The 57,671-nt window shown below is 41.5% G+C and carries 58 protein-coding genes, 2 pseudogenes and 1 riboswitch (2 of these 61 only partly in view); of the genes and pseudogenes, 20 read left to right on the forward strand and 40 right to left on the reverse strand.

Annotated features, from left to right (window positions below; genetic code table 11):
* Positions 1 to 22, reverse strand: the 5' portion of a protein-coding gene (locus HDC33_RS08125; RefSeq protein WP_218843244.1) for a transglycosylase domain-containing protein. The gene continues 2,030 nt to the left of window position 1, outside the view; only the first 22 of its 2,052 coding nucleotides appear in the window; it begins with the start codon at positions 20 to 22; the stop codon falls past the left edge of the window.
* A gap of 417 nt (positions 23 to 439) precedes the next feature.
* The gene (locus HDC33_RS08130; RefSeq protein ID WP_179391958.1) at positions 440 to 592 is read right to left on the reverse strand and encodes a YfhE family protein; all 153 of its coding nucleotides are present in this window, start codon (positions 590 to 592) and stop codon (positions 440 to 442) included.
* 512 nt (positions 593 to 1,104) lie between these two features.
* Here HDC33_RS08130 and HDC33_RS08135 point away from each other — a divergent pair.
* The 5 genes from HDC33_RS08135 to queE all read left to right on the forward strand — a co-directional run bounded on the left by HDC33_RS08135 (position 1,105) and on the right by queE (position 3,953).
* Complete coding sequence (locus HDC33_RS08135) at positions 1,105 to 1,548, forward strand: hypothetical protein (RefSeq protein WP_179391959.1); 444 nt, start codon at positions 1,105 to 1,107, stop codon at positions 1,546 to 1,548.
* Positions 1,536 to 1,826, forward strand: coding sequence for a YxcD family protein (locus HDC33_RS08140; RefSeq protein ID WP_179391960.1), 291 nt, complete (start codon positions 1,536 to 1,538; stop codon positions 1,824 to 1,826). The genes HDC33_RS08135 and HDC33_RS08140 overlap by 13 nt, the downstream gene beginning before the upstream one ends.
* Before the next feature lie 284 nt (positions 1,827 to 2,110).
* A riboswitch (PreQ1 riboswitch) is annotated at positions 2,111 to 2,154 on the forward strand.
* A gap of 7 nt (positions 2,155 to 2,161) precedes the next feature.
* Positions 2,162 to 2,827, forward strand: a complete 666-nt coding sequence (gene queC, locus HDC33_RS08145) for a 7-cyano-7-deazaguanine synthase QueC (RefSeq protein WP_179391961.1) — start codon at positions 2,162 to 2,164, stop codon at positions 2,825 to 2,827.
* Entirely contained in the window at positions 2,824 to 3,249 is a 426-nt protein-coding gene (gene queD / locus HDC33_RS08150; protein WP_179391962.1) for a 6-carboxytetrahydropterin synthase QueD, read from the forward strand. Before queC ends, queD begins: the two co-directional genes overlap by 4 nt.
* Complete coding sequence (gene queE, locus HDC33_RS08155) at positions 3,246 to 3,953, forward strand: 7-carboxy-7-deazaguanine synthase QueE (RefSeq protein WP_179391963.1); 708 nt, start codon at positions 3,246 to 3,248, stop codon at positions 3,951 to 3,953. Before queD ends, queE begins: the two co-directional genes overlap by 4 nt.
* Before the next feature lie 123 nt (positions 3,954 to 4,076).
* Here queE and HDC33_RS08160 read toward each other — a convergent pair.
* The 3 genes and pseudogenes from HDC33_RS08160 to HDC33_RS08170 form a co-directional block, all read right to left on the reverse strand.
* Positions 4,077 to 5,119 (reverse strand): annotated as a pseudogene (locus HDC33_RS08160) (M14 family zinc carboxypeptidase).
* 53 nt (positions 5,120 to 5,172) lie between these two features.
* Positions 5,173 to 6,369 (reverse strand): annotated as a pseudogene (locus HDC33_RS08165) (M14 family zinc carboxypeptidase).
* 84 nt (positions 6,370 to 6,453) lie between these two features.
* On the reverse strand, positions 6,454 to 7,806 hold the full coding sequence (locus HDC33_RS08170) for a M20/M25/M40 family metallo-hydrolase (protein WP_179391964.1): 1,353 nt from the start codon (positions 7,804 to 7,806) through the stop codon (positions 6,454 to 6,456).
* Positions 7,807 to 8,393: 587 nt separating this feature from the next.
* Here HDC33_RS08170 and HDC33_RS08175 point away from each other — a divergent pair.
* Complete coding sequence (locus HDC33_RS08175; protein ID WP_179391965.1) at positions 8,394 to 8,963, forward strand: biotin transporter BioY; 570 nt, start codon at positions 8,394 to 8,396, stop codon at positions 8,961 to 8,963.
* Between the two features lie 211 nt (positions 8,964 to 9,174).
* Here the strand turns inward: HDC33_RS08175 and HDC33_RS08180 are convergent, their stop codons facing one another.
* Positions 9,175 to 10,359, reverse strand: a complete 1,185-nt coding sequence (locus HDC33_RS08180; RefSeq protein WP_179391966.1) for a M20 metallopeptidase family protein — start codon at positions 10,357 to 10,359, stop codon at positions 9,175 to 9,177.
* A gap of 289 nt (positions 10,360 to 10,648) precedes the next feature.
* Between HDC33_RS08180 and HDC33_RS08185 the strand changes: the two genes are divergently transcribed.
* From HDC33_RS08185 to nspC, 11 genes are all read left to right on the forward strand, one after another.
* Positions 10,649 to 12,013, forward strand: a complete 1,365-nt coding sequence (locus HDC33_RS08185) for a sigma 54-interacting transcriptional regulator (protein WP_179391967.1) — start codon at positions 10,649 to 10,651, stop codon at positions 12,011 to 12,013.
* Positions 12,014 to 12,024: 11 nt separating this feature from the next.
* Positions 12,025 to 13,353 carry an aspartate aminotransferase family protein gene (locus HDC33_RS08190; RefSeq protein ID WP_370457424.1) on the forward strand — a complete coding sequence of 443 codons (1,329 nt, stop codon included), beginning with the start codon at positions 12,025 to 12,027 and terminating at the stop codon, positions 13,351 to 13,353.
* A 17-nt stretch (positions 13,354 to 13,370) separates the two neighbouring features.
* Positions 13,371 to 14,165, forward strand: a complete 795-nt coding sequence (locus HDC33_RS08195; RefSeq protein ID WP_179391968.1) for a transporter substrate-binding domain-containing protein — start codon at positions 13,371 to 13,373, stop codon at positions 14,163 to 14,165.
* 27 nt (positions 14,166 to 14,192) lie between these two features.
* Positions 14,193 to 14,852 (forward strand): amino acid ABC transporter permease, encoded by a 660-nt coding sequence (locus HDC33_RS08200; protein WP_179391969.1) that lies wholly within the window; start codon positions 14,193 to 14,195, stop codon positions 14,850 to 14,852.
* On the forward strand, positions 14,845 to 15,567 hold the full coding sequence (locus HDC33_RS08205) for an amino acid ABC transporter ATP-binding protein (RefSeq protein ID WP_179391970.1): 723 nt from the start codon (positions 14,845 to 14,847) through the stop codon (positions 15,565 to 15,567). Before HDC33_RS08200 ends, HDC33_RS08205 begins: the two co-directional genes overlap by 8 nt.
* Positions 15,568 to 16,217: 650 nt before the next feature.
* The gene (gene speD / locus HDC33_RS08210) at positions 16,218 to 17,048 is read left to right on the forward strand and encodes an adenosylmethionine decarboxylase (RefSeq protein WP_255457322.1); all 831 of its coding nucleotides are present in this window, start codon (positions 16,218 to 16,220) and stop codon (positions 17,046 to 17,048) included.
* A 44-nt stretch (positions 17,049 to 17,092) separates the two neighbouring features.
* Positions 17,093 to 18,520, forward strand: a complete 1,428-nt coding sequence (locus HDC33_RS08215) for an aminotransferase class I/II-fold pyridoxal phosphate-dependent enzyme (RefSeq protein ID WP_255457323.1) — start codon at positions 17,093 to 17,095, stop codon at positions 18,518 to 18,520.
* Entirely contained in the window at positions 18,517 to 19,368 is an 852-nt protein-coding gene (speE, locus tag HDC33_RS08220) for a polyamine aminopropyltransferase (protein WP_179391972.1), read from the forward strand. The genes HDC33_RS08215 and speE overlap by 4 nt, the downstream gene beginning before the upstream one ends.
* Positions 19,358 to 20,212 (forward strand): agmatinase, encoded by an 855-nt coding sequence (gene speB / locus HDC33_RS08225; RefSeq protein ID WP_218843180.1) that lies wholly within the window; start codon positions 19,358 to 19,360, stop codon positions 20,210 to 20,212. Before speE ends, speB begins: the two co-directional genes overlap by 11 nt.
* A gap of 117 nt (positions 20,213 to 20,329) precedes the next feature.
* Positions 20,330 to 21,529 (forward strand): saccharopine dehydrogenase family protein, encoded by a 1,200-nt coding sequence (locus tag HDC33_RS08230; protein WP_179391973.1) that lies wholly within the window; start codon positions 20,330 to 20,332, stop codon positions 21,527 to 21,529.
* A 13-nt stretch (positions 21,530 to 21,542) separates the two neighbouring features.
* Complete coding sequence (nspC, locus tag HDC33_RS08235) at positions 21,543 to 22,679, forward strand: carboxynorspermidine decarboxylase (protein ID WP_179391974.1); 1,137 nt, start codon at positions 21,543 to 21,545, stop codon at positions 22,677 to 22,679.
* A 239-nt stretch (positions 22,680 to 22,918) separates the two neighbouring features.
* Here the strand turns inward: nspC and HDC33_RS08240 are convergent, their stop codons facing one another.
* The 3 genes from HDC33_RS08240 to HDC33_RS08250 all read right to left on the reverse strand — a co-directional run bounded on the left by HDC33_RS08240 (position 22,919) and on the right by HDC33_RS08250 (position 26,462).
* Positions 22,919 to 23,476 carry an integrase gene (locus HDC33_RS08240; protein ID WP_179391975.1) on the reverse strand — a complete coding sequence of 186 codons (558 nt, stop codon included), beginning with the start codon at positions 23,474 to 23,476 and terminating at the stop codon, positions 22,919 to 22,921.
* Positions 23,477 to 23,603: 127 nt separating this feature from the next.
* Entirely contained in the window at positions 23,604 to 24,482 is an 879-nt protein-coding gene (locus tag HDC33_RS08245; RefSeq protein WP_179391976.1) for a patatin-like phospholipase family protein, read from the reverse strand.
* Positions 24,483 to 24,734: 252 nt separating this feature from the next.
* On the reverse strand, positions 24,735 to 26,462 hold the full coding sequence (locus tag HDC33_RS08250; protein WP_179391977.1) for an AAA family ATPase: 1,728 nt from the start codon (positions 26,460 to 26,462) through the stop codon (positions 24,735 to 24,737).
* Between the two features lie 487 nt (positions 26,463 to 26,949).
* Here HDC33_RS08250 and HDC33_RS08255 point away from each other — a divergent pair, with 487 nt between their 5' ends.
* On the forward strand, positions 26,950 to 27,897 hold the full coding sequence (locus HDC33_RS08255) for an LCP family glycopolymer transferase (RefSeq protein ID WP_179391978.1): 948 nt from the start codon (positions 26,950 to 26,952) through the stop codon (positions 27,895 to 27,897).
* Positions 27,898 to 27,912: 15 nt separating this feature from the next.
* Here the strand turns inward: HDC33_RS08255 and HDC33_RS08260 are convergent, their stop codons facing one another.
* From HDC33_RS08260 to nadB, 11 genes are all read right to left on the reverse strand, one after another.
* Complete coding sequence (locus HDC33_RS08260; protein ID WP_179391979.1) at positions 27,913 to 29,160, reverse strand: glutamate-5-semialdehyde dehydrogenase; 1,248 nt, start codon at positions 29,158 to 29,160, stop codon at positions 27,913 to 27,915.
* Positions 29,161 to 29,176: 16 nt separating this feature from the next.
* Complete coding sequence (gene proB, locus HDC33_RS08265; protein WP_179391980.1) at positions 29,177 to 30,277, reverse strand: glutamate 5-kinase; 1,101 nt, start codon at positions 30,275 to 30,277, stop codon at positions 29,177 to 29,179.
* A 348-nt stretch (positions 30,278 to 30,625) separates the two neighbouring features.
* Positions 30,626 to 31,738 (reverse strand): o-succinylbenzoate synthase, encoded by a 1,113-nt coding sequence (gene menC / locus HDC33_RS08270; RefSeq protein WP_179391981.1) that lies wholly within the window; start codon positions 31,736 to 31,738, stop codon positions 30,626 to 30,628.
* Between the two features lie 15 nt (positions 31,739 to 31,753).
* On the reverse strand, positions 31,754 to 32,572 hold the full coding sequence (locus HDC33_RS08275; protein ID WP_179391982.1) for a GNAT family N-acetyltransferase: 819 nt from the start codon (positions 32,570 to 32,572) through the stop codon (positions 31,754 to 31,756).
* A 4-nt stretch (positions 32,573 to 32,576) separates the two neighbouring features.
* On the reverse strand, positions 32,577 to 33,713 hold the full coding sequence (locus HDC33_RS08280; protein WP_179392689.1) for a M20 peptidase aminoacylase family protein: 1,137 nt from the start codon (positions 33,711 to 33,713) through the stop codon (positions 32,577 to 32,579).
* A gap of 92 nt (positions 33,714 to 33,805) precedes the next feature.
* Entirely contained in the window at positions 33,806 to 34,432 is a 627-nt protein-coding gene (gene nadD, locus HDC33_RS08285; RefSeq protein ID WP_179391983.1) for a nicotinate (nicotinamide) nucleotide adenylyltransferase, read from the reverse strand.
* 35 nt (positions 34,433 to 34,467) lie between these two features.
* Positions 34,468 to 35,019, reverse strand: a complete 552-nt coding sequence (locus HDC33_RS08290) for a cysteine hydrolase family protein (RefSeq protein ID WP_179391984.1) — start codon at positions 35,017 to 35,019, stop codon at positions 34,468 to 34,470.
* Between the two features lie 23 nt (positions 35,020 to 35,042).
* Positions 35,043 to 35,819, reverse strand: coding sequence for an NUDIX domain-containing protein (locus HDC33_RS08295; protein ID WP_179391985.1), 777 nt, complete (start codon positions 35,817 to 35,819; stop codon positions 35,043 to 35,045).
* 237 nt (positions 35,820 to 36,056) lie between these two features.
* On the reverse strand, positions 36,057 to 37,166 hold the full coding sequence (gene nadA, locus HDC33_RS08300) for a quinolinate synthase NadA (RefSeq protein WP_179391986.1): 1,110 nt from the start codon (positions 37,164 to 37,166) through the stop codon (positions 36,057 to 36,059).
* A 14-nt stretch (positions 37,167 to 37,180) separates the two neighbouring features.
* Complete coding sequence (gene nadC, locus HDC33_RS08305) at positions 37,181 to 38,023, reverse strand: carboxylating nicotinate-nucleotide diphosphorylase (RefSeq protein ID WP_179391987.1); 843 nt, start codon at positions 38,021 to 38,023, stop codon at positions 37,181 to 37,183.
* Positions 37,992 to 39,584 (reverse strand): L-aspartate oxidase, encoded by a 1,593-nt coding sequence (gene nadB / locus HDC33_RS08310; protein ID WP_179391988.1) that lies wholly within the window; start codon positions 39,582 to 39,584, stop codon positions 37,992 to 37,994. The genes nadC and nadB overlap by 32 nt, the downstream gene beginning before the upstream one ends.
* A gap of 99 nt (positions 39,585 to 39,683) precedes the next feature.
* Here nadB and HDC33_RS08315 point away from each other — a divergent pair, with 99 nt between their 5' ends.
* Both HDC33_RS08315 and HDC33_RS08320 read left to right on the forward strand, forming a co-directional pair.
* On the forward strand, positions 39,684 to 40,844 hold the full coding sequence (locus HDC33_RS08315) for an IscS subfamily cysteine desulfurase (RefSeq protein WP_179391989.1): 1,161 nt from the start codon (positions 39,684 to 39,686) through the stop codon (positions 40,842 to 40,844).
* Between the two features lie 25 nt (positions 40,845 to 40,869).
* Positions 40,870 to 41,409 carry a transcription repressor NadR gene (locus HDC33_RS08320; protein WP_179391990.1) on the forward strand — a complete coding sequence of 180 codons (540 nt, stop codon included), beginning with the start codon at positions 40,870 to 40,872 and terminating at the stop codon, positions 41,407 to 41,409.
* Between the two features lie 19 nt (positions 41,410 to 41,428).
* Here the strand turns inward: HDC33_RS08320 and HDC33_RS08325 are convergent, their stop codons facing one another.
* The 20 genes from HDC33_RS08325 to prmA form a co-directional block, all read right to left on the reverse strand.
* Positions 41,429 to 42,289: a YitT family protein gene (locus HDC33_RS08325; RefSeq protein WP_179391991.1), complete on the reverse strand. Its 861-nt coding sequence runs from the start codon at positions 42,287 to 42,289 to the stop codon at positions 41,429 to 41,431.
* A 241-nt stretch (positions 42,290 to 42,530) separates the two neighbouring features.
* Complete coding sequence (locus HDC33_RS08330) at positions 42,531 to 43,220, reverse strand: LrgB family protein (RefSeq protein WP_179391992.1); 690 nt, start codon at positions 43,218 to 43,220, stop codon at positions 42,531 to 42,533.
* Entirely contained in the window at positions 43,217 to 43,594 is a 378-nt protein-coding gene (locus HDC33_RS08335; protein WP_179391993.1) for a CidA/LrgA family protein, read from the reverse strand. Before HDC33_RS08335 ends, HDC33_RS08330 begins: the two co-directional genes overlap by 4 nt.
* A gap of 157 nt (positions 43,595 to 43,751) precedes the next feature.
* The gene (recO, locus tag HDC33_RS08340; RefSeq protein ID WP_370457425.1) at positions 43,752 to 44,543 is read right to left on the reverse strand and encodes a DNA repair protein RecO; all 792 of its coding nucleotides are present in this window, start codon (positions 44,541 to 44,543) and stop codon (positions 43,752 to 43,754) included.
* A 56-nt stretch (positions 44,544 to 44,599) separates the two neighbouring features.
* Positions 44,600 to 45,514: a GTPase Era gene (gene era, locus HDC33_RS08345; RefSeq protein ID WP_179391994.1), complete on the reverse strand. Its 915-nt coding sequence runs from the start codon at positions 45,512 to 45,514 to the stop codon at positions 44,600 to 44,602.
* The gene (locus HDC33_RS08350; protein WP_179391995.1) at positions 45,498 to 45,908 is read right to left on the reverse strand and encodes a cytidine deaminase; all 411 of its coding nucleotides are present in this window, start codon (positions 45,906 to 45,908) and stop codon (positions 45,498 to 45,500) included. Before HDC33_RS08350 ends, era begins: the two co-directional genes overlap by 17 nt.
* 17 nt (positions 45,909 to 45,925) lie before the next feature.
* The gene (locus tag HDC33_RS08355; RefSeq protein WP_179391996.1) at positions 45,926 to 46,276 is read right to left on the reverse strand and encodes a diacylglycerol kinase family protein; all 351 of its coding nucleotides are present in this window, start codon (positions 46,274 to 46,276) and stop codon (positions 45,926 to 45,928) included.
* A 7-nt stretch (positions 46,277 to 46,283) separates the two neighbouring features.
* Positions 46,284 to 46,754, reverse strand: a complete 471-nt coding sequence (ybeY, locus tag HDC33_RS08360) for an rRNA maturation RNase YbeY (protein WP_179391997.1) — start codon at positions 46,752 to 46,754, stop codon at positions 46,284 to 46,286.
* Between the two features lie 21 nt (positions 46,755 to 46,775).
* Positions 46,776 to 48,902 carry an HD family phosphohydrolase gene (locus HDC33_RS08365; RefSeq protein ID WP_179391998.1) on the reverse strand — a complete coding sequence of 709 codons (2,127 nt, stop codon included), beginning with the start codon at positions 48,900 to 48,902 and terminating at the stop codon, positions 46,776 to 46,778.
* Positions 48,903 to 48,975: 73 nt separating this feature from the next.
* The gene (locus HDC33_RS08370) at positions 48,976 to 49,920 is read right to left on the reverse strand and encodes a PhoH family protein (RefSeq protein WP_370457460.1); all 945 of its coding nucleotides are present in this window, start codon (positions 49,918 to 49,920) and stop codon (positions 48,976 to 48,978) included.
* 4 nt (positions 49,921 to 49,924) lie between these two features.
* A complete protein-coding gene (locus HDC33_RS08375; RefSeq protein ID WP_179392000.1) occupies positions 49,925 to 51,025 on the reverse strand; it encodes a sporulation protein YqfD in 1,101 nt (366 codons plus the stop codon).
* Entirely contained in the window at positions 51,015 to 51,272 is a 258-nt protein-coding gene (locus HDC33_RS08380; RefSeq protein ID WP_179392001.1) for a hypothetical protein, read from the reverse strand. Before HDC33_RS08380 ends, HDC33_RS08375 begins: the two co-directional genes overlap by 11 nt.
* Positions 51,273 to 51,322: 50 nt before the next feature.
* Entirely contained in the window at positions 51,323 to 51,844 is a 522-nt protein-coding gene (locus tag HDC33_RS08385) for a hypothetical protein (protein ID WP_179392002.1), read from the reverse strand.
* Between the two features lie 38 nt (positions 51,845 to 51,882).
* Complete coding sequence (floA, locus tag HDC33_RS08390; RefSeq protein WP_370457426.1) at positions 51,883 to 52,893, reverse strand: flotillin-like protein FloA; 1,011 nt, start codon at positions 52,891 to 52,893, stop codon at positions 51,883 to 51,885.
* Positions 52,893 to 54,224 carry an NfeD family protein gene (locus HDC33_RS08395; RefSeq protein WP_179392003.1) on the reverse strand — a complete coding sequence of 444 codons (1,332 nt, stop codon included), beginning with the start codon at positions 54,222 to 54,224 and terminating at the stop codon, positions 52,893 to 52,895. Before HDC33_RS08395 ends, floA begins: the two co-directional genes overlap by 1 nt.
* Positions 54,225 to 54,412: 188 nt before the next feature.
* On the reverse strand, positions 54,413 to 54,586 hold the full coding sequence (rpsU, locus tag HDC33_RS08400; RefSeq protein WP_179392004.1) for a 30S ribosomal protein S21: 174 nt from the start codon (positions 54,584 to 54,586) through the stop codon (positions 54,413 to 54,415).
* Positions 54,587 to 54,691: 105 nt separating this feature from the next.
* The gene (deoC, locus tag HDC33_RS08405; protein ID WP_179392005.1) at positions 54,692 to 55,363 is read right to left on the reverse strand and encodes a deoxyribose-phosphate aldolase; all 672 of its coding nucleotides are present in this window, start codon (positions 55,361 to 55,363) and stop codon (positions 54,692 to 54,694) included.
* A gap of 117 nt (positions 55,364 to 55,480) precedes the next feature.
* Positions 55,481 to 56,821 (reverse strand): tRNA (N(6)-L-threonylcarbamoyladenosine(37)-C(2))-methylthiotransferase MtaB, encoded by a 1,341-nt coding sequence (gene mtaB, locus HDC33_RS08410; protein WP_179392006.1) that lies wholly within the window; start codon positions 56,819 to 56,821, stop codon positions 55,481 to 55,483.
* A 16-nt stretch (positions 56,822 to 56,837) separates the two neighbouring features.
* Positions 56,838 to 57,578, reverse strand: coding sequence for a 16S rRNA (uracil(1498)-N(3))-methyltransferase (locus HDC33_RS08415; RefSeq protein WP_179392007.1), 741 nt, complete (start codon positions 57,576 to 57,578; stop codon positions 56,838 to 56,840).
* A 4-nt stretch (positions 57,579 to 57,582) separates the two neighbouring features.
* On the reverse strand, positions 57,583 to 57,671 hold the end of the coding sequence (gene prmA, locus HDC33_RS08420; protein ID WP_179392692.1) for a 50S ribosomal protein L11 methyltransferase. The gene runs 856 nt beyond the window's last position; 89 of the gene's 945 nt are visible here — the last part of the coding sequence; the start codon falls outside the window, past its right edge; its stop codon occupies positions 57,583 to 57,585.

Here is a 57,671-nt window from a genome sequence, read left to right on the forward strand (position 1 = left end):
TCTGTTGCTGTCTACGTTCCATTCTTCCCAAATGAATTCCACCCTTTTCAATAAAAAATAAATACATATACAAGTTTACTAATATTCTTTTTCTAAAGCCTTGATGTAAGAGAACTCGGTGAATTTAGATTTCACACCATCTGAAAATACAAACTTACATTTTAACACATAGCTGGTTTTATTGTTTCTTCCCAATTACTTTATTTATCCCATAAAAAATACCAAATACTAGCACAATGCAGAATTGTGTTAGTACTTGGTGTCCCCAAAAAATATGATTGTCTATCACTCGATAATTGTTCACATTATAATTGAAATTACCTTTCAAGGGAAGATAAAATATTACAGCAGTATCCATTCACATGAAATGGATACTGCTGTTCTTCTCCCAAATATGTCTCACAATAATTCAAGAATTGTTTTTCTTACACGACCGATTTCAACTTTTCTTTTTTCCATCCCTGTTTCCACTTTCGTTTTTCGCGGCTTTATCCGCTTTTTTAAATTCCTCTTGGTATAATACCTCTTGGGTTGAAGACAATCCATTATTTTTTTCAGTCATACGTTCATATGGAAGCTTCTTCTCACTCATCTCAAACTCTCCTCTCTGCATATATATTTTGGACTCATAGTTTGTCCATTTCATGCGGATAGTAAACATTACTTCAAAGAAATTTTAACTATAGCGGAACAATTAATTGATGCCGATGTGTCATTCAGTAAGGATTGCAATCCTTTAGGTTAAACCTATCCAAAATTAATCTCACACTCACCTTACGGCTACGCCACCAAACGCTGGAAGTGAGTGATTTCAGTCGTATTGTATGCGAAAGACTTGGCATCGTTTAGGTTGGTACGCACTGTTAACATTTCATGTTCGATAGTAAACACGCAAAAAAAATATATCAGCCAATCACATACATGGCTGATTTTCATTCCCAACCTATACTATAGTAATATATCGTTTAATTTGTACTGTGCTCACGAACCTTTGATTAAACAGTGAAACTTTCTTTGTATTACAGCGTAAATAGTATAAACTATGTAAAGTGGTATGTACTTACTTGAAAAAATCTCATACCAATTTAATGGAGGGTATAAACAGTGAAAAAATTATTAGCAGCTTTACTTGTTCTCACGCTCTTAGTATCACCTATTGGAAACTATGTTTTCAATGACCATACGACAGCTGAGGCTAAACGTTACAAGTCGGGAAAGAAAAGTTTCAACACAACGAACGATAGTAAGTTTAATAATTCGAATATCCAAAAGAAGAAGGAAGACTCTACAACAGCAAATAAATCAACAACGACTACAAATAAAAAAGGTGGCTTCACGGCAGGCGGTCTTATGAAAGGGTTATTTATTGGTGGGATTGCTGGATTACTATTTGGTAGTTTATTTGCGAACATGGGCATGTTAGGATCCATTCTAGGCTTCGCCATAAACGCAATAGCAATCATCTTTTTAGTAGTGATCATTCGGAAAATCTTCGTCATGTTGAATGATAAAAAGAAAAAAGAAGATATAAATCCATGGAGAAATTAATGATTTTAGAGCAAGACATAATCAATGCAATTTGCGTTTTCCATTCCCGCAAAAAGTATGTAACCCCTGAAGAAGTAGAAGTGGAGCTCATGTACGACGATAATGAAGGGTTTTCCGCTGAAGCAGTTGTAAACGGGCAACTGCAAATTCTCAATACCGCTGACATAGTTGCAGCACTTCGTTTATGGATCGATGAATTTTTAAATATAGATCCTTTCGCTGCGGGAATAAAACTACTATTAGATGATGAAGAAGGTATAGTTGCAGCGGTTCATTGAGGCTGTTCTATGAAAATCAGTTAGTAGTTTCCACGCACCGAAAACAAATAAGTCCGGACAGAAAACACCGCCTGCATCAATTTTAGTACTTTGCTAAATTGATGCAGGCGGTGTTTATTTCACTTAATATAATTTTGCCCAAAAGGCTAAAAGTCGAATTTTCAGAACTGCTTTGAATTGACTGGGTGACTGTCACCCAGTCAATATCCTGACTCTTTTCTACTTTCCAAGTCTTCTCTCTCACACCAAACCCTCTCCGCTTATGCTATTATTAACAGGGTTCAAAAAAAGAGGTTCGAAAACTCCCTCTCTAAAAAACTAAGGAGATGTGTATATTGAAAAATGAAAAAGCGGTTGTCGTCTTTAGCGGCGGCCAGGACAGTACGACATGCCTATTTTGGGCATTGAAGAATTTCCGTGAGGTTGCGACGGTGACGTTTGACTATGGTCAGCGTCATTCGAAGGAAATCGAGTGTGCTAGACAAATTGCAGATGAGCTTGGGGTATCGTTCAAAGTGCTGGATATGAATTTGATTAACCAGCTATCGGCGAATGCCTTAACACGGGATGATATTGAGGTGAATGAAGTAGAAGGTGAATTGCCGTCGACTTTCGTCCCAGGTAGGAATCATCTATTCCTTTCATTTGCGGCAGTTTATGCAGATGCGATTGGAGCTCGGCACTTGATCACAGGTGTGAGTGAAACGGATTTCAGCGGATATCCCGATTGCCGAGATAATTTTATAAAGTCGTTGAATGTGACACTGAATTTAGCGATGGACGGACGGTTCGTCATCCATACTCCTTTGATGTGGCTAGATAAGTCCGAAGTTTGGGCAATGGCAGATGATCTTGATGCCCTCGACTTTGTACGAGACAAGACACTTACTTGCTACAACGGAATTCCGAGTACAGGTTGCGGGGAATGCCCTGCCTGTGTGTTACGGAATGATGGACTCACTGCTTATTTATCAAAAAAGTCTGTAGGTGTCTCTGAATGATGCAGCAATTTTATCCGCAAGTTCAGCATTCGTATCGTTTTGAATTAAATAAGGATATGCATTTTTCTGCAGCGCATTTCATTCCAAGCGAAGATGCTGGAAAATGCCAAGTGATGCATGGGCATACGTATCATATAAATATAACAATTGGAGGTAATGAGCTGGATTCAATCGGTTTTCTGATTGATTTTAAGGAGCTCAAAAACCTTATACATGATAAATATGATCATTCTGTGCTGAATGACCATCCTGAATTTAAGAATAATTTCCCGACGACTGAGAAATTGGCGGAACAGATTTGCAAATCAGTGCAGGAAGTACTTCTGATGAGAAGCAATAAGCCGGTATGTCTACAAGTCATTGTCCGAGAAACGCCGACCAGCTATGTCATCTATCGTCCCGAACAGGAGGCTGTCTTATGAAAATTCCTGTGATGGAAGTATTCGGCCCAACGATTCAAGGAGAAGGCGCTGTTATGGGATTGAAAACGATGTTTGTTCGGACGGCCGGGTGTGACTATTCATGCTCTTGGTGCGATTCTAGTTTTACGTGGGATGGTTCGGGAAAAAGTACCTTGAAACAACCGAATGAAATCATAGATGAACTGAAAGCAATTGGCGGACAGGCATTTTCACATGTCACGATTTCAGGTGGGAACCCCGCACTTCATAAAGGTATCGGGGAACTAGTCGATCTATGCCATGAACAAGGATGGAAAGTCGCGGTCGAAACGCAAGCTTCCTTTTGGCAAGACTGGTTGTTGAAAATCGATGACATCACGTTATCTCCAAAACCACCTAGCTCTGAGATGACAACAGATTTCAACAAATTGGATTCATTTTTGGAAAAGCTGATTGATACGGATGCCAGTCTGAAAGTCGTCATTTTTGATAAAGAGGATTTCAAATTTGCAGAAGAGATTCATCTACGTTATCCGGCGTTCCCTTTCTTTCTACAGACGGGAAATGATGATACGACGACTACCGATGATGCACTTCTCGTATCGACCTTACTGAAACGATATGAGTGGCTAATTGATTTGACTATCAAGTCTCCTATTATGAATGATGTCAAAGTGTTACCACAGTTACATACACTTATCTGGGGAAACAAACGCGGTGTTTAGTACGAATAGGAGTTTAAGTTTCAAATCAAAAATATCCCCCACCATGTTATAACGACGAGGTGGGGGATATTTTCATATACAACGCAATGCCATAATTGATAGAAATATAGACTCCATTCCTGTTTACTCTTCAGAAGGACGTGTCTGTTGTGTAGCCAGTGTATCCCAGAAACTAATTTCCTTGTTTTCGATAGAACGATCTGCTATCGCACGGACCGTTGCATCAAGTGTCGTGATTGTCTGCTTAATCAAGTATCCGTTACTTTTCTGTCCAAGGATAGCAGACTCAGCATAGTGATCCGACATGCCGCGCATCTCAAACAGAAGTGTGGAAATACCATATTCCACTGCAATTCCATTGCGGCTAATCGTTTCTGCTGAACCTCCATTATATTTGCCGAGATGGCCCCAGCCCGTTGAATCGACTGCATCAAACACAACCGCACCAAGTTGTTTTGATTTCAGCAATACATCCGGACTGACATTCGGTGTTGTCGGGTATAGAATGGAGCCCGACACTAACTCTCCATCACGCTCACTTTGGGAACCTTGGTGGTGCAAATCAATCATATAGTCAATATCGTAAGCACGCATTACTTTGTCATGAAGCGCTTTCGTTTCGGGTTGAATTTTCGTTACATGATCCCGGTTCAAATCAACTCCCAGCGCATTGTAACGAGTTAAATTGCGTCCTCCGCTAGCGATGTAATCATCTAGGGAAAAGTCGACATCTCCCATTGCGCCATCAGCATTGAGCATTGGAACAATCAAGATATTCACTCCGTCAATGACACCTTTCATTTTGCCTGTACCGAGATGTTTGATGAACTCAAGCGTCCCTTCTGTCGTCAGCTGCTCGTTTCCGTGTTGCTGTGTAAGAAAAAGAATCGTTGGATTTTCAGGATTCTTCATGTACTTAACAAGATATAAATCCCGTCCTTTACGGTTTGACCGATTATTTCAAGTTCCATGTCTTTTTGTTTTGCTTCCTGCTTCTTTAGATTTTCCACCATTTCGTCATACGTGTGTAGAATAAATGTATTTATTGTTTCATTACCTCCATAGTTGGGACCGTTTCCAACAGCTTCTGCAACAGGCGATGCGAACGGTGATGCGCTAAGTACCATTGCCCCGGCAAGTGACAATGCGAGTATCGATTTTTTCATTCTATTATCTCCCTTTCATAACGTCATATTGTTTATGGTAATAACTTTTCAGTTCAATTCGCAGGTCTGTTGGACGTCAATGGGATTTTCTCGTAAGCTTGAGGGTTCAAATTTTCGACTGTGCCATCTGCAACTGCCTGAATAATACCGGTAAGACCCCTTTCAACGGCTTTTACGAGCTGCCCTTTTTTCTTCTGCCCCATCGTCTGCGTCTGCCCAGCTACTTCAAAGAGTACTGTGCCGCTGCCGTTCAGAGCGAATGTGCCCAATGCCGTCCCAGGAAGGTCGAGCCCCTGCGAATATAGCGTAATATTCTTGAACGGTGAATTGCCGTATGACTGTAATTCATTATAGGCAGCAAGGTTCAATTGTCTTGAGTAATCATAGTTGTATGCATCTTTATACTTCGCATATTTTGTACCCGCCGCAGTATTCGGGTCCGGAACAAATTGTGCAGACAAGGATAATGTTACTTCGTCGGCAGTGCCTTCGACGTAATACATTCCTTGATGATGAAGGTCGACAAAGACATCTACTTTTCCATACTCCTCTTGTAATGATTTATATACATCGCGGACGGTTTGTGCCTCAGGTGTGATGAACCACCCCGGTGAACTTGAGTTTCCTGGAAAGTCTTTTGCTTTGGGGACATAATTCAGATCAGGATTGAAGTCACGGTTCACGTCAAAGCCCGGATTTTTACTATAGTCGTACATTTGGCTGATGCCGCGGTTCACATAGTTCCAAGCCGGAGCTGCATCACTTAACTGCGGGAAGTTGACAAGCATTTCATCCCAAGTCATATCATTCCGTCTTTTGTCCATTTCTGACGCATCGGGGTTCATCTTCGGCAAGAAGACAAGCGTTACTTCATCACAGATTTTCTTTGATTCAGGTGAATTATTGGACCCGATTTACCTAAGCAAATTAAGGATTGCTTCAGTTCCAGTCTTTTCATTTCCGTGAATTTCACTCTCAATCAAGATAACTTTCTTGCCTGTTCCAACGGTCGCTTTGTAAATATCCCGACCCCTATTGGATTGACCGACGACTTCCACTACGACATTCCCATTGCTCAATTTCTTAATTTGCTGAAGCATTCTTTGCATCTCACCATAATCCGTGAATCCCGAGACTGAATTTTCATGATGCCATTCTTGATTGTCCGGTTTTTCCGCCGCATGTGCAGGCAAAGCGAGACTTGCGCACAGCGTCAAAATGCCAACCGCGCTTGTGAATTTCTTCTTCATAAATCGAACACTCCCCTATTTCTTTTAGTCAAATCAATTACTTTCGTTATGGTAAACATGTGGATCCTTACTATCAATTCCCACTCATTTCCCGATCAAATTATAAACAGAAGAACCGACAAGATTTCCGGCTTCTTTAAGCCTTTCCCTACTGACATGTTCAATGGTGTCTTGCGGGCTATGATAGTAAGGCTCCAAGTTGGCTGTGCCTGGTTCACGACGAATGAAGTTCACTGCTGCAATTCCTACATCATGGAATGAAACATGATCGGATGAACCTCTTTGATAAAGAACTAACTTTGATGGTGTGGCGATTCTTGCCGCTGTCTCAGCAGCTGTCTGTGAAACTAGATTCGACTTGCCATCAACCGTGTTCATATAAATCGCTGTAGCATTTTCCCACGAAGTTCCAACCATATCCATGTTAAAATTTCCAATGCTTCGACCGATTTCATCAGCGGTCAGTTGGCTGACATAATAACGGGAACCGACCAATCCGATTTCTTCAGCACCTACAAATGCAAATCTCAATTCCTTTTCGATTGGATAACTTTTTAATACACGCGCGATTTCCAATGCTACTGCCGTCCCTGAAGCATTGTCGCTAGCACCCGGCGCGAAAGGAACACTATCGTAATGTGCGGATACATGTAAAATATCATGTTTACCACTCTTTTTCGGAGAACGCTTTGCAATAATGTTTTGCGAAGTCATATTCCCTATATGCTTCACATTTAGTGTGACTGTCTCAGTTTTCAACAACACCTCTTCCCGTAAAGCTTCACCGCTTAATTTCGTGATTCCACCTACTGGAATTGGCGCATTTTCTCCAATTGATGGATTCAAAGGGCTAGCCTGATCAATATTGTTGTAAATTAGCACAGCAACTGCACCAGCTGCATAGGCATTCTCAACTTTCTGCTGGAATGTTAATTCACCCCTTAAAATTAACGCGATTTTCCCAGCGGATTCCGTATTGAAATCAGTGGGATAGCCCAATCCCGCATCATAAAGCCGAGCTGCCAATCCCTCATCAGCTGTAGCGGCTGAACCTGCCGGAATGGTAACCAGCACTTCATCACCATTAGCAGTTCGTAAATGTCCAATCGTTTTGTCCGGAATACCGAATTCCTGAACCTCAACTTCATATCCATAAGATAGAAGACGTTCCTTAATAAATTTCGCTGTGTATTTTTCTTCCTCGGTTCCCGTCACACGTGGACCAATCGTTTCACTTAAAAAATACGCGTCTTTATACATTTTTTCAGTACTAATTCGAGCAATTACCTTTTGATCGAAAGCGGCCTTGCTTTGCCTATTTTCCGCTGTTGCAACGGCAATCCCCGGCTCGAATACTCGTCCAGGCAATACATAAAAGCTCGATGTAACAAGTAGGCTAGATAGCATGACTATCCTAAACTTCTTTTTCATCTTCATTCATCCATACTCCTATTACCTGAAAATTTAATCTACTCACAAGACTAATTATTCCAGTTGCCACTTACCAATCCCTTCCCGAAAAACGAAAACAGTTATAACCGCATACCTTTTAACGAAAGAAGAGTTCATAAGGTTTACACATCAGCGCATGTACTTTGAACTACTTTTAGTCACTTTTCTTCTTTCTTCACTAATGAATAAATAGAACTATAAGTTGATATCAAGAATTCCTTCAAATCCACTTCTGCGATAGGTGATGCCCCGACTAAAGTCTGACTGCCACGTTTCAGATATATGAATTGTGTATAAGCTTTAAATTTAGGATTAGATGAAACGACAAACAACTACATGTCAAATCTCTTTAATTGTTATTCAATTTTAAACTGTCCTCACGCTTCAAGTTGGGTCCCGTTTTGCGTACAAAAATTATGTAATTCTACTTGAATTATCAACGAAATAATACATAGTTGACTCACATATTAAAAGAAGTATTCTTATGTTGACATATTCTAAATAGTAATTATATACTAAATGAGTAAACTTTTATATTTTTATAGTTAACTAAGGGAGGAGCATCTACAAGAATGACAGAATCTAGTTATAAATTAAGAATGATGATTATATCAGCGCTATTTGCAGCTATCATCGGTGTTTTCGCACAAGTCACAATTCCATTGCCACTTGTACCAATTACGGGACAGACACTTGCAATCGGACTTGCAGCGACAATCCTAGGAGCAAGATATGGAATATTATCTGTCTTGCTGTATCTATTCATGGGCGCAATTGGTATACCAGTCTTTGCACAGATGTCTGGCGGACTGGGAAGCTTATTCGGCCCTACTGGCGGTTTTTTATTCGGATTCCTTCCCACTGCATTTACCATCGGCTATTTTCTTGAAAAAGCAGGGTTTACGCTTAAAAATGCAATCATTGCAAACGTTATCGGGATGTTTGTGGCGTTATCGTTCGGTACAGCCTGGTTAAAGTTCTTCGCAAATCTTACATGGACTGCAGCATTTGCAGGTGGTTTTGCACCATTTATCCTAGTCGGACTCATTAAAGCTACACTTGCGGCATGGGCAGGTATTACCGTTCGAAATCGGTTGAAATCAACAATACTTTTAACTGCATGGAGTGCCCAGGTAAAATAACAAGAGCCGCATTCTACACACTCTCGCCCGAAAACAGTTTCTTCTTTGGTGATTATAGGGCTGATTAATCTCCGAGTATTTTCGCCGATTGGGGTTATTATTATTAACTTTGAACAATTTTTCTGATACAAGTTTTTCGCGATTTCCGTTGAATTTATACAAAAAGTCAGCCAGTGATTATAAATGGCTGACTTTTCGTATTTCAACAATCTTATCCAATTTGTTTTTGATACTTCATAACAATCCCCACGAAAGTCTTTGCGATCATTTCCATAGCGGGTTCATGAAAATCGAATCTTTCATGATGATGCGGCACCACTTTTTCTTCATCTTCCATTTTCGCTCCGACAAAGAAATAGGCGCCTGGGACTTTTTGCAGATAGTAGGAAAAGTCTTCGACAGGCATTATTGGTTGCGTTTCCACAACGGCATCTGTTCCAAATGCATCCGATGCAGCCTCGCGAACGATATCCATTTGTGCTGGATGATTCCATAACGCATCATAGCCCTTTTCAATTTCCACGTCTACATCACACCCGAGACCCAAGCCAACCGATTGTGCAAGTTTTGTAAGACGTTGACTCGCAAGTATACGTAGGTCTTCATCAAAGACACGGATCGTCCCCTCCATAACTGCTTTTTTCGGAATGACATTATCCGCATCGCCAGCATGAAACTTTCCAATTGAAATAACGAGTTCTTTCAATGGATCCGTGTTGCGGCTCACAATAGATTGCAGTGCCACCATAATATGACTCGCCGCTAATATCGGGTCTGCCCCTTTTTGTGGTTCTGCTCCATGTGCCCCTGAGCCGTTCACGGTAATTTTGATTGTATCTTCGCTAGCCTGTAAATAACCATCACGTACATAAACGTGTCCTGAATCCATATTTGACTGAAGATGAGCACCATAAATCACATCGACGCCCTCCAAACAACCATCTGCAATCATCGCTCTTGACCCTCCCGGCGGTAGTTCTTCTCCGAACTGATGGATGAGAACTATGTTTCCTTCCAGTTGGTCCTTCACTGAATTCATCGCTCTTGCAAAACCGAGTAATGCTGCTGTATGACCATCATGTCCGCAAGCGTGCATGACACCTGGAACGGTTGATAGATAAGGAGCATCTTTCGCATCTTGGATAGGCAGTGCATCAAAATCTGCACGGAAAGCGATTGTATTCCCTGGTTTTTCTCCGCGGATTATACCAACGACACCTCTCCCTCCGACCTTTTCCCTTACTTCTATTCCTATTCCCTTCAAATAATTCGTGATAAATGCAGGAGTTTCAACCTCCTGATGCGATAATTCCGGTTGCATATGCAAATGACGACGCACATGAATCATTTCTTCCAAGCATTCCTCTACTTCATTAAATAGCGTATCTTTCAACATTAAATAGTCCCCTTTCTATCAATTCACTTCTGCATAATATTCCATTTTCCTGTTCTGTATGTATTCATTTATAGCAAAGACGGGTAATTTCCCTGCGTTTTGGCTCCGCATTGCATGATTATACTTAAAAGTGCATTTTATAATTTTCGACATCGTGAATAGTAGTATTACGCGGTTTATGAAATGAACAATTTTTATATTGTCAATATTCCGATAGTGTTGTATATTTTATTTACAAGTAAATACTTATTCAATTATGAATACAGGCACATTTAGGGAAGGTGGTCGTATGACAGGTTTTTTCTTACATCCAAATTCCAAAGAAGAAATTATCGATTCTTTCGATGAGGATATCATTGTTACCAATCACTCAGGTTTTATCGTAAAAGCTTCAAAGATTAGTGGGAGGCATTATGGTATCCATGCAGAGGATTTACTTGGCAAATCGGTTTACGACCTGGAGAAAAAAGGGATTTTTTCTCCTGCCATTACCCCCATTGTACTTCAACAGAAAAAGAAAGTAGTCGTCATACAAACGACTCCATCCGGACAGAAAGCGCTTATTACGGGAATGCCTTTTTTTAACGAGTCAGGCGAAGTAGAATTCGTTTTGAGCTATTCATACGAAGTATCTGAACTTCTTGTTATCCAGGAATACATGAAGGGGCTCGAAAATGAAATGTCGTTAGCGAAAGAAGAGCTAGCACTGCTTCGAAAAGAAAATCTTGCGATCGATGGATTGGTGATTGAAAACAGATCAACGCGTATTGCTTATGAATCTGCCCGCAACGCGGCTACTCTTGACGTTTCTGTTGTCATCTATGGAGAAATAGGAACAGGAAAGTCGACAATGGCAAAGTTCATCCACAATGAAAGCTCCCGTAAAGAAGGGCCATTCATTGAAATCGATTGCGAAACAATACCTGAAGCAATGTTTGAACGTGAACTGGTGGGTGGGTTGTTCGAGGATAGAGAAACTGGCCTATTGACGTTATCACGCGGAGGCACCCTTTATTTAAAAGGAATTGATAAGTTGGCTCTCCATCTGCAAGTAAAGTTGATAAAGATATTGAAAGCATGTAAATACACACCTATTCATTCGGATTCAGAACGTGCACTTGATGTACGACTGATCAGCTCCTCGGAAGTCGGGCTATCTGAAGCTGTTTCTAATAAAAAGTTTCACCGGGATTTATATTATTTGCTTCATATTATTCCCATCCAATTAAAGCCTCTGCGTGAGCGGAAAGAAGATTTGAGTGCATTACTATCAACCTATTTACATCAGTTTACAACTATCTATAAATGCGAGAAAAAATTAACAGATGATTTATTCAATCAGTTACTGAATTTGGACTGGGACGGTAATCATAGCGAGCTGAAGAACGTAATGGAACGCCTTGTTGTTCAAAGTACGTCAAACGTTATTACGGCCAAGGACTTACCACCTGAATATCGCAAAGAAGCCACGGATGATCTATCTGTCATTCATCTTGAAGGCCGTACGCTTCCAAGTATTTTGGAAGATGTAGAAATGAAAGTGTTGAGAGACGCGCAAGAGCGATATCGGACAACGACCGAAATTGCAAAGTTCCTTGGAATTAGCCAGCCTTCTGTCGTTCGCAAGTTAAAAAAATATATAGAATTTGAGTAGGAGGTTGTACCGTGTCGCAAAATGTAAATGAAATACAGGATTGGCTACACATGGTCGATAATATCGGTAATTTTCTTGCGCCAAGTATGGCAAAAGACCATCCGAACTTACCTGTTGTAAAGGCGGAAGGCTGTTATTACTATGGTGCTGATGGTAAAAGGTATTTAGATTTCACGTCTGGTATTGCAGTCGAGAATGTCGGGCATCGTCATCCCAAAGTTGTTCAAGCGATAAAGGATAGTGCCGACCACCTGATACATGGACCTTCAGGAGTCATTATCTATGAATCAATCTTAAAACTTGCTGCGCAACTTCAATCTATTTTGCCGGATGGGCTAGACAATTTCTTTTTTGCAAACAGCGGAACGGAAGCAATTGAAGGCGCATTGAAACTTGCAAAATATACGTCAAGACGTCCTTATATCGTGTCGTTCACTGGATGCTTCCACGGACGTTCAATGGGTGCATTAAGTGTCACGACATCGAAGAGTAAATACCGGAAACATTTGCAGCCGACATGGCTTTCTTATCAGCTGCCCTTTGCTTTACCTGAATATCTGCCTGAAGGTGCGGATCCAGAAGACTTTTTCCCCGAAAAACTGGAGCAAGATGTGAAAAAACTATTCAACCATCAAGTTCATCCGGAAGAAGTCGCCTGTATGATCATTGAACCGGTTCTTGGCGAAGGCGGCTACATCATCCCTCCAAAAGCATGGCTTAAAAAAGTTCGTGAAATTTGTGACCGACACGGTATTCTTCTTATTTTCGATGAAGTCCAAACCGGATTCGGACGCACAGGTAATTGGTTCGCTGCACAGACATTCGATGTCAAACCGGACATCATGGCGATTGCTAAAGGAATTGCGGCAGGACTTCCGCTAAGTGCGACTGTCGCTTCCAAGGAACTGATGGACCAATGGCCGCTTGGCTCACATGGCACGACATTTGGTGGTAACCCTATTGCTTGCTCCGCTGCTCTCGCTTCACTTGAAGTGATGAAAGAAGAAAAGCTATTGGAAAACGCAACCGCAATGGGTGCCTACGCAAAAAAACGCTTGCTTGAAATGAAAGAAAATCACCCAATCATCACCGATATCAGAGGGGTTGGCTTGATGATCGGTATCGAGCTTGGCAATCCTGAAACAGGTGAACCGGATGGTGAAGCAGTAATGGCTGTACTAGATGGTTGTCTCCAAAAAGGTGTACTGTTCTACTTATGCGGTAACTCCGGCGAGGTTATCCGGATGATTCCCCCACTAACAATAACAAAAGAGCAGATTGATGAGGGATTGAATGTACTAGAGGAAGCTTTAACAGATTTTGAAAATAAAACCAATTAGAAATGGAGAGATTTTGAATGAAAAAGTGGTCAGGGATTGCACTTCTACTTGTTTTAATTATGAGCATTCTAGCAGCATGTGGAACGAATGATGAAGCGGATAGTGGAAAAACAGGAGCTTCAGATACGGAAGAAACGAAGACACTTAAGATGGGTACTTCTGCGGATTACCCCCCTTTCGAATATGTTGACACAGCAGTAAGTGATGAGATCATTGGCTTTGATATTGATTTGGCAAAAATGGTTGCCAAAGAACTAGGCTACACGTTAGAAATCGAGGACATGGATTTTAACGGCTTAATTCCTGCACTACAAGCAAAAAGTATTGATATGGTTGTTGCGGGTATGGACGGTAACAATGAAGATCGTAAAAAAGTAATTGACTTCTCAACACCCTATTTCACAGCTACAAATCTTGTAATCACGATGAAAAACAGCAACATCAATGGTGCGGAAGATCTTAAAGGTAAAAAAATTGGTGCACAAACAGCATCTGTTCAAGAAAAGGGTGCGAAATCACTTGAAGAACAATATGGGTACACAGTTGAAAGCCGTGACCGCGTTCCTGATCTTTTCCAAGAAATCAAATCTGGACATCTTGATGCAATCGTCGTTGCGGATGTTGTGGCAAACGGCTACATCGAGTCAAATAAGGACCTATCCAGTTTTGAACTTCCTGAAGAGCACAAATTAGGTTTATCAATGGCATTTCAAAAAGACAGCGCATTGACTGGTGAATTTGACCGTGTTCTCAAAGAATTACAAGACAAAGGCGAAGTAGAAAAATTAGTCTTAAAATGGTTCAGCAACTAATTCATTCGGGAGAGAGGATGTAGACCCATGAATTTAGACTTTACCCAGATTACTTCCTCGATTCCTTATATACTGCAAGGAATCGGGGTCACCCTAAAAATTGTCGGTGTTGCAGCTCTCATTGGTTTTGCTATCGGGATTTTGCTAGCATTGTGTAAAATTGGACGATTTAAAGGATTTAAATGGTTTGCGGACATCTACACGTCCATTTTCCGCGGAACGCCGTTAATTCTACAACTTCTTCTAATTTATTATGGTACACCGCAACTATTCGATATTAAAGTCAGCGCCTATACTGCCGCTGTTCTGGCATTCGGTTTTAATTCGGGTGCGTATATTTCGGAAATCATCCGAGCCGGTATTTTAGCAGTAGATCGAGGGCAACTGGAAGCTTCAATGGCCCTTGGCATCCCTTATAAGAAAATGATGAAAGACATTGTTTTACCGCAAGCTTTGAAAAATATCCTACCCGCCTTGATGAATGAATTCATCACGTTAACGAAGGAATCAGCAATTGTTACAGTAATTGGTGTAACCGATATTATGAGAAGATCGTATATCGTGGGCGGCAATACTTATCGCTATTTCGAATCCTTAATTTTCGCGGGTGTAATTTATTATCTGATGGTAATCGTGTTAACACTGATTGGTAAAGCGGTTGAAAGGAGGATGAGAAGAAGTGATTAAAATCCAGGACCTCCGTAAAAGTTTCAAGAATATCGAAGTTTTAAAAGGTATTTCAACCACTATTCAAAAAGGCGAAATTATAGCGATTATCGGACCTTCAGGTTCTGGGAAATCAACATTTCTTCGTTGTATTAATCTCCTTGAGACCCCTTCTGGCGGACAGATATGGGTGAATGAAAATGAAGTTACAAATCCTAAAGTGAATATCATGAAAGTTAGAGAACAAGTGGGAATGGTATTCCAACAGTTTAATCTCTTCCCACATAAAACTGTTCTTGAAAATATAATCTATGCGCCGATGATGGTGAAAGGTATTTCCAAAAGTGAAGCAGAAACAAAGGGACGCGATTTGCTGAAAAAAGTGGGACTTTCCGAAAAGGAAAATGAACATCCCGTTCGTTTATCCGGCGGACAAAAACAGCGGGTAGCCATTGCACGAGCTTTGGCGATGTCCCCTGAAATGATGCTATTTGATGAACCGACTTCCGCCCTTGATCCCGAAATGGTTAAGGAAGTACTGGAGGTCATTAAATCGTTAGCGTTAACAGGAATGACAATGGCTATCGTGACGCACGAAATGGGCTTTGCCAGAGAAGTCGCTGATCGCGTGTTATTTTTGGACGATGGTCAATTAGTCGAAGATGCCGCCCCTGCCGAGTTTTTCTCTTCTCCGAAAAGTAAGCGAGCACAAGACTTTTTGGAGAAAATCCTGTAAAAGATATACAATTCAAAATCCAGCGTCCCAGACGATTGAAACCGTCGGGATGCTGGATTTTTTGCTTCAACAGATAAGTTTACGAATTGAAGTCGGCCTACTCGTAGTGTGTGGTAGGTGGAGCGTAGTTGAAGGATATCTCCGCTTAACTATCGAGGTTTGAGAACCAGTTTGAAATAGGTTAACAGAAATAGCAGCCTTCAGAATTTATCGGGTTTTTCAACCTTGATTGAACTCATCTCTCCTCACTTCTTACAAAACGTCAACAGTAAAGGAGTGCTGTCAATTAGTTTATCAACGAGAGTGACATGGGCATAACCATTGCCGAGCTTTCCCTTTACAAACGTCTCACTACCACAGACTTTATAAGGTTGTTTGTTTGTCAACTTACCCCCTTTTTTCACCTCAAAAAATTCATGAAAAAAATTATATAATTACTATACGAGTACATGGTAAATAGGTTACAATATTTCAGGAAATAAATATGGGTCTACCGTTTTTTCTCGCTCATCTGCATCATTCAATTTTTCCAAATTGGTCTTTAACTATCTAATTCGTCGTACATTGATTAATGCCCTATTTTTTCATGACACGTAAAAATAATTATATTGACTAAATTAAAATCGTGCTATAATTAGGTTTGTTTTCACATGAAAGGCGTGATGTTAAGGTTGGAAAATAAGCTGAAGCTATACGGCTTTAACAACCTCACCAAGACCCTTAGCTTCAACATCTATGATGTTTGCTATGCGAAAAGTGAGCGGGAACAAAGTGAATATATAGCTTATATTGACGAACAATATAACTCTGATAGATTGACAACAATCCTCTATAACGTCACGGAAATTATTGGTGCGCATGTATTGAATGTCAGCAAGCAGGATTATGATCCCCAGGGAGCAAGCGTAACCATTCTTATTTCAGAAGAAACCTTCCCTATTGTACAAATTGATGACTCATGTACTCAGGGCGAACTGAATATTTTCAAGACTCGGGAAACGATTGTTGGCCATTTAGATAAAAGTCATGTTACCGTGCATACTTATCCGGAGTATCATCCGGATAATTCAATCGCCACTTTCCGAGTGGATATCGATGTGTCGACGTGCGGTAAAATTTCGCCATTGAACGCACTTGATTATCTAATTGGAAGTTTCGATTCAGATATTATCACAACAGATTATCGAGTCCGTGGTTTCACTCGCAATATTGAGGGTAAAAAATTGTATATAGATCATTCTATTGAGTCCATTCGGGACTATATCGACAGCGATACGTTGCTGAAATATGATTGGAAAGACATAAATGTACACCAATCCAATATTTTTCATACAAAATTACTGATTAAGGACATAAACCTGCAGAACTATTTGTTCAATACAAATGTCTCCGAGCTGCCACTAAGTGAAAGGCTGGAAATCACGACGATGTTACGCAAAGAGATGACTGAAATATTCAATGGTTCTAATACGGATGAATGAAGGGTGAATACATGACACATCATTTGCAACAAAGGGCACCCATTATGGAAGCCTTAAATCAATATAAATCAATGCGCGTCGTCCCCTTCGATGTTCCCGGTCATAAACGTGGAAGGGGAAATCCGGAGTTAGCTACATTTTTGGGAGAGCAATGCCTGACGATGGATGTCAATTCCATGAAGCCATTAGATAATCTCTGCCACCCTGTTTCTATTATAAAAGAGGCAGAAGAATTAGCTGCCCAGGCATTTAATGCAAAGCACGCCTTTTTCATGGTCAATGGGACAACATCTGCAGTACAGGCTATGATAATGACTGCTTGCAAAGCCGGGGATAAAATCATAATGCCCCGCAACGTTCATCGCAGTGCAATTAATGCACTTATTTTAAGCGGAGCAGTTCCAGTCTACGTGAACCCAGGCGTACACAGTGAACTTGGAATTCCTTTGGGAATGTCTGTTAAGGATGTGGAACAAGCCATCCTAGAAAACACGGATGCCAAAGCAATTCTCATCAATAATCCAACTTATTACGGGATTTGCTCCAATCTGCAGGCTTTAACGGACCTTGCACACCGATACAATATGCTCGTCCTTGTAGATGAAGCACATGGTACACATTTTTATTTTGGTGATAATCTTCCTGCTTCTGCTATGTCAGTTGGTGCTGATATGGCATCCGTTAGTATGCATAAATCCGGCGGCTCATTGACACAAAGCTCATTTCTCTTGATTAATAATGAGGTCAGTGAAGGCTACACGCGACAAATTATCAATTTGACGCAAACGACAAGCGGTTCCTATTTACTGCTTTCTTCTTTGGATATTTCAAGAAGAAGTTTGGCGCTTAACGGTAAAGAGATTTTTCGAAAAGTAGCTGAAATGGCACAATATACAAGGAATGAAATCAATAAAATAGGCGGTTACTATGCGTATTCAAAAGAACTACTGAATGGAGATACGATTTTCGATTTTGATGTAACAAAGCTTTCCGTGGATACCCGTGAAGTTGGTCTTGCCGGGATTGAAGTTTACGACATTCTTCGGGATGAGTATGATATTCAAATCGAGTTTGGCGATATCGGCAATATCTTGGCCTATATCTCAGTCGGCGACAGACATCTGGATCTGGAACGTTTAGTAGCAGCGCTAGCTGAAATCAAACGCCGTTATTCCAAGGATAAAAGTCGGATTTATATCCATGAATACATCAGTCCTCAAGTAGCTTATACTCCACAAGAGGCTTTTTATGCGCCTAAGCAAAAGTTGCCTATTTCAGAAAGCGCGGGATATGTTTCCAGTGAATTCGTCATGTGCTACCCGCCAGGCATTCCAATTCTAGCTCCAGGCGAACGAATTACTAAAGAGATTCTTGATTTCATTGATTACTCCAAGGTAAAAGGATGTTTCTTAACGGGGACTGAGGACAGCAACATTGAACATATTAATGTGTTGAAGGAGCTCATGGAATGAATTTATGGTATACAGAAAAACATTCGCCGAATGTCCGGTTTTCATTAAAAGTGGAAGAGCACCTTTTCACCGGTAAAAGTGATTTCCAAAAAATCGATATTTTGCAAACGTCGGAGTTTGGTCGAGTTCTTACACTTGACGGACTCGTGATGTTGACCGAAAAGGATGAATTTATTTATCATGAGATGATTACACATGTGGCACTAGCAACCAATCCGTCTATAAAAAAAGTGTTGGTCATCGGGGCTGGTGATGGCGGAACAATCCGTGAGTTGACTGCTTATGCGACAATTGAACAAATTGATATGGTTGAAATTGATGAAATGGTTGTCGATGTCTGCAGGGAATATTTGCCGCAGACCGCTTCAAAGTTAGCTGATCCAAGGGTTAATCTATACTTCGAGGATGGGCTGAAATTTGTTCGTAGAATTGAAAATGAATATGATTTGATTATTGTAGACTCTACAGATCCATTCGGTCCGGGCGAGGGACTATTTACAAAAGAATTTTATGGCAACTGTTACAAAGCGCTGACAGATGACGGTATTCTAGTCAATCAGCATGAAAGTCCATTTTACGCTGAAGATGCACTCGGCATGAGGAAGGCACATCAAAAAATTGTAGGGTTCTTCCCCGTTTGCAAAGTATATCAATTTCATATGCCGACTTACCCTTCCGGCCATTGGCTTTTCGGCTTTGCATCTAAGAAGTTCGACCCTACTCAAGATTTGGATGCAGCTTCATGGAATGAACTTAACTTGAAAACGAAGTATTACAATACGGATATTCATGTAGGTTCATTTGCCCTTCCAAACTATGTAAAGGAGCAATTAAAAGATGTTGAATAGAAATGTTGAAACGTTTATTGGCTGTGACAATGGGTACGACGAATCCAAAATTGTCATTTTTGGAGCACCCTTTGACTCTACGACCTCTTTTCGCCCTGGTACACGCTTTGCCAGTAAAGCAATGCGCGGTGAATCGTTTGGAATTGAAACGTACAGCCCCTATCAGGATAAAGACTTAGAGGATATCGCAGTCTTTGACGGCGGCGATTTAGAATTGAGCTTCGGCAATACCTCAAGAGCATTGGGGCAAATAGAGGATTTTACGGATCAATTGCTGAGAGACGGCAAAATCCCCTGTATGATTGGTGGAGAACATCTAGTCACTCTTGGAGCAGTGAGAGCTGTTGCTAAAAATTATCCTGACTTGCATGTGATTCAATTTGATGCTCATGCAGATTTACGTCAGGATTATCTAGGTGAAATCCTATCGCATGCCACTGTCATTCACAGAGTATGGGATTTGCTTGGAGACGATAAAATATTCCAATTTGGTATCCGCTCTGGAGACCGCAGTGAATTCCAATGGGGACAAGAACATGTATTTACGAACAAGTTCAACTTTAACGGTTTAGAAGAAGTCGTAGAAAAGCTTAAAGGTAAACCAGTTTATTTAACAATTGACCTGGATGTATTGGACCCTTCTGTTTTTCCCGGAACAGGTACACCTGAGGCCGGTGGGGTTAGCTTTATGGAATTACTAAATGCCATATTAACAGTAAGTGGCCTTAACATTATCGCTTGTGACGTAAACGAGCTTTCGCCGATCTATGATCAAAGTGGTGTTTCTACAGCTGTCGCATGTAAAGTACTGAGAGAATTGTTGTTAGCAATTAAAACTGACTAAGATGAAGTATTATTCTCGGTGCATAAACTTAGTGGAGGCGCCCTTCAGTGCCGAAGCGAATTAGTAGGAAATCTTTTATTATATAATTAAAAAATATATTATAGGTGGGTGTTCATTATGGGAAAAGCTTTAATTATTGGTGCTGGTGGAGTCGCAGGAGTAGTTGCTCATAAATGTTGTCAGGTTCCTGACGTGTTCGAGGAAATTTGTATCGCAAGTCGTACCGTTTCAAAATGTGATGCTTTGAAGGAAAAATTGGATGGTGAGCGCACTAAAATTCAAACGGCTCAAGTAGATGCGGATAATGTGGAAGAATTGGTCGAACTCATCAATCGGTTCCAACCGGATATCGTCATTAACGTAGCGTTGCCGTACCAAGATCTAACGATTATGGATGCATGCCTTGCAACTGGTGTTGACTATGTCGATACAGCAAACTACGAGCCTCTGGACGAAGCTAAGTTTGAATACAGCTGGCAATGGGCCTACAGGGAACGTTTTGAAAAAGCCGGTATCACTGCCCTGCTAGGAAGCGGCTTTGATCCGGGTGTTACAGGTGTCTTCTCTGCACATGCACTAAAACATCACTTCGATGAAATCCATACAATTGACATTGTAGATGCAAACGCTGGTGATCATGGCTATCCGTTCGCTACAAACTTCAATCCTGAAATTAACATCCGTGAGATAACAGCAAAAGGAAGCTACTTTGAAAATGGTGAGTTCATCGAAACTGAACCTTTATCAATTAAACGTGTGTATAATCTTCCTGAAATCGGACCAAAAGATGTTTATTTGTTACATCATGAGGAACTGGAATCTCTTGCACTCAATATTAAAGGTATCAAAAAAATTCGTTTCTGGATGACATTCTCAGAGAACTATTTGAACCATTTAAAAGTGCTTGAAAACGTTGGCATGACTTCTATTGAACCAATACTATTCGATGGAAAAGAAATAGCTCCCCTACAATTTTTAAAAGCTGTTTTACCGGATCCAGCTTCACTGGGACCTAGAACAAAAGGAAAAACGAATATCGGCTGTATTTTCCAAGGTATCAAAGACGGCAAAGAAAAAACATATTACGTCTACAATGTTTGTGATCATCAAGAATGTTATGCAGAAGTTGGTTCACAAGCGATTTCATACACAACAGGTGTTCCAGCTATGATTGGTGCAATGCTTGTTATGACTGGTAAATGGAAGAATCCTGGCGTACACAATATCGAAGAATTCAATCCAGATCCATTCATGGAAGCACTTAACAAATACGGTCTGCCGTGGCAAGAAAGCTTCAATCCTGAACTGATTGACTGAGGAGGATTAGAAATTGAACGTTGATTTGAATATACTACCCTCCCCCTGCTATGTAGTAGATGAAGGGCTGCTTATTAAAAACTTGGAGAAATTGAAGTCTGTTGTTGATCGGACGGACTGTAAGATTCTACTAGCTCAAAAAGGATTTTCGATGTTTTCCGTTTATCCGTTAATCGGAAATTATTTAAATGGGGTAACGTCCAGTTCCGTACACGAAGCGAGACTGGGCTATGAAGAAATGGGCAAAGAAGTTCACACTTACGCCCCTGCTTTTTCTGAAAATGAGATTGATGAAATTCTTTCTTATTCAGATCACATTGTCTTTAATTCTTTTCAACAATATAAGCAATTCAAAGAAAAAATTAAAAATCATCCAAAACAAATAGACGTTGGACTACGCATTAACCCTGAGTACTCTGAAATTGAAGTAGATATGTACAACCCATGCTTTTCACATTCCAGATTCGGTGTTACGCTTGAAAATTTTGAAGCGGATCAACTCGAAGGAATCGATGGATTACATTTCCATACAATGTGCGAGCAAAACTCAGACACATTGGAGCGCACTGTACAAGTTGTCGATGAGAAGTTCGGGAAATACATTAAAAACATGAAATGGATTAACTTCGGCGGTGGACATCATATCACGAGAGCCGATTATGATATCGAAACACTTATCCGTTCGATACTGTTTATGAAGGATAAATACGATGTTCAAGTATATTTGGAACCTGGTGAAGCTGTAGCACTGAATACCGGCTATCTTGTTGCAACTGTTTTGGACACTCTCCACAACGGAATGCCAATTGCCATTTTAGATACTTCTGCAGCATGTCACATGCCAGATGTACTGGAAATGCCTTATCGTCCAGAAATCATTGGTGCAGGAATGTCAAACGAGAAAGCTTATACTTATCGATTTGGGGGGCCGACTTGTCTTGCCGGTGATGTAATTGGTGATTATTCATTTGATCAGCCATTAACGCCCGGCGACAAGCTTGTCTTTTGTGACATGGGGCACTACTCAATGGTAAAAAACAATACCTTTAATGGAGTTAACTTACCTTCTATCGTCTTAAATTCTGTTAACGATGGTATTAAAGTGATTAAACAATTTGGGTATGAAGATTTTAAAAACCGTTTGTCTTAACTTCAGATTTTCCATCTTTCAGAGCCAGCAACTTTTTCGGGTCAACCCGTCTAATTTGCTGGCTTTTGCGATGCTTGTTTTTCAATAGTTCTTGCTAAATTGTAGGCGCCAGCTAAATGTATTAAAAAATGCCAGTTCCTTATTAAAGGAAGCCGGCACATTAAATAAAGATCTATCATCCTATCGGAAATTCGACAGACATCTAAAATGAATTTTCTTTAAAATATTCCCCTGTGCCTTTAAGTAATTTGTTCGCTCTGCTCAGTAAGAAGCTTATGGTATAAATTCAAATCATTGTTATATAAATTCATGTAAGTTGCTAAACTATGTGCTTTCACCTTATCAAAGTTTTCCGGTTCAACAATTCTGTACAGCCTGTTGAGTTCTTCAGCATTCGTCCAAGCTGTTTCTTCAAAAGTGATATCCGATACATGTTCTTCGATGATCATTGCAAGCAAATTACTATTATTGTACTGTTCGCGTAAAGTATGATTTCTCTTCATCTTGAAAACTTCCATCGTTCTGGGAAGTGAATCCAAAAGAGCTTCTCGATCCACCGAATGACCCAACTCATGTAATGTAAATATCTTGATATATGTTTCCAATGAAATCTGTATTTCCAATTCTCTTCTAGCTTCTTGCAACCGTCTTACATCAAACCCAACATAATTACGGATAAAGTTGTAACTCATGTTCACCCCAGTACGTTGCTGCTTGAGTTCAATGTCTATACCAACCGTTTTCATGGTTGAACGGATTAATTGTTTTATCCGTTTTTCTCTACTTCTTTCTTTCATTTATTCCCCTTGCTCTCTTTTTGAAATTTTATCCAACTTCATTAATATAAAATAATAACAATACTTTTTCAATTTATTAGTCCTTTTGCTTTTACCACTAAAGAGAGCCGACACTTTCATTAATAATCTACCACATTTTCAGGAACTGCTTAGTACTATTTCGTCCTTTTTCCATAAGGGCCATTTTGGTCTCTTCATCCAAATCAAACTGGGTTGCGCTATAACCATCTACCGGAATGAAAATAATATCTTTTTCATGCTTCCGGGAGATATACTTTTCATCATGTGCATTTTTCATGGTTGAAAATAGCGCCTCGAATAATTCCAGTGCGTTGTCGATTTTGTGAGCCGGCATTTCGTCTTGGCTATGACTAAGCTTCAGCCCCAGGACTGGACGTTGTTTTTTCCCGGATTCATCGTCAAATATCCATAATGGAAAGTTACTTAACACTCCCCCATCCACTATAATTGTCTCACCGGAACCGTCTTTCAATTTTACTGGTTCAAAGAAGAATGGTATCCCACAACTCATACGAATTGCACGGGCAATAGGAAATGCCTGTGCTGATATTCCATATTGTTCTAAATCGTCGGGTAAAACAAGCATCCTGCCGTTCGTTAAATCGGATGCAATGAGCTTCAAGGAACCCGATGGTAAATCAGAAAATGTATATATGCCTTTTGCAGCTAGCTTTTCCATGAACCAGCTCTCCAAAGCTATCCCTTGATACAAACCAAGACGCCAATAAAGATTAAGCCATTTCATAAATGGCATTGGAAATAGTGTCCTTCGCGGATCTAAAAGAGAGGATACATCCAAATCATCCAACAAAACTTCAATTTCTTTAGCCGTATATCCCGCAGCTATGAAGCTTGCAAGAATGGAACCGGCACTTGTTCCGGCAACACGCTTAAATTGATAGCCTTTTTCCTCCAATACTTGGTATGCCCCCACAAGCGCGAATCCTTTCAAACCTCCTCCTGAAAACACTCCGTCTATCCACATTAGTAATCTCCCTCACTTTCATCCCTCTTCACACTGTAAGAATAACGGAAGGCGATTAGAACGAATGTATGGGAAAAGGTGCGAAAAAAGGAGTAATATTTAAGGATATGGTCGGTGCGAATAGTCAATTGATCAGTCATTTTATGGATATGATCGCTTTGGCCCGCTATATGATCGTTCGCTATTTCGAAAAAATTTATCCATACAAAAAAAAGAAGAAAAGACAAATATCTCTTCTTCTAATCACTATTTTCAACATACTTCCAGTTCAGCGGTTTTTCTGCTGACAATTTCTTGGATTTCTGAACCGTCCATTGTTTCTTTTTTCATTAATTCTTCTACTAATCGATCAAATTCGGATGCGTAGTCGTGAATGATACTTTCTGTTTTACGAAGCGCGTCTTCGAAAAGTGTCTGCATCTTCGCTTCTTTCTCACCCTTATTGAAAGTTAATGTGAAACCGCTTTGCAACAATCCTGTGTCGACCATCCGCTCAATAATTTCTTTCGCCTGCTGAACATCCCCGCTTACACCGATACTATGCTCGCCGAGATATATGCGTTCGGCTACTCCACCGGCAAGGATCATGCTGACTTGATCCAGCAATTCACTATACGTTGACAAGTGGAGCTCTTTTTGAATAGGCGCGACATATCCAAGTGCCTGACCTCGCGGAATTATCGTCGCTTTCCTTACTGAACCGGGCTTTGTTACTGCAGCTAGCAGTGCATGACCGGATTCATGAATTGCCACTCTTCTTTTAGTTTCGGGGTCATTCATTGAACGAGATGCGCTTCCAAGAATGGTGCGGTCAATTGCAAAATCAAGGTCACTTTTATCAATTTGTTCGCGTCCATCGCGAATTGCCCTTCTACTGGCTGTTTTGAAGAGGGAACTTAGTTCTGCACCTGAAAATCCGGACGTACTTTCAGCTAGTACATCCAACGAGGCAAAGACTTCATCAGCCAACAGTTTGCCACGCGTGTGGATATCGATAATTTCCCTTCTTCCCGTCGTATCAGGCAGCGGCACTTGGAAAGAATAATCGATTCTACCTGGACGAAGGAATGCATCATCCAACATGTCTTTTCGGTTCGTTGCTGCAATGAAGAGGACGCCATCGTTATTATTTCCACCATCCAGCTGAACAAGAAGTTCCGTTAATGTTTTTTCCGCTTCTTCCCCGCCATGGGTTTTGCGTTTACCCGCAAGTGCATCGACTTCATCAATAAAAATGACTGCCGGTCGCTGCTTTCTTGCATTTTCAAACAAAGAACGAACGCGGGAGGCACCGACACCGACAAATAATTCAGTGAAAGCTGATCCGCTGGATGAATAGAACGTCGCACCTATTTCGCGTGCAATGGCTTGTGCGAGCAATGTTTTTCCAGTTCCAGGGGGCCCATATAAAAGAATTCCTTTCGGTGGCTGAATACCAACCTGTACCGAACGTTTCGGGTCCTTCACAATGGATAAAGTCTGTAAAATCTCTTCCTTCATTTCTTCTGGAAGTCCTCCGATATCTTGCAAAGTAATATTTGGCAAAGGTGTTGCTTTTGAAGCGCTATTTTTCATGGAAGATGCTCCGACGCCAATCTTCCCTTTTTTATGAAGGATGAACAATGTAATGAGTGACGCGATGAACAATCCCCAAAGGATTAGGCCACCAATAGAGCTTTGAGAAGAATATTTATATGAAACATTGTATTTTTCAACCAATTGTTCAACCAGTTGGCTTTCTGGACGAACTTGGGTCGTGTATAGACCGTCTTTTGTTTTCAAGTACAATTTTCCATCTGACGTTTCTTTAAGTGAAACGGATTGATCTTTTTGAGCTTGGATTGTTTTTTCCATTTCCGAAAATGAAATTGCGGTTCCTTTATTTGCATCAAAGACATACCACCCTACACTTGCTCCTATTCCAGCGACTAAGAGGACGAGAATCACAATCTTTGTTGCAAACTTTGAAATAAACTTCAAGAATTCCACAACTCCTTCTAGAATATACTTCTATTATAAAGGGTTTAGGAGTAATAATATAGTGAAATTAATAGACTTTTTGTAGAAAGCGTGAACATTTTCCTTGTCAATTCAAACTTGCAGTACGTCGAAAAGGAAAGCTGTCCTGTTCATTTGGAAAGGAACTTGGATTTATCATTGAAACTTCCAGCACCATGTTTAGAAAAGATTTAATCGACCTATCATATGAAGAGCGTACCATGATTTCTATATGTGATTGGGCAAAGATGATACTAAGCATTTACATTTAAAGATGTGAACTAGAACTGCCAAATAGGGCATCCGACAAGTGTCAAAATTCCAGTGTTCAAACGTACATAATATTATCCCGGCTCAAGAAATTCTGACTGTCATTTCATCCACTTTTTAAGTAATTGAAACTTGAATATAAGAACATACGTCTGTATATGGTGCGTTTTTTTAGATGTCAATTACTGGAGGTAGTATAATGATACGTGCAGATAGAAAGAAAATGAAGAAACGTAAAAAATGGCCGTGGTTTGTTGCGGTGATTTTCCTTATAATTGGCGGCCTCGCTTTTAATGTCTACTTAGACTTGACGTCAACATTGAAAGGGATGTATAAACCGATTGAACGGGAGCTATCCGGGAAACGCGAAGAAAAAATCGTGCTTAAGAAACAGGATCCATTTTCAGTGCTCGTGTTGGGTGTGGATGAACGGGAAGGCGATAAAGGCCGTTCGGACACTATGATTGTAATGGCAGTCAATCCTAGATTGAAAATGACGAAGATGGTCAGCATTCCAAGGGATACGTATACAGAAATTGTCGGTCATGGCACGCAGGATAAGCTGAACCATGCATATGCATTCGGCGGCATTCAAATGTCGATGGATTCGGTAGAAAATTTATTCGATATTCCGATAGATTATGTCGTAGAAGTAAATATGGAAGGTTTCCAAACAATTGTAGATGCGGTCGGTGGCGTCAAGGTCAACAATCCATTTGATTTTACGCAGGATTCCATTCATTTCAAAGCTGGTGAAATTACGTTAACCGGCAAAGAAGCTTTATCGTATGTACGTATGCGCAAAGAGGACCCGAACGGCGACTTTGGTCGTCAAGACCGGCAAAAGCAAGTGATTGAAGGCGTGTTGCATGAAGGGACATCCATTAAGAGCTTGCTTAATTACCGTACTGTATTCAATTCCTTGGGTGACAATGTGAGAACGAATATGACGTTTGATGAAATGGTTGATGTCCAGAAGAACTACCGGGAAGCTGCTGGAAAAGTGGAACAGATGCATTTTGAAAAAGGTCTGGGCAAACGTCTGAACGGTGGAATTTGGTATTATATGATGGACGAAAAAGAATTAGAACAGATGAAATCTACGTTAAAACAACATTTGGAATTGAATGGAGCCGTGGAGGAGTAAATCTCCACGGCTTTTTTATAAACGTACTTGCCCGTTACCATGAATGACAAATTTTGTTGTCGTCAGCGCTTTTAATCCCATCGGACCTCTTGCATGCAGTTTTTGGGTACTGATTCCTATTTCTGCACCGTATCCGAATTCAAAACCATCCGTAAATCGGGTTGATGCATTATGATAAACTGCAGCAGCGTCAATATGGTTTAAAAAAATTGCGGCGTTCTGTTCATCATTTGTGATAATAGCTTCGGAATGCTTTGTTCCGTATTGGGTAATATGGGCGATTGCTTCGGTAAGATTTTTTACAAGTTTGATGCTGACCGTCAAGTCCAAGTATTCTGTCGACCAATCCCTTTCGGATGCAGTTTGTACATCTTTGCATTCGTTGACAAGTCTCTCATCCCCAAATATTTCTACGTCGCAGGCCTGCAGTTTCCCAATTAGCTCTCCCCCATGTTGTGTAAACCAATTTTCATGAATTAGGATTGTTTCAATTGCATTGCAGACAGATGGACGCTGAACTTTTGCATTAAGGGCGATGTTCCCAGCCATCTCTTGATCCGCGGTTTCGTCAATAAAAATATGGCAATTTCCAGCTCCCGTTTGAATGACGGGCACTGTCGCTTCTCTTATTACTGTATCAATCAATTTCTTACCGCCTCTTGGTATGAGAACATCCAAGTATTCATTCAGCTGGAAAAGTTCCCTAGCTGTTTCCCTGCTCGTATCTTCGATTAGCTGTATGGACGCTCCTGCGATTTCGCTTTTTTCGAGCGCAGCGTGAATTGATTTTATAAGTGCCTTATTCGAATGTTTGGCTGAGGAACTTCCTCTTAAAATGACAGCATTCCCCGTTTTAATTGCAAGCGTTGCCGCGTCAACCGTGACATTCGGTCTTGCTTCATAAATCATGCCAATGACGCCAATTGGCACCCGCTTGACTTCTATAAACAATCCGTTGTCCTTTTCGATGGTCTCCACTGTTTCCCCGATTGGATCTAGTAATGTAATGAGCTGACGGATGGCACTAGCCATGTCTTCAATCCTATTTTCCGTCAGAAGGATACGGTCAAGGGTGGCATCAGTAAATCCTTTTTCTTTTCCCTCATCTAAATCATGTTTGTTTTCCGCAAGGATACCTAATTTATCGGTTAGTAGTTGTTCGGCAATCAATTCCAGTGCCTCGTTTTTTTGGTCTGTTGTAATATTCACCAGCGAATAACTGGCTTCCTTGGTAATTTGTCCTTTTCTTTTCACTTCACTCATCTATAATTCCCCCTACTTATAGTTGTACCCAACGGTTACGATGAATTACTTCCACAGGCGATGGTAACAAGTCCTCGTCTCTACTCCAGTTCGGGTTTTCAATTCTCTTCCTCAATTCATCAGATGAATAACTGACCTCCCCTTTTCCTAAAACACCATTCAAGCCCAACACTTCAACGACGTCTCCCTTGACAAAAGTCCCTTTCACATTAAAAATGCCCGCTGGCAGTAAGCTCTTTCCATTATATAAAAGGGCTTCTTCAGCGCCTTGATCAACGTAAAGTTTTCCTGTCGATTCGGAATGAAGGACAATCCATTGCCTGCTTGTATTGATTTTCATTATGTCCGGATTGGATATATACGTTCCATCACCAGCACCCTGTAAAATTTTCAGCAGTTTGTTTTGTCCTTCACCTGTTCCGATAAAGATGGAAATGCCCAGTGCATTTGCAGTTTCTGCAGCTAATAGCTTTGACTTCATTCCGCCTGTTCCGATTTTGGAACCTGTATCGCCAGCTCCTTTCATCAGATCATCCGTAATCTGTTTTAAATGATCAAGACGTCTTGCAGAAGGATTTTTATGGGGATTCGAATCATACAGACCGTTAATATCAGTCAAAATAATGAGCTGGTCCGCGTGAAGAAGACCGCTGACAAGAGCCGAAAGCATATCATTATCTCCAAATGTCAATTCTTCAACAGAGACGGAATCATTTTCATTGATAATCGGTACAATTCCCCGCTCCAACAGCTCTGTCATCGTCTCAAATGCATTTCTGTAGCGTTCCCGGTTGGAAAAATCGTTGCGTGTCAGTAAAATCTGAGCCGGAACGATATTATGCGCGATGAATTTTTCGGTGTACGATTGCATCAATAATCCCTGACCTACTGCAGCGGCGGCTTGTTTTCCTTTGATGGTGACAGGTCTTGACGAGTAGCCTAACTTAGCGAACCCGGCGGCCACTGCACCCGAAGAGACGACAATGACATCATGCCCTTCTTTACGAAGTACAGAAAGAGCCGCGATATGATCGTTGAATTTTGTTTGATCGATTTCGCCTTTCCCATTCGTTAAAGAACTGCTTCCTATTTTCACAACGATTCGTTGTTTTTTCATCTGAAGACCCCCATCTTCCTTGTAGTTTTGAAAACAAAAAAGCCCTTTCATCCTGTTATTAAGGACGAAAGGGCTTGGCTTCCGCGGTACCACCATAATTGGATGCGTGCAAACACATCCCACTTATCCCCATAACGCCGGGGTTGGCGCCTATGTTTTGCATAGGACTACGAAGGCAGGTTCTGCGGTTTGCTGTGGCGGAATCTTCCAGCTGATAAATTCCGCTCTCTGTTCTAACAAGTGCTCGCATACTAGTCCTTCATCTGCGTTCAGTTTTCTAAGATTTCAAATAATCATACAACAAATACCTGAATTGTCAAGTGCATATCAATAAATAGCCTTACATATTTATTCAACTTGGTAGTGCATCTCTTCGACAGTGAACTTATCGATCGTCGCAAGATCCGGTTCGTATCCGATGCCAAATGCATTTGGAACGGTTATATAACCGTCTTCGGTGACCACTTCAGGGGTAATGACGTCTTCTTTCCAATAACGGGAGGAACCTGCCGTATCCCCCGGTAAAATGAAGTTCGGAAGCGTCGTGAGCGCTACGTTATGCGCACGGCCAATTCCCGATTCCAACATGCCGCCGCACCAAACAGGTATGCGATGTTCCATGCAATAATCATGAATTTTTTTCGCTTCTGTAAGACCGCCTACACGGCCAATTTTAATATTGATGATTTGCGTACTACCCAGTTCAATCGCTTTTCGCGTATCTTCAAGGGAGTGAATACTCTCATCCAGACAAATTGGTGTTTTTAGCTGTTTCTGCAATACCGCGTGATCGATGATGTCATCTGAAGCCAGTGGCTGCTCAATCATCGTCAAATTGAATTCGTCCAGCTGTTTGAGTAGTTCCACATCTTCAAGTGTATAGGCAGAATTCGCATCTGCCATAAGCGGGACTTGAGGGAAGTTTTTACGGAGTTCCCGAATTACCTCCACATCATAACCAGGCTTGATTTTGACTTTAATACGCTTATAGCCTTCCTTGATAAAACCGCTGACCGTTTCGACCAGATCAGCAACATTTTCTTGGATTCCAATACTAATACCAACCTCGATTTTGTCTCGCTCGCCGCCTAATGCTTGCGTCAACGTCATTTTATTGCGCTTCGCGTAAAGATCCCAAACTGCACCTTCTACTGTGGATTTCGCCATATTGTTTTTGCGAATTGCAGTAAACAATTCACTGATTTCATCGGGATGACCGATTTCTTTGCCCAAAACGATTGGTATTAAGAATTCTTCGATTATATGCAAGTTTGTTCCGAGTGTTTCTTCGCTGTACCAAGGTGATTCAAATGCGACGGATTCCCCCCACCCTGTATTTCCAAGCTCATCCTTCACTTCCAACAATAGAAAATCTTTGTCCTGGAATGTACCAAAACTTGTCGTGAAAGGCTTTTTCATTCTCATCTTCATAACGCGTATTGTAATTTCTTTTAGTATCATTTATACCCTCCTCTATTATCTTATCTTTAACGGAATCGTGTTTCTCTTCACCACTTGGTAATAATGAACGCCTTCTGTTGATTTACTGACACCTACTAATGCGTAACCCGCACTGAACAGTGTATTGAACACGGTTCTTATCTTCATGCGCCAATCTAGCGCCAGTTCAGGTTCACTTTGTTTGATCGACTTCATTTGCGCTGGTACAGGAATTTCGATGCCATCACAGTCAGTTGGTATCTCTCCTTTTTCCATGATGAATAGCGGATTGCCTTCTTTTGAGCACCCCACTTTGAATGGACGTTCATAACTGCTGATTTGCGGCACCCATTTTTCTTCAACACGTTGACTTGCTATCCACCATTCAATTTTAAAACGGTCGGACGGCAACCCTTTATTCAGTCCGTCGTTCATTTCCCCGTACCAATTATCCAAGTAGATACTGCAAATACCAAATAACTTGGAGGTGTTCAAATAGGCATTGCGTGTTTCAAGAGGGTCGAATGTCCAGGTGATTAAATCATAGCCCATTTCTATTGCGACAGTACGCTGTTCCTCTTTTAAAAACTTTCCGATTCCCATCAGCTGATAGTCCGGATGAACGCCGAGCATATGTGAACATAAATATGAACTCCCATTCTTGAAGCCCGGGAAACTGTAAGAAAAACCGATGAGTTCATCCTCAATAAATGCACCCAACATCAGCCCGCCATTTTTCACCGCCGTAAACGTCTGAGGAACAGGGGTCGGAGTTGTAGACCAGACTTGTTTTTCAAGAGTTTGAACAAGAGTCATGTCTTCGATGGTTATCAATTTGCGGATGGCTACTGTCATGAGATCAGTCCCCGCTTTCCAGCTTTTCGATTGTCTTAATGACGGTACGGACCAGGATTTCTATTCCCGTCAGTATACTATCTCGATTAAAAGTCATTTTGGGATGGTGCAAGCCCGGAGATAAATCACAGCCTAAGCCAAGCATCGTCGCTTTGACGGAAGGTCGTTTCAATGTATAGTAATGGAAGTCTTCTCCTCCTGGCGTAACGATTGGCGGTGCCAGGTATTGTTCGCCGACCGTTTCCGTAATTGCTGATGCCATTATTTCCACTGCGGTTTCATCAACTTCTGCAGCTACAGTTTCAGATGTAACAGTAGTATTGATGGTCACTTCCGATAGGTCCGCAACAGAACGGATTACCTTTTCTACACGCTCTAGCAATTTGTCCATGACTCTGTTTGTCTGTGAACGTAAATCCAAGCTGAACACGGCATTTCCGGGAATGATGTTTGCGGACTCGCCACCTGCTTGGAACATCGTTACTTTTGCGGAATGCGGAACCATCGGATCTATATGGATGGAGTGAATTGCCTGCACAAGAAGTGCCATTACCTCAATGGCATTCTGCCCAAGGTGCGGTCTTGCTCCGTGTGCTTCCGTTCCAATGATGGATCCATTCACCGTCTTACTAGAACCATGCATGATTGCGGGGGATGAATAACCATGTCCAATTTCCTGGATTGGCCGAAGATGAACACCATACAAATAATCAATATCATCAACAATACCTTTATCCAAAAATGCCAAAGCACCCGCCCCGATTTCTTCTGCCGGCTGGAATAACACTTTCAATCGGCCGGATTTCGGATACCCAAGTTTTTTCAAGACGAGCAATGCGCCAACCGCTATTGTCATATGTGCATCATGCCCGCAGGAATGATTCGCCTGATAGACCCCATCCACTTCCTGCCATAACGCATCGATATCTGTGCGTAGTCCTACACAATAATCTCCGGTCCCTTCGGTGACAACTAGACCCGTAGAATCCTCGAAAGTTTCCACATGAAAACCTTCATCTTTCAGCAATTGTTGTAAATATTCCGTCGTCCCAAATTCCTGCAAACTGATTTCGGGATGTGTATGTAAATGTTGAAATATGTCTTCCACAATCGGCTTTATCTCCTGTAGCAGTTGTTTCATTTTCAATCTGTCCCTTCTCCACTAAAAATTTGTTTGGCTTATTTTAAAATTGTTACGAATTTCAAAATTCTACATCCCCTGGATTGAAACCGTTAATCATGGCTATTTGTGTAAAGGGCGTGTTCTTTAATGTAACGATAACAAGAATCGGGTAGAAGATAACGAGGTTCTCCGTTCATAGAAAACTCCTCCCGAATGTAGGTAGAGCTAATTTCCATAGATAAGCCTTTATCGAGCAAATGAAAAGTCTGTCCATCGTCATTATTTCTTAAAATGGCTGATTTACTGATCGCCTCCAGCATATTAATGCCTTCACGGGCCATAACGATAAATTTATTTTCTTTGATGAGAGAATCAGATTGTCCCCATTTGCCGGCGCCGATATCTACCAATAAATCTGCTCCCATAATGAAGTAGATTTCATCATCTTTATAAAATCCCTTGAAATGCTTAAGCGTTTCATAAGTCGTAAGTTTCCAACCTTCCTGCTTCAATTCATAATCGTCGGCTATGAATTTATCATTGTCTTGAATTGCCAGTTCGATCATATTCCAACGATGTTTGTCATCTGTTTTCATTTCTTTATCTTTTCGTTTCTGTGAAGAAGGCAGGAAAATGATTTTATCCAAGTTGCAACGGTGTGCAATTGTACTCGCTGTCCATAAGTGAACATTCGTGATTGGATCGAAAGAAGACCCATAAATTCCCATTCTAGCCAAATCGGTTCGCCTCCCCTAATTTTAAGTAACTTCCATTAGTTAATGACTTCTGCACCTAACGTATTTTTAAAATGGGCAAGTGCCCAGTCATGTCCCGCTTGATTGAAGCTCGCAACTCCCTGTTCGTGAATAACGATTTTAAACCCTTTGTTGTAAGCATCTACTGCTGTATGAAGAATACAGATATCCGTACAAACCCCTACAAGATGAAGTTCTTGTATACCGCGTTCGCGCAATTTAATCTCAAGGTCTGTTCCTGCAAATGCTGAAAATCGTGTTTTGTCCGACCATAAAACGTTGTCTTTTTCTATGTTTGCTTGATAGAGGTTATTTAAATCATTGTATAATTCACGGCCCATTGTATTTTCGATATTGTGCGGTGGAAATTGTTTAGATTCCGGATGATACGTGTCGTCTTCTTTATGCAAATCGATGGAGAAAACCACCAAGTCTTTATTCTCAATGAATGTTTTAGTTACGTTACAAATATAAGGCAATAATTTCTGCCCCGGTTCCCCGCATGTTAATTTACTTTCAGGCGCAACAAAATCGTATGTGTAATCAATGTTGAGCAGTGCTTTCTTCATAGTAAAACCTCCCGTAAAAAATTTTAGTACCTTGCTGTGTAGATTGGTTTTACAACATCTACATCTATAAATTCATAGAGCTGTGCGGGTGATTTTGAAGTTCTTTGTGTTTTACTGCCCGCAACAGCCTGGATGAACGGCAACGTTTTTATCTTCCTGGCAAAACTTTGATCGCTCGAAATTGAAGAATCCTTTGTTACGGTCAGTAAAAGAGCTTGGAGTTCTGAGTAGGTGAAGTGTTTCGGTAAAAAGTTCTGCGCGACAGTTGTTTGAAGTAAGTCATTTGTAATTTTGTGAATAGCGTCTTTTATAATATCGCGGTGATCGAAAGCTAAATCCAGTTTCAGTACTTCGTCTATTGAAAACAAAGCAACCTCTGCTGCGTCATCGCTAGCGTTTCGTTTCGATAAAGTGTGTTCTGGAACAATAGCATAATGTGCATTCGTTATAATCCAACCCCGCGGATCCCTGCCCGGCTTGTCGTACACGCTGAAGTGCTTGATATGAAGACCCTTCACACCAGTTTCTTCTACCAGTTCCCTTTCTGCAGCTTCATAACCAGACTCATCATCTTGAACGAATCCCCCTGGCAAAGCCCATTTACCTGATTCAATGTTTGTTTGTCCTTCCGCGTTCATCAAAGCCCGTTTAATGAGCATAAGTTTCAATGTCATTTTCGGAGGTGTGAACTCAGCTAGTTGGTGGGAAGTAATGGTGAATACTGCAATGTCTGAAGTATATCCGTCGGGTGTGCGAAATAGGTTGCTATCGTATTGGTTTAGTGCTTCTTGGTTTGACACGTGGTGGAGCCCCCTCAACAATTAATGCCCTTCAAACTTAACAACTTGTTAATCATTTACCACATCATATGCTCAATTATCACAAAAGTCAACTAGTTGGTTAAAGTTATACAACAACTCCATTGAACATGATTCACCCGAGATATATGGTGAATTAGCTGGGTGGGAAGGTTGTATGCTGAATGACAAAGAAAAGACCCTCCATCATACGCGGACGAAGTGTCTTTTTCTCTTACCTTATGCTCTTTCCAACATCCTTTCAAGTGCACCGATAGCATACTGTGACGTTTCTGCATCGACTTCAATCACATTTACTTCCTCTCCATTGACAATGCTTTCCAAACTCCACAGCAGATGCGGAAGATCGATACGATTCATTGTTAAACATGGACACATTCGCGGATTGAGCGAAATGATGTGTTTGTCTGGATGTTTGCGGATTAGACGATTGACTAGATTCATTTCTGTCCCAATCGCCCATTTACTTCCCGGTAACGCGTTCTCGATTGCGTCGATAATATATTTCGTTGAACCATTATCATCTGCAAGAGCGACAATCTCACGTGAACATTCTGGGTGAACAATGATGCGCATATCAGAATTATTCGTGCGGACCTCTTCGATATTTTTAACAGTGAAGTTTTCATGGACGGAACAATGCCCTTTCCATAAAATCACTTTAACGTCTTCAAAATTCCCATCATACTCGAGTTTGTCATGAATCGGATCCCATACAGCCATCTGCTCAAGTGAAACCCCGATATCATAGGCTGTATTTCTGCCCAAATGCTGATCCGGTAAAAACAAAATGCGCTCCTTTTGTGTAAACGCCCATTTCACCATCTTATGTGCGTTGGAGGACGTTACAGTTGCACCGCCGTTTTTACCAACGAAAGCTTTAATGGCTGCTGTCGAGTTGACATATGTCAATGGTACAATAGTTTCTCCGAACATTTTTTCTAACGCTGTCCACGCGCGGTCTGTCTGAAATATGTCGGCCATATCGGCCATTGAGCAACCTGCACGCATGTCGGGTAAGTATACTTTCTGATGCTCACTTGTTAAAATATCGGCTGTTTCTGCCATAAAATGAACACCGCAAAATACGATATGCTCCGCTTGTTCATTATCCGCACAGAGCTGTGCAAGTTGAAGTGAATCGCCAGATATATCGGCAAACCGAATCACTTCATCTTTTTGGTAATGATGCCCCGGAATAAATAGCTTATCGCCAAGTTTCTTTTTAATTTCAAGAATACGTGTTTCCATTTGTTCACGTTTCAAATTTCGATAAGTTTCGGGTAAAGTACCACTCTTTTTTTCCTCAAAGTACTGCAAAAACGACATGTCCAATCCCTCCATTAATGAGCATTTATAGATACATTTGCGCTAATATCTAACGCTTTAACTGAATGTGTTAGATAGCCTAATGAAATATAATCCACACCCGATTCCGCATAAGCATTGATGGTTTCATCCGTAATCATCCCGGACGCTTCTGTAATGATTGATTCCGGAACTGACTTTCTCCATTCCTTAATTATTTCGGGCGTACAATTATCAAACATAATAATATCCACTTTTGCATCTACGGCTTCCTGCAATTGCTCGAATGATTCAATTTCCACTTCGATTTTCACGGTATGTCCGAGTGCAACCCTAACTGTTTCAACTGCTTTTGTAATAGACCCAGCGAATGCGAGATGATTGTCTTTCAACATAACTGCATCGAATAGTCCATTACGGTGATTAAACCCACCACCGGTGCGCACAGCATATTTATCAAGCATACGTAAACCGGGAACTGTTTTCCGTGTGTCGACTACTTTTGTACCTGTACCGCTGATTTTCTTCATAACCCGATTTGTTTCCGTTGCAATAGCGCTCATCCGCTGAATCAGGTTTAAAATAACCCTCTCACTTTTCAACAAACTACTGACTGGTCCTGATGCTGTTGCAATAACGGTTCCTTCTCCAATCGGATCTCCATCTTTCACATGACAAATGACTGTTGAAGCAGGATCAACAACTTTCAGTCCATATTCAATGACTTTGCTTCCACAAAAAATACCACCCATTTTTGCTATGATAGTCAATTCGCCCATTTGGGTCTCTGAAAATAATAAATCACTGGATAGATCACCGTCACCGATGTCTTCTATATAGAAATGTTCAAGCATAGATTTCAACTTGATTGTGTTCATGTTTCCGCTCCCTCATTTCGATTCCTATTTTCGATTGAACAATATGGAGTTTTGCCCATTGTTCGTCTTCATCGGGATAATCTACCCGGTTATGTGCGCCCCTGCTTTCCGTTCGCAGCAATGCCCCTGTCGTGATCAATTTCGCAACTTGTAGCATGAACAGTCGCTGGATTTGTGCAATGCTCCTGTCATCAAGGTGCAGGTCTGCTAAGCACGGCTGCTCAAAGCGATCCAGCCAATTAGCCAACTGCTGTAGTTCCGTTTTTGTTCTAATGATGCCTGCTTTAGCCATCATTTCCTCACGTAGATCGTCTATTTCAGGCAATGTTACATAAATTGAAGGTTGCCTGGTAGTCAAATCTCTATGTACCGGTTGTTTCCGATTCATTTTTGACAGTCCATTCAAATACGCAGCTAATTTTTCTCCGTAATGAAGCGCTTCTAATAAGGAGTTGCTAGCGAGACGATTAGCACCGTGAACGCCCGTAGAAGCTGTTTCTCCTATGGCATATAACCCTTCAACTGACGTTTTCCCGATTGAATCTACGGCAATCCCACCCATAAGGAAATGACAACCTGTTGCGACAGGGAGTTTCCCATTTTCTAATGAAACACCGTTTGCCTGACACAATGTTGTAATTGTTGGGAATTTGTGCTCAAATCGACTAATCATACTAATATCCAAATAGACATCTCTTCCTACAACCCGTCGTTGAAACATTTCCTTCGCTACTATATGTCGCGGTGCAAGATCTTCCTGTGGATGTATCCCTTTCATAATCAAAGACCCGTATTCATTTACGAGTTTCGCCCCTTCGCCGCGAACCGCTTCCGATATCAATCCCTCAGTTTTCCCGTTGATATACAACAATGTCGGGTGGAATTGGATGAATTCCATATCCTTTACTTCTGCCCCTGCGCGGTAGGCAAGTGCAATTCCATCTCCAGTGACAGTAGGATCATTCGAGGTAAATGAATATAATCCGCCTATTCCGCCTGTTGCCAGTACGATATGGTCGCCGTAATAGGTTTCATTATGCCCAAACTGGTCTTTCGCTTTGACACCGATACATGACTTCGTTAAAGGATGAATAATCAATTCATACACGAAACGATTTTCTATTATTTCAACATTTTCTTCAAGTGAGGCGATAAGATTCTCTACGACATGTTTACCAGTCGCATCTCCTCCACAATGAACAATCCGGTTTAGGCTATGTGCGCCTTCCAATCCAAGGGAAAGCTGTCCAATTGAATCTGTATCGAACTGAACTCCTTTTCTAATCAAAGATTGAATTAGTGAAGAACCGTTTTCGACAAGTTCCTGTACTTCTGCTTCGTTATGGAAATGACAGCCTGCCACAATTGTATCTGTGTAATGGGAAACCGATGTATCCTCACTCCCTATCGCTGCGGAAATTCCTCCTTGAGCACGATAAGAATTACTGGAACGTTTCATAGATTTTGTGATAATGAGTATTCGAGAGTCGTTTTTCATTTCATTAGCCAACTGCAGCGCGGAAATTCCGTTTCCTACAATAATGCAATTGTATAAGCTCACCCTTATCCCCCCAACAACGATATGTGTCTTGACATCTATCTTTACATATTAAACGAACTATGACAAGATGAATTTATTAGTTAATTGGAGGAATCTATCATGCATTATTTCGACTATGCAGCCACCACACCGTTGCATCCGGATGCAGCATACGTCTACGGGAAACTTTCACAGGAATGTTACGGAAATACAAATAGCTTGCATGAAATTGGCGGAGAAGCGCAAAACTTGCTGACATTATGCCGCAAAGAAATCGCAGAACTGTTAGGAGTGAATGCAGCCGGTATCTATTTCACTTCAGGCGGTACAGAGAGCAATGTACTTTCAATCATCTCGCTAGCTAAGGCAAATCGGCATAACGGCACCCATATCGTCATATCAGCGGGTGAGCATCCTTCTGTAGATTCTGCACTGGAATATTTGAAAGAGGATGGATTTACAGTATCAGTTGTTCCATTTGATGATAACGGCCGAGTCAATCTTGATTTATTCAAAAAAACACTTCAAAACGATACGATATTGGTCAGCGTCCAGCATATCAATCCTGAAATAGGTACAATTCAACCTCTTGAACAGATTGCCGAATTAATTGACGGTCGCACTACCCTTCTCCATAGTGACTGCGTTCAATCATTCGGTAAGTTGGATATTAGACCAATCGCAAAAATTGTTGACAGCTTAACAGTTTCCAGCCACAAAGTGTATGGTCCAAAAGGTGTCGGTGCAGTTTACATCAATCCGCGGCAACGAATTGCTTCTGTCTTTCCAGGAGTTGTTCATGAATCGGGATTCAGGGGCGGTACCGTTAATGTTCCGGGAATAGCTGCATTTGTAACTTCCGCCAAACGGTGCTCGAGAAATGCCTATGAAGTTGAAAAATACGCCTATTTCCGGGTGCTTTTGCTGAATGAATTAAAAAAATATCCAGAGATATTTACAATCTATGAATCAAAAAATACTACCTATCAACTTCCTCAAATTATTGGACTGGGTGTGAGAAATTTAGAAGGACAACTTATGATGCTTGAGCTAAATCGGCTCGGTTTTGCGGTATCTACCGGAAGTGCATGCCAAATTGGTCAACAGCATGCTTCAAAAGCAATGATGGCCTTGAGGGTTGATCCACAAAAGGCAAAGGAATTTTTCCGGATTTCTATAGGGGCCAGCACAACCGCTGAAACAGTATCGGAGTTGACTAGCTCACTTTTCAAAGTTGTGGAACAATTCAATGGGAAATATTTCGCTCCTGATATATGGTAATATAGCTTTGTGGGGAGGTAATACGATGAATGAGAAAGAGAAGCTACTAGGAGACGACCGACGACAACTTATCCTTGAAACCTTACAAACATCCGATAAACCCATATCAGGGAGAACGTTCGGAGAAATGACAAACGTCAGTAGGCAAGTGATTGTCGGAGATATAACATTACTGAAAGCAAAGAACGAACCTATTATCGCAACAAGCCAGGGTTACATATATATGCATGCACAAACGGAACCTGGAAGAATTGAAAAAACAATTGTTTGCAGACATACGCCAGAACAAACACTGGATGAACTGAATATGCTTGTTGATAACGGTGTTACTGTCAAGGATGTCAAAATCGAGCATCCTGTGTATGGCGATTTGAGTGCCTCAATAATGGTATCAAATCGAAATGAAGTGAAGGAATTCATCAAACGCATCAGAGAATCCGACGCCGTTTACTTATCAAAGTTGACGGAAGACGGCATCCATCTTCACACGATTCTTGCGGAGAATGAAGAGCAAATAAAAAATGCTGAAGAAGCATTAAAAAAAGCGGATATCCTCGTCGAATGACGTGATATCCGCTTTTCCACTATTTGTTAACTACTTCGCCTTCTCTTCTAAAGAAGCCGAAAATCCCGACTGTTTGAACAATGTTTGTAAAGGCATTTGGGTCAACCTCTTTAATTATCGTTTCCAGATCATACAGTTCATAGCGCGTGATGACTAGATACATCATGTTTTTATCTTCCTTACTATACGCCCCTTTAGCTGGGATGATTGTTATACCACGCACCATTTTTCGATGGATGGCATGTTGCAATTCTTCCGCTTTGACTGTAACAATCATGGCAGTCACTTTTTCATGACGCGTATGGATAGTATCGATAACCGCTGTCGTAACATAAAGTGCTAACATGGTATATAAAGCATTTTCTGGTTCATACAAAATACCTGCCATAACAATAATAAGACCGTTTAGAAGTAAAAAGTAAGTTCCAATCGGTTTATCTTGCAAGCGTGATAAGACCATGGCGACGATATCCATCCCGCCAGTTGATGCGCCTAGCTTCAAAGATAATCCGACACCGACACCGCCTATTACGCCCCCGACCACTGCATTCAAAATAATATCTTCAGAAACAGAAATTACAGGCAAAAGTTCTAAAAATAGAGTTGCAAAAATAACTGAAACAATACTATAGATAGTAAATCCTTTTCCTACTTTAAACCATCCTAAAATAAAAACAGGAATATTGAATACTAACAATAGTACTCCTGTACTGATAGTAAAACCTAGGTAATCTTCGAACAAACTGGAGGTCAACTGTGCGGCTCCAGTGAATCCGCTCGCATATACATTTGCGCTAATTAAAAAGAAGTTAAGCGATATCGCGAGTAATAAAGAACTAAAAATAACAACCAAAATACGCTTTGCTTCAATAAAAAACATAGAAACCTCCAGCATGCAATTTTTTAAGAACTCTTTTCAACCAAGTGACAACGATATCATTAATAAATGGAAATAGCTCTTTTTCCCATTATTTTCTTCACTTATTTTTTAAAAACTATATAGGTTTAAATTGGAAACTTCATTGAATCCGCTACTGCGCTTAGTTTCATTTAGTTCTTCATTTATTTAACATAAATACCTTGTCTTCTGAAATATGCAGAGGATAACTATATCTTACCCTTTATAGTAAAATCCAAGCCATAACCGGTCCTACAATCGAACCGATCAGTGCGGATAGCGTCATAGCGATTGAGCTATAAGAAGCTTCCTCTTCGCCGTATTCGATTGCTTTCGAAGTACCTAGCGCGTGAGCCGCAGCCCCCAACCCAATTCCCCGGCCGATTGTTGTATCGATGCGGAGCCATTTCATGAACATCGGACCGATAATTATGCCCGTAAAGCCGGCAATCATGACAAACGCAATGGTTAATGAAGTAATTCCGCCCAATGATGCTGAAATTTGTATAGCTATAGGCGTAGTAATCGATTTTGGCAATATTGAATAGATGATTTCTTCTGAGAATCCAACTAAATTCGTGAAAAGTATTCCGCTAGTCATTCCGACAAAAACGCCCAACACAACACCGACTAGAATCGCTAGCATATTTTGTTTTATTAGTTCTCTCTGTTTATATAGCGGAATAGCTAATGCTACAATGGCGGGTCCCAAGAAAAGATCCACCCATTTTCCGCCCAGCATATATGTTTCATAGGGAACTTTGAAAACGACTAAAACGAGAATAATTCCAACAGTCGTGGTCAATATGGGAAGTAGGAATGCTTTACGGTATTTAAAATGCATGAAATTCATCACTAAATAAGTGGCGATTGTCACCATGAAAAAAAGGATTGATACCATTAGTATTCTCATAGAAGTTCTGCCTCCTTTTCAGCAGACTTCCGAGAAAAGAATTGGCTTACTGTACTCGAAATCCACATCGTCAGCAAAGTACTGATCATCGTAATTGGAATCAGCCAAAAGCCTGTACCTGCAAAAACATGCCAATAATTCATGACCCCAACAGTCGCCGGGATAAAATATAACGGTAAGTAGGCCAATAGGAAGTAAGCGCCCGATTCAATCCATTCGAGGCGATATATTTTCAATGATAGTGCCGCAAGTAACAATAATAGTCCAATAATACTCCCCGAAAGAGGTACATTAAGTAAATCTTGGAGCCAATTACCGATAAAGACAAAACCATATAAAACAAGAACTTGCAGAACTATTTTTATGTATTTCATAGATAACTATATACCTCCTTTCGTATCAGTATAAAGATATGAAGGTTGAATATCAAAGGTATAATTGAAACTATGCAAGACCACTATTTTCATATAAAACCCCGAATCCCGGATCTGGTTCACAGTATCCTAGTTTCGGGGTTTTCATGCAGGAAAATTATTCGACTTCTTCAGCTTTTTCTTTTCTCGGCAGCAATTCGGGTGTCGAGTCAAGCTGATTCAAAAATGATCTCGATTTCAATCGAAGACCTACTTGCTCATCGTAAATTGTACGAACCAGCTTTTTCATGAATTCCTTTGTCGTCTTCTTCAAGGTCAGATTGCCGACACGATTGATAGGGACAGTATAGAAAGTCCGGATCAGCTTCAATTGACTCGGTGAGATACGTATCGCGTACTTATCCACATGAAAACAACGATGGCAAATGAAACCGATTTGCATGAAGGAAAAAGCAAATTCGCCTTCCGTAGCACCGCAATTCGCACATTGATGGAGAGTTGGATGGATGCCAGCAACAGGCAACATTTTCCACTCAACGAACAGGGCGATCGCTTCGGGGTCATATTGCTCGTTGATAGCATGAAGCGCGTCATGCAATAATCCATATACGCCGGAAATGAGTTCTCTATCCTCGGTCAGTTTATCAACTAGTTCGACGACATAACTCGCATATGCTGTTGCTTCCAAATCTTCACGGATATGTCGCATCGAGTCGATTGGTTCACCTTGTTCAAGTGTTCCCATTCCTTTGCCGGTTCGGATCATAAAAGAACCGTGTGTGAATGGCTGCGTCACAGCTGCTAATCGGCTAGCCGGTTTCTTCGCTCCGCGGGCCATTGCGGTCATTTTACCGCCCTCACGTGTAAATAGCGTAACGATTTTGTTGGACTCGCCATACGGAATGCCTCTCAGAATGATTCCTTCCCATTTATTCAGCGAAGCAACCACCTCGATTCTTTCGTCTAGTTCCCTAGACTTAGGTAACTTAGTCTATTTTCATTTTTTTAGTATTCGTCGTCCCTGAACCCGAATTCTTTCAGATGGCCCGGTTTGTTGCGCCAATCTTTCTGCACTTTGACCCACAGTTCAAGGAATACTTTCGAGCCAAGCAACATTTCGATATCATGTCTTGCATTCGTTCCGATTTCTTTCAGCAAAGCGCCTTTTTTACCGATGACGATACCTTTTTGGGAATCACGATCAACGACGATTGTCGCCATGACATTGACCATTTCACGTCCTTCCTCCCGTTCAATCTTCTCGATGACAACTGCAATGGAGTGCGGTATTTCCTCTCTTGTCAGATGCAATACCTTCTCACGGATTAATTCAGAAATGATGAATCGCTCCGGATGATCCGTCACTTGGTCGTCGGGATAATATTTAGGTCCTTCCGGCAAGTACTTCGTCATAGTTTCTAGAAGCCGCTCCACATTATTACCGTTTAGCGCTGAAATCGGCACAATTTCAGCAAAGTTGTACTCTGATGTATAAGAAGTGATGATTTTAAATAATTCATCCGGATGTACCAGATCAATTTTATTGATGATTAGAAAAACAGGTGTCTTGGAATTTTCGAGCAGTTCAATGATGAAACGATCTCCCCGTCCGATTGCTTCGTCCGCATTCACCATGAACATGATGATATCTACCTCTTTCAACGTATTGCGGGCAGATTTCACCATAAAATCACCTAGCTTGTGCTTCGGTTTATGGATTCCTGGGGTATCGATGAAAATAATTTGGGATTCGTCCGTCGTAACTACCCCTTGGACCTTATTTCGTGTTGTCTGTGGTTTGTCACTCATTATTGCAATTTTCTGCCCCACTACATGATTTAGAAATGTTGATTTGCCGACGTTGGGACGCCCGATGATGGAGATGAAACCCGATTTGAATGCTTTATTGTTTTGCTGCATATGAAAGGTCCTCCTTGGAGAATGCACCTGGCAGCAATTTCGCAACCGTGGTTTCTTCTACATCCCCTTTTAAGTTCGTTAAGTAGACTGGCATCGAGCCAGCGCAAAACTCTGCAATCACTTGTCTGCATGCGCCACACGGGGAAATAGGCCCTTCCGTATCTCCTACTATAGCCAATGCTTTAAATGTGTATATGCCCTCGGAAACCGCTTTAAAAAACGCAGTCCGTTCTGCACAGTTTGTCATACTGTAGGCCGAGTTTTCAATATTGCAACCGTGATAGATTGTTCCGTCTTCAGCCAGTAGCGCAGCCCCGACCGGAAATTTCGAATATGGAACATATGCTTTCTCACGTGCTTTTTTCGATTCATTCAATAATTTTTCTATATCCATAGGAACACCTCTTCAATTTAATTAAACCATTTCGGGAAAAATAATAGTAGCCCGATAATTGCACTTGCGATTGCAAAAATCAATACCGCGCCCGCAGCAAGGTCTTTCGCCTGTTTTGCGAGCAGATGTTGTTTATCGGTAATGAGATCGACAACGCGTTCAATCGCGGAATTCATCAGTTCAAGTGCGAGCATCCCGCTGATCAGAAGGATGACAATAAACCATTCGTATTGTGAAAGGCCCGTTATGCCCCCCGCAGAAATGACCAGGATTGCGGCTGCCAAATGAAATTTAACATGACGTTCTGCTAGTATACCATGACGGATTCCATTCCAAGCATAGACGAAGGATTGAATGAATTTCCGCATAGGTGTATCACCTCTCAAGTCCGAACGAAGCGAGAATCTCCTTTTGCCTACCGAACATTTCCGCTTCATCATCTTCCGTCATATGATCATATCCCAAAAGATGAAGGAAGCCATGCAAAGCAAGAAAACCGATTTCCCGAGTGAAATCGTGCCCGTATTCCTTTGCTTGCCGCTCAGCTGTTTCAACTGATATAAGTATATCACCTAATACGGTTGGCATGCCCTCTACAGGGACAATTGCCACTTCGCCTTCCGTAATTTCTTCAAGTGCAAATGAAATGACATCCGTCGGTACATTCTTTCCCCGATACTCTGCATTCACTTCTTGAATATTCTGGTCGGTCATGAATGTAACAGATACTTCCCCTTCACCTGTCAATTCCTCTTCAATGGAAGCGTGGCTTAATAGTTTCCTAATCATGTCCTCGGTTTGTTCATCCACTTTATTCGTTTCATCTTCAAAATAAATTTCCAGCATCCTTAGTAACTCCTTTCATTTTCACTTCGGATATTCAATCCGGTTATGGAATATGCCATTCAACGTTTCACAGATTACACTTTCTGCTGTCTTCAATTCTTTCATGGATAGATCACATTCATCGAATTGTCCATCGTTTAATTTATCATTAACAATAGAACGAACGAGTTCAGCAATTTTTTGGGGGGTCGGTTCTTTCATGGACCTTACAGCCGCCTCAACACTATCCGCTATTGAAATGATTGCGATTTCTTTCGTTTGCGGTTTAGGCCCGGCGTAACGGAATTCCTCTTCTTTTATATCTTCCCCTGATTTCTTTGCTTTAATATAAAAATATTTCAATGTGCTCGTCCCATGATGTTGACGAGCGATATCAACTATTTCAACGGGCATTTTATGCTTTTCCAGTAGTTTTGCACCATCTTCTGCATGGGCGATGATAATGTCCCTGCTTTTTTCCGGCGGCAAAGCATCATGAGGGTTTTGCCCCGCATGCTGGTTCTCTATGAAGAAGCCAGGTCTTAATGTCTTTCCGATATCATGGTAGTAACAGCCGACCCTTGCCAGGAGCCCATTTGCTCCAATCGATTCGCACGCTGCGTCGGCGAGGTTTGCGACCATCACACTATGATGATAAGTACCCGGTGTTTCGATCAGCACTTTTTTCATTAACGGATGGTTGGGATTCGATAATTCAATAAGGCGCATGTCTGACAATAATCCATATGCAGACTCAAAAAATGGCATGAGTCCGATAGTCAGTGCTCCCGACAGAATACCTGAAACAATTGCCGCTATCATATAATACACTAATTCTGTCAAAGCGTAAGACGATTGAGTCATCAATAGATAAAAAGCGATGAACATCATATTCGAAAGTGACACCCCTAAACTAGTCCGTAAGATATTCGAACGCCTTCCACCATTGCCAAGTAAGTATAGGCTGACTATGCCGCCGAAAAGTATGTACAATGCAACTTCCATTTGAATGATAGCCGCATAACCTTCCTGAAGAATTATTCCTGCAGTTGCCGCAGTGATGATTGTCGTCATTATGGCAAGCCGCTCGTTTGTCAAAAGCTTAATAAGCATCGGAGCGAGCGCGGTCGGAAATAGGAAAGCCAAAAGAACATCGAAATCTTTCTCAATAAGGGATAACAGTTTCATCATAATGACCAACAGGAAATAGACGGACAATACAATCAGCAATGCTTTTTTCTTGACGACCCTATTTTCTCTCCATGATAGAAAATGCATATAGATGATAGCTCCTACGAACAGGACAAATATAGAAAGGCCTGCCAGCGGTTTCATGGAGGACTGGTTCGACAATACACCCGCAAGCTCCAATTGCCTAAATACTTCTTTGTCTATGACCTGCCCTTCGCGGACGATCACCTGTCCTTGCAAGATGCGGGTAGGCTCCACGGTTTCCTTTGCCCGTTCGATCCGCGCATTCGTCGCTTCCTCATTGACAGACTCCGTCTCAACGACAAGCGATCTGCTAAGCGTTGTCAGAGTTTGTAACACAGATGCCGGCAACGATTCGGTAAGCCGAATCTTCCGTTCCACTTCATATCGGACAGTTGATAAATCGGCAGTTCTAACCGGTTTTGATAATTCCTCACCCATTATACTGACAAGAACTTTCTGCATTTCCAATAAATCTTCAGTTTTTTGGGATAAAAGACTGGAAATCGCATCATCACTTAGCCGCAGATTGGGCTCTTCCTTTTCCAAATTGGCCAATTTACTGCGCATTTCAGCAACTTGTTCCTTTACAGTCTTAACAGGCACTTCCGATTCTGTCTGATCGGGCTCATTTATATTTTTCACTTCGATAAGAAAGTCGAACAACGATGTTGCGATTGCCTGCCTGTTTCTTGCGATATCTTCAGAAAATACATAGGCAGGCCCTACTTCTTGGGCAGCGCGTTCCCTCTCTTGTTCAGTTTTCACTGTATCCTCGACCGTTTTCAGGGAACGTATGGTGTCCGGCGATATTTGAAATTCTTCTAGTTCAAAGGTTTCTTGTTTCACACTTCCATACATGAAGGTAAAAAGGAGCACAGTGGACACTCCGATTAGGAATAGCGATAGGTAATTGAACTTAAGCGATTTAAAAAGCTTCCTGATTGTCTGGAACATCAGAATCTCTCCCCCTGCTACTCTATAACTATATTCAGAGCAGCGATGATACTAAAGAAAAAGCAGTCACTTTCTATGACTGCTCCTTTTCATATGCTTCAATTATTTTTGCAACGAGCGGATGTCTGACAACATCGCCCTGTTCCAAGTATTGAAAGTGGATGTCCCCAACCTTTTTAAGGATTGACTCGGCAACCATTAAACCGGATTCTGTTCCTCTAGGCAAGTCGATTTGTGTCTGGTCGCCATTGATAACCATTTTCGATCCGAAACCGAGACGAGTTAAAAACATTTTCATTTGTGCCTTCGTCGTATTCTGCGCTTCGTCGAGGATGATGAAAGCATCATCAAGTGTACGTCCCCTCATATAGGCAAGCGGTGCAATTTCAATAACTCCCCGTTCCATAAGCCGATCTGTCTGTTCAGCTCCCAGGACGTCGTGGAGTGCATCGTATAGCGGGCGTAAGTATGGGTCGACCTTTTCCTTCAAGTCGCCTGGGAGGAAGCCCAGACTCTCTCCAGCTTCAACTGCGGGCCGTGTCAGTATAATTCGTTTCGCGGAACCAGTTTTCATCGCAAGAACAGCAAGTACAACCGCTAAGTACGTTTTCCCCGTCCCCGCAGGTCCTATACAGAATACCAGATCTTTAGTACGAATCGCATTGACATATTCACGTTGGCCAATCGTCTTCGCACGAATGGCTTTTCCCTTCATATTCCTAGAAATCTCTTCATCATATAGCTCTGCAAAATATTCGATTGTACCGCTTTTCACCATCTCAAGTGCAGTTGAGACGTCACGTTGATTGATATTGATGCCTTTACGAATCACTTTCAGTAACTGTTCCAAAAGCACTTTAGCTGAATTCCTATTATCCTCTTCACCATTGATGGAAATCGTTTCGCCCCTTGTTAATACCGATACGCTCAATTCCTCTTCAATCAATTTCATATTCTGGTCAGAAATCCCGAGAAGCATTACCGCTTCGTTAGGGTCTTCCACATGTAATTGAATCATTTGTTCATCCAATAGGCTCAGTCTCCTTGGGAATCAGTCTTTTGACGGCAATATTGTCATTGATCAGAAACAATATAGTCCCACTAACTTTATCATTATCGAATGTCACGTGTAAAACTTTTTCATCTTTAATTATCGCTTTTGAAAAAGATTCCGACAATAATTTGTTTTTCAGCAATGGTATCAGGACTGTTTCTTCCATTCCTTTCTTCAATACAAACTGTCCTGCCGTTTCTTTCATATACCTTTCCGTCTTGACTAAAGATTGCGGCGACCACTTATCCTCACCATTTTGATTCCAAGGAAGGTTAAAGGAATATTCTACTATTTCCTCACCTTGCAACTGGAAATCGATTTTCTTTGGCAGGGTGAAAGTATACTCGACCCAATAATCTGCATATACGGCTCCGTCCGCGCCGACTACCGTTGTTTTCCCTCCTTGTTCAAGTACTCCTGTAGCAAGCAAGTCCCCTTTTTTGACAGTTTGATGAATACGACTGATCCTCTCCCCCTTTTTTAATTCAAAACGGGTAATAACTCCCCCCGTACGCGCTACGAGATTCGATGCGGGTTCTTCCTTATCGATTATGTTATTTGTCAAAGGTGACAGCATCGGAATGACCGTCAGCGATGTCCCGACCCTTTTGAACCTTACCCACGATAAAGCTGGATCATCAAGCATAAGCGTACGGCGAATTTCCCCCTCGTCTTGAATTAATGCTAAAGGCCTTAATGGAACGATCGAACTTTTTTCAAGTTTCCTTTCTATCCTGTCTACGACTTCAGGCATATCCGATTCGACATCCACTGTCCATAAGAAAAAGGATGCCGCAAACGGAATGAAGCACGCAATAAGGAATCGGCTGGAAGTAAAAAAGTTTACAGAACCCGATTCAAGATCCGCAACTTTGATTACCACTTTTAACCGATAGTGCCTTCTATTTCGACGGATAGCACGAAGCCCATTACGATCCGTCCGAAAACGGGCCACACCGTCCACGACGGATAACGAAGTTATTTTCGTCTTAATTGTTACTAACTTTGTAAGCAATCCTGCCAGATCACCGTCACCTGAGATTTTGACTGCATACCGTTTATGCATCATAAATCGCTTCCTTGTTTACATCCGTTGTCACACTTAACGCGGTAATTGCAGTGAATGTTAAAACAGCCACTTCCTCTGATAACGTTTCAACTGTCAAATCGGTACCTGATGCTTCGATTCTATACTCTCCGCTGGCAATGATTGCAAAATCGGGGCCAAGTTTCAGCAACGCATAAGGACCATTAATACGTAAGGAAGTGAATTCTTCAATTGTAACTGATGACACGGTATTGAATAATTTTCTCAAAATATAAAACCCCCTATCCACATCGTATGATTCGGACAGGGGGTCAATGCTTATCTTTTTGATTTTGGCGGACCAAATATTTCGGAGAAGACGATACCTTTCAGTAGATCTTCTTGATTTTTGGGCATTAAATCAGTTTTTTCTATAGCGGATACAGGTTGACGTTTGCCTCCATGTGCTGTCAATCTTCCACTATGGCGATTGACTGATGAATCAGGTCGTTCGATATGACGATTTCCTGATGAATCAGCGCGTTCTTTTCTTTCAACACTGGCTCTGGCAGGTTGTGGTGCTGCAGGTGCTGGTTGAACCGTTGCCTGTGGTAGCTGTTGTTGACGTTGCAGTTGGCGGCTTGGCGGTTCTGTATCCCCGCCTTGCATTTCTTTCTGCAGTTCGCGATACAGCTCTTTTGACATCTCTTTTAATTTACTGGCCGGGTTGTCCGGAACGCGGCCTGTTGCCGTGAATGGCTTTGGCTGCGGTCCTTTCGCGGGTTCCTTTTTCTTCCCTTTACCGTTGAATAGAACTCCGGCAACTAGCGAGATGATCAGTAAGATGAGTCCACTATCCATTCATCGCATCCCCTTTCCGGGAATCTGTTTCCGTTGCTTCAGTCTTTTGTAGGTTCAGTTTTATCGTTCTTTCCATACTTACTGATGGAGTCACGCATTCCTGTATCTGCTTGGACATTTTTAAAGTTCATGTAATCCATGATTCCCATGTTACCTGAACGAAGTGCTTCTGCCATCGCAAGTGGAACTTCCGCTTCCGCTTCAACAACTTTCGCTCTCATTTCTTCAACTTTCGCTCTCATTTCCTGCTCATTTGCAACAGCCATTGCACGGCGTTCTTCCGCTTTTGCCTGTGCGATGTTTTTATCTGCCATAGCTTGTTCAGTTTGCAGTTCCGCACCGATGTTCTTACCGATATCAACGTCTGCGATATCAATGGACAGGATTTCGAAAGCCGTACCTGAATCGAGTCCTTTCGCCAAGACAGTCTGAGAGATCATATCCGGATTTTCTAGAACTTTTGCGTGGTCAATGGACGAACCGATTGTTGAAATGATACCTTCGCCGACACGTGCTACAATTGTCTCTTCACCAGCACCACCGACAAGACGGTCGATATTTGCACGTACAGTAATACGCGCTTTTGCTTTTACTTCAATCCCGTTCATTGCAACACCGGCGATGAATGGTGTTTCAATGACTTTTGGATTTACAGACATTTGAACTGCTTCTAATACGTCACGACCTGCAAGATCGATCGCCGCCGCACGTTCAAATGATAGTTCGATGTTTGCACGATGTGCAGCAATCAGGGCGTTAACGACGCGGTCAACGTTTCCTCCTGCTAGATAATGACTTTCAAGCTGGTTAATTGCAACATCTAGTCCAGCTTTGTGCGCTTTAATGAGCGGGTTGACAATCCGGCTCGGGATAACTCGACGAAGACGCATACCGATCAATGTAAAGATACTTACTCTTACTCCTGCCGCCATGGCGGAAATCCACAGCATTACAGGGACGAGTGTGAAAAATACGGACAATATGATTATTGCTACTACTACGATTGCTACCATACCTATTAAACCTGCTGAACCTGCGATTGCTGGCATTATTCATTCTCCCCTTTCTCTATTGATTCCCTCACTACAATCCGGGAACCTTCAACCTTTACAATGATAACACTTATTCCTTTAGCAATGTAGCTTCCTTCGGAAACGACATCGATTCGTTCGCCGTCAAGCTCGATTGCCCCCGACGGTCTCAGTGCAGTGGAAGTTTTGGCAACGCGTCCAAGCAGTTCCACTCTATTCACATTCGAAACATAGCCGCTTTGCGTATCAGTCGTATCCATCAGCACGACTTTATTGAGCAGATGCAGTTTTTTACCAAAGAACTTCATAATAATCACCATCCCCGTAATGGCGATAGCAACCGCGATAAGGACAGAAATCGCCATATACATCGGATTGCCGCCCGCCATAATAATACTTCCAATAATTGCGAGCGATCCAATGACACCTGCTATACCATGTGGCAAGAAGATTTCCGCAACGACTAGAACCGCGCCCAAAAGGAACAAAATAATCGTTTCGTAACCTGCAAACCCGGCAATCAGGTGTCCGTAGAAGAATAAAACTAATGAGCTGGCAGCCATAGTTCCTGCAACTCCAAATCCCGGGGAGTATAATTCCAATACAAATCCCAGTCCTGCAATTGATAATAAAATCGGTACGACAACAGGATGCGTGATGAACCGTGCAATACTCTCCGAAAATGTTTCATTTGTTGAAATGATTTCCGTATTTTCAAGTCCTGTTTCTTTTAGCAACTCCTTGAGAGATGTCACTGTTCCTTCACTGTATTCGACTTTCTTTGCCTCATCAGCAGTGAGTGTCAGTAAATCACCTACACCAGCCCGATAGTCGGAAAGATCGATTTTAGGATTTGCCATGGCTTCAGCATATAACGGGTTACGTTTTGAAGACTTCGCCGCATTTCTCATACTTGCAACCCACGCACTATGGGCTTTGACATCCGCTGCGTTTCCAGATGAATCAATCACCTGAGCTGCACCGATTAGGCCATTTGGAGACATGTAGATTTCATCTGCATGAAGTGCCAAATAAGCGCCTGCCGATAAAGCATTATCATTGATGTAAGCGATTACCTTCAAATCCGTTTCATCCATTAGCTTGGCAATTTTTCCGGCTGCATCGGTAAATCCTCCAGGTGTGTCTATTTCCAGTATGATCGCTTTCGCTCCTGCTTTTTCAGCTTCCGAGAATGATCGTTGCAAAAAAGCGTATAATCCTTTCTCAACAACATCTTCAATTGGGACTTTATATACTTTCGCAGTAGCCGCCTGACTATCTAAAAGCGGAAAAGCGAACGCAGATACGAATAAAATGAACAGAAGAACTCTTCCTATCATTTTATGCATAATATTTTTCACCTCTCTCTATATATTCTAGTATATCTCTATATACGTTCCAAATGCATAGAAGTTTCATTTTCCCTGAAACTTTTTATCTTCCTTCACAATACAAATAAACCGGAAAATCCATAACGGATTTTCCGGTTTACCAAATTTTAAATTCAAAACAAGGTCGAACTCATCATTGCAGGAAATCAGAATTTACGTTTCCTTGCAGCTTCAGATTTCTTTTTACGTTTTTCACTCGGCTTATCATAATACTCGCGCTTTCTTACCTCTTGTATTGTTCCACTTTTGGATACAGTACGTTTGAAGCGGCGAAGAGCATCTTCAAGCGATTCGTTTTTACGAACAACAGTTTTCGACATATCTCTTGTCCCTCCCTCCAAACACACTTCTTGTACATGACCAAGTGCCATGTACTCATAAATTATACCGCGAAATAAACAATAGGTCAATATAAAACTTTCAAATTAATAATCGGAGTCGGATTCAAGGCCTTGCATGATCTTAACGCCTGAACTTGCACCGATTCTTGTCGCTCCCGCATCAATCATTTTTTTCATATCATCTAGACTTCGGACACCGCCCGACGCTTTGACGCCCGTTTTAGGTCCTACAACCGCCCTCATAAGCTTGACGTCTTGTTCTGTGGCACCGCCGGTTGAGAAACCAGTCGACGTTTTCACAAAATCTGCTCCTGCTAGGACCGAGAGTTCACATGCTTTCCTTTTCTCCTTCTCAGTGAGAAGAGATGTTTCGATAATTACTTTGACGATCGCTTTCCCTTTTGCTGCATTTACAACTGATTCAATGTCATTTTTCACGATTTCATCATCACCGCTACGTAGCGCACCGATATTGATCACCATATCAATTTCAGTCGCTCCATTTGTAATCGCGTCGGCAGTTTCAAACGCTTTTACTTCGGATGTTGATGCTCCAAGTGGAAACCCAATAACTGTACATACTTTTACTGGTGATCCTTCAAGTGCAAATGCTGCTGTTTTTACCCATGTCGGGTTTACACAGACAGAGGCAAACGTGTATTTACGGGCTTCTTCACATAATGTCTGAATTTCCGTCTTTTTTGCGTCAGCTTTCAATAATGTATGATCAATATAAGTTGCAAAATTTGTATTCAAATGAATACCTCCTCGAGTTGTCCGTACTTCTCATATCATATCAAGAACCATTCATTTCTGCACCAAAAAAGCTGTTCCTTCCTAAAATGGATAAGAACAGCTTTTAAAGAATAAAAATTATACGGGTTGTGTTTCTTCCTCTATAACGCGAACAAATTGCCCTTCGTTATATGGGTAGCCCGCTTTCACCACTTTCACACGAATGATTTTACCGACCATAGACTCTTCAGCAGGGAATACGAGTTTCAAATAATTATCCGAGTAGCCTTCATACAAACCGCTGTTGGGATCAAGCTTATATTTTTCTTCCGGAATGACTTCGAGTACCTCATTTTCGAAAGTGGACGCATATTGCTTCGCCAGCTGATCATTCAATTCAATCAAACGGTGAACGCGTTCATTTTTCACATCTTCAGGAACCTGATCTTCCATTCTTGCGGCAGGGGTACCTGTCCGTTTTGAATAAGGGAAAACATGAAGTTCGGAGAATTTATAATCACGGATAAAGTTATATGTTTCCATGAACTCCTCTTCCGTTTCGCCTGGGAAGCCTACGATAACATCTGAAGTGATCGCTAGTTGCGGTAGCGCTTCACGAAGCCTGTCCAGACGTTCTCCGAAAAATTCCATTGTGTACTTACGGCGCATTCGTTTCAAGACTGTGTTTGAACCAGACTGTATCGGTATATGCAGATGACGGACGATGGTCGATGAATGACGAAGAACATCAATTACTTCATCAGTCAGTTGGCTCGCTTCAATTGAACTGATGCGGAGTCGTTTGAGCCCTTTCACTTGGGTTTCAAGGTCACGTAGCAATCGTGCCAGATTGTAATCTTTCAAATCTTCACCGTATCCGCCTGTATGAATACCAGTCAAAACAATTTCCAAATATCCCGCATCAACAAGCTGTTGCGCTTGATGGATGACTTCCTGTGGATCACGTGAACGCATAAGTCCCCGCGCCCACGGAATGATGCAAAATGTACAGAAGTTATTGCATCCTTCCTGAATTTTGAGGGACGCGCGCGTGCGGTCCGTAAATGCAGGAACATCCAGTTCTTCATAAACCCTGTTTTTCATGATGTTGCGGACAGCGTTGATCGGCTGACGTTCTGTACGGTACTCATCAATGAGCCCAATCAGTTTCGACCGGTCTTGTGTTCCGACAACAATATCAACCCCTGGAATCGCCATGATTTCAGCAGGAGACGTCTGTGCATAACAACCTGTAACGCAAATGACAGCGTCCGGATTTTTCCGGACTGCACGACGGATGACTTGCCGGCTTTTCTTATCACCGGTATTCGTCACTGTACATGTATTAATGACGTAAACATCAGAGTTCTTTTCGAAATCCCCGCGGTCATATCCGGCTTGTTTGAATAGTTGCCAGATTGCCTCGGTTTCGTAATGATTCACTTTGCAGCCCAACGTATGGAAAGCGACCGTTGACATCAGCTGCTCACCTCTTTCACTCAAATTCGTAAGACATTGCGGACAATAAATACAATGGTGCTGTTTCTGTCCGCAATATACGCGGACCTAATGCTATCGGAAGAAATCCTTCTGTTCGAAGTGTTTCGGCTTCATTCCTGGACAATCCGCCTTCAGGTCCGAATACAACAAGCACCGTTTGTTCATGATATACGTTTTTCAGACGGTCTGCAATTTTGTTCGGATCTCCACTTTTTGCGTCTTCTTCATCAGCAAAAAGAAGAACATCAAATTTTCTCGATTCAACAATCAATTGCCGAAATGATAATGGAGTACCGACCATTGGAATAACAGTGCGATGGCATTGTTCTGCAGCTTCTTTGGCAATTTTACGAAGCCGTTCGACTTTTTTATCGCCTTTTCTTTCATCCCACTTTACAATGGACCTTTCAGCTTGAAATGGCAGGATCCCTACCATGCCGAGTTCGGTCCCTTTTTGAACGATTAAATCGAGTTTATCGCCTTTAGGGAGACCGCAAGCAACCGTAACTTCTACAGGCATTTCGTTGGCCCGAAGACGCTCTTCTTTGCGTCTGACAACGACGCCGTCAGACAAAACTTCTATAATTGTGGAAACGAAAGCTTCTTGGTCAGTAACAGCGATGATATCATCACCGACATTCATCCGCATGACACGAACGATGTGCTTGCCGTCATCTCCCGTTATTGTTGCGGTTCCTTTTTCACCAAAAGAAGATTGTAGAAAATAGCGTTGCAAACTATTACACGCCCCTTTTCCGAGCGATGATAGCAACCCAGTCTTCCATAAGGATTGACTCGATAATCTCAAAACCTTTGCTGACAAGATCAT

The organism is Sporosarcina sp. JAI121 (assembly GCF_013408665.1).
GTDB lineage: Bacteria > Bacillota > Bacilli > Bacillales_A > Planococcaceae > Sporosarcina.

Bases quoted from the DNA above. Each gene is read 5' to 3' on its own strand.
- rpsU (WP_179392004.1), bottom strand. From the start codon at position 54,586: ATGTCGAAAACTGTTGTTCGTAAAAACGAATCGCTTGAAGATGCTCTT.
- HDC33_RS08370 (WP_370457460.1), bottom strand. From the start codon at position 49,920: ATGATTCAATTACATGTGGAAGACCCTAACGAAGCGGTAATGCTTCTC.
- HDC33_RS08185 (WP_179391967.1), top strand. From the start codon at position 10,649: ATGACAGGTTTTTTCTTACATCCAAATTCCAAAGAAGAAATTATCGAT.
- HDC33_RS08365 (WP_179391998.1), bottom strand. From the start codon at position 48,902: ATGTTCCAGACAATCAGGAAGCTTTTTAAATCGCTTAAGTTCAATTAC.
- HDC33_RS08175 (WP_179391965.1), top strand. From the start codon at position 8,394: ATGACAGAATCTAGTTATAAATTAAGAATGATGATTATATCAGCGCTA.
- nadA (WP_179391986.1), bottom strand. From the start codon at position 37,166: ATGTCGTTTTTGCAGTACTTTGAGGAAAAAAAGAGTGGTACTTTACCC.
- HDC33_RS08200 (WP_179391969.1), top strand. From the start codon at position 14,193: ATGAATTTAGACTTTACCCAGATTACTTCCTCGATTCCTTATATACTG.
- HDC33_RS08330 (WP_179391992.1), bottom strand. From the start codon at position 43,220: ATGAGAATACTAATGGTATCAATCCTTTTTTTCATGGTGACAATCGCC.
- HDC33_RS08315 (WP_179391989.1), top strand. From the start codon at position 39,684: ATGCATTATTTCGACTATGCAGCCACCACACCGTTGCATCCGGATGCA.
- HDC33_RS08240 (WP_179391975.1), bottom strand. From the start codon at position 23,476: ATGAAAGAAAGAAGTAGAGAAAAACGGATAAAACAATTAATCCGTTCA.
- HDC33_RS08275 (WP_179391982.1), bottom strand. From the start codon at position 32,572: ATGACAGTAGCCATCCGCAAATTGATAACCATCGAAGACATGACTCTT.
- HDC33_RS08280 (WP_179392689.1), bottom strand. From the start codon at position 33,713: ATGAAACAACTGCTACAGGAGATAAAGCCGATTGTGGAAGACATATTT.
- speE (WP_179391972.1), top strand. From the start codon at position 18,517: ATGAATTTATGGTATACAGAAAAACATTCGCCGAATGTCCGGTTTTCA.
- nadC (WP_179391987.1), bottom strand. From the start codon at position 38,023: ATGAACACAATCAAGTTGAAATCTATGCTTGAACATTTCTATATAGAA.
- ybeY (WP_179391997.1), bottom strand. From the start codon at position 46,754: ATGCTGGAAATTTATTTTGAAGATGAAACGAATAAAGTGGATGAACAA.
- speB (WP_218843180.1), top strand. From the start codon at position 19,358: ATGTTGAATAGAAATGTTGAAACGTTTATTGGCTGTGACAATGGGTAC.
- HDC33_RS08325 (WP_179391991.1), bottom strand. From the start codon at position 42,289: ATGTTTTTTATTGAAGCAAAGCGTATTTTGGTTGTTATTTTTAGTTCT.
- HDC33_RS08385 (WP_179392002.1), bottom strand. From the start codon at position 51,844: ATGGATAGTGGACTCATCTTACTGATCATCTCGCTAGTTGCCGGAGTT.
- HDC33_RS08335 (WP_179391993.1), bottom strand. From the start codon at position 43,594: ATGAAATACATAAAAATAGTTCTGCAAGTTCTTGTTTTATATGGTTTT.
- era (WP_179391994.1), bottom strand. From the start codon at position 45,514: ATGCAGCAAAACAATAAAGCATTCAAATCGGGTTTCATCTCCATCATC.
- proB (WP_179391980.1), bottom strand. From the start codon at position 30,277: ATGAAAAAACAACGAATCGTTGTGAAAATAGGAAGCAGTTCTTTAACG.
- queD (WP_179391962.1), top strand. From the start codon at position 2,824: ATGATGCAGCAATTTTATCCGCAAGTTCAGCATTCGTATCGTTTTGAA.
- HDC33_RS08170 (WP_179391964.1), bottom strand. From the start codon at position 7,806: ATGAAGATGAAAAAGAAGTTTAGGATAGTCATGCTATCTAGCCTACTT.
- HDC33_RS08130 (WP_179391958.1), bottom strand. From the start codon at position 592: ATGAGTGAGAAGAAGCTTCCATATGAACGTATGACTGAAAAAAATAAT.
- HDC33_RS08255 (WP_179391978.1), top strand. From the start codon at position 26,950: ATGATACGTGCAGATAGAAAGAAAATGAAGAAACGTAAAAAATGGCCG.
- HDC33_RS08395 (WP_179392003.1), bottom strand. From the start codon at position 54,224: ATGCATAAAATGATAGGAAGAGTTCTTCTGTTCATTTTATTCGTATCT.
- mtaB (WP_179392006.1), bottom strand. From the start codon at position 56,821: ATGTCAACGGTCGCTTTCCATACGTTGGGCTGCAAAGTGAATCATTAC.
- HDC33_RS08320 (WP_179391990.1), top strand. From the start codon at position 40,870: ATGAATGAGAAAGAGAAGCTACTAGGAGACGACCGACGACAACTTATC.
- HDC33_RS08375 (WP_179392000.1), bottom strand. From the start codon at position 51,025: ATGATGCATAAACGGTATGCAGTCAAAATCTCAGGTGACGGTGATCTG.
- menC (WP_179391981.1), bottom strand. From the start codon at position 31,738: ATGATACTAAAAGAAATTACAATACGCGTTATGAAGATGAGAATGAAA.
- HDC33_RS08215 (WP_255457323.1), top strand. From the start codon at position 17,093: ATGGAAGCCTTAAATCAATATAAATCAATGCGCGTCGTCCCCTTCGAT.
- HDC33_RS08290 (WP_179391984.1), bottom strand. From the start codon at position 35,019: ATGAAGAAAGCACTGCTCAACATTGATTACACATACGATTTTGTTGCG.
- HDC33_RS08230 (WP_179391973.1), top strand. From the start codon at position 20,330: ATGGGAAAAGCTTTAATTATTGGTGCTGGTGGAGTCGCAGGAGTAGTT.
- speD (WP_255457322.1), top strand. From the start codon at position 16,218: ATGAAAGGCGTGATGTTAAGGTTGGAAAATAAGCTGAAGCTATACGGC.
- HDC33_RS08350 (WP_179391995.1), bottom strand. From the start codon at position 45,908: ATGGATATAGAAAAATTATTGAATGAATCGAAAAAAGCACGTGAGAAA.
- queE (WP_179391963.1), top strand. From the start codon at position 3,246: ATGAAAATTCCTGTGATGGAAGTATTCGGCCCAACGATTCAAGGAGAA.
- HDC33_RS08180 (WP_179391966.1), bottom strand. From the start codon at position 10,359: ATGTTGAAAGATACGCTATTTAATGAAGTAGAGGAATGCTTGGAAGAA.
- HDC33_RS08245 (WP_179391976.1), bottom strand. From the start codon at position 24,482: ATGTGGATAGACGGAGTGTTTTCAGGAGGAGGTTTGAAAGGATTCGCG.
- HDC33_RS08140 (WP_179391960.1), top strand. From the start codon at position 1,536: ATGGAGAAATTAATGATTTTAGAGCAAGACATAATCAATGCAATTTGC.
- HDC33_RS08195 (WP_179391968.1), top strand. From the start codon at position 13,371: ATGAAAAAGTGGTCAGGGATTGCACTTCTACTTGTTTTAATTATGAGC.
- HDC33_RS08260 (WP_179391979.1), bottom strand. From the start codon at position 29,160: ATGAGTGAAGTGAAAAGAAAAGGACAAATTACCAAGGAAGCCAGTTAT.
- HDC33_RS08355 (WP_179391996.1), bottom strand. From the start codon at position 46,276: ATGCGGAAATTCATTCAATCCTTCGTCTATGCTTGGAATGGAATCCGT.
- floA (WP_370457426.1), bottom strand. From the start codon at position 52,893: ATGCCAGCAATCGCAGGTTCAGCAGGTTTAATAGGTATGGTAGCAATC.